This window comes from Oceanobacter antarcticus (assembly GCF_044962685.1).
Lineage (GTDB): Bacteria > Pseudomonadota > Gammaproteobacteria > Pseudomonadales > Oceanobacteraceae > Oceanobacter > Oceanobacter antarcticus.
Map to the genome: position 1 here is coordinate 1 of NZ_JBBKTX010000033.1, position 42,440 is coordinate 42,440.

Genomic DNA, 42,440 nt, shown 5'->3' on the forward strand with positions numbered 1-42,440 from the left:
CTTAAAGATCGAAACAGCGAGCATAAAATCATGAAGCTTGTTCCGTTCCCCGCCGCATCAGCAGTGGGGAGGCGCGCATTATAGGGACGTCAACTTTGCCGTCAACTGTTTTTTTCACTTTGATGACAGTTAGCAGTCATTTTAAAGAAATGTGCAGTTTTTGTGCAGCGCTGAGTCGGACAGACGGCTTACGCCACCATTTCCTCCACAGCCGTTCAGCCAGCAAGAGCATAGCTACCACAGTATAGAGGACAGGTTCAAACCAGTTAGATCGGATTTGCAGCAAGTAATGGATCGCAGCCAGTACGGCAATCAGGTAAACCAGAGCATGCAACTGTTTCCAGCGTTGTTTAAGTCGTCGCTGCCAGTAGCTGTGAGACGTCACTGCCAACGGTAATAAAAGTAACCAGGCAAACATACCCAGTGTCAGGTAGGGCCGCTCCACCAGTTCTGATGCAATTTCCTGCCACTGCCATTCCAGCAGAAAAGCAGCATAAGCCAACAGGTGACACGTTGCGTACGAGAATGCCAGTAGCCCAACCATTCGACGGTGAGTCGCTGGCCATTTGATCCCCAGCCGCCGTAATGGCGAAATAGCAAGACCTGCAAGCAGCAGGTTAAATGCCCAACTGCCGGTAAAAAAGACAATCGCCCTACCCGGCTCCGGCCCCAGTACATCCCATTCCCCCGACTGTAGCCGGATAATCTGCCACCCCAGATAGATCAAAGGTAACAAACCTGCGGTTAGCACCAGCCAGCCACGCCAGGCTTTTGTTGATAACGCCATCACGCTATTTCCCCCTTAATAGAACCGGTGTAAATCCATATCCTTGTATAAACTGGATACTTCGTCAGCATAGCCGTTGAACATCCGGGTTTCGACACGATTGGCAGACAACAGGCCGGAGGGCAGCCGGCGTTCACGAGCCTGACTCCAGCGTGGATGATCGACATCGGGATTCACATTGGCATAAAAGCCGTATTCTTTGGGAGCCAGGACACTCCAGGTCGTAGTGGGCTGAGTCTCGCTAAAGCGTAGCGATACAATCGATTTAATACTTTTAAAGCCGTATTTCCATGGCACGACTAGACGTAATGGCGCACCGTTCTGATTTGGCAGAACTTCCCCATAAAGCCCCACGGCTAAAATAGTTAACGGATGCATGGCCTCATCCATACGCAGGGCTTCCTGATAGGGCCAGTCGATTGTCGAGAAGCGACTGCGCTGTTCGGGGAATTGCTTTGGATCTTCGAGGGTTTGAAACTGAACATACTTGGCATTGGACAAGGGCTTGCAGCGTTTAATCAGATCAGCCAATGGAAAGCCAATCCAGGGAATCACCATGGACCAGGCTTCAACACAGCGTAATCGATAAATACGTTCTTCGAGATCAATGCCTTTAAGCAAGTCTTCCAGCGACAAGCGGCCAGGGTTTTCACAAGCTCCGGCAATCTCTACCGACCAAGGGTCTGTTGTCAGCTTGTTGGCATATCGAGCAGGATCATCCTTGTCGTAACCAAATTCATAAAAATTATTGTAATTGGTGATTGCACTATAAGGTGCGGGGATGTCATCCGTACCGTAGGCGGTTTCCCTGGCACTGGCGATTTGCTGCTTAAGCCAATCAGGGCCAGCCAACGCTGGCTCTTTTCGAGTTGCTAATGCCAGTGCTGGCAAACTCATCGTCGCTGCCGTCACGACTGCAGAGACACCCAGCGCAGTACCAATCGACGCTCCCATAAATGAACGACGGTTAAGATAGGTGTCTTTAGGGGTGATTTCCGAAGGCTTTGGATCGCTACGTCGGGGGTTGAATATAAGCATTACTGCGACTCCCTGATAAACAGAATTGAATCATTGACACAGGGTAGTCGCAGAGTTCAGCTAATTCTTACGCTTTTTCAGTCGATCCCATATTTCAAATGCCGGGCCAGACAGCGCATAACCAACAAAAACCAGCAACAGCACCTTGGCCGGATCGATAGACACCACGACAAACACCAGTACCACCGCCAGCAATGCCACAAAAGGTACCTTACCTTTCAGATCCAGCCCCTTGAAGCTGTGATAACGGATATTACTGACCATCAGCAGACCCGATACAGGCACCAGCACGGCCATCAACCAGGCCACTGATTGACCATTGACTCCGGCATCAGAAAACATCCACACCGTTCCGGCAACAACAGCAGCGGCCGACGGGCTAGCCAGTCCGGTGAAAAAATTCTTGTCTGCCACTGCCAATTGCGTATTAAACCGAGCCAGACGCAAGGCCGCTCCGGCAACATAAACAAAGGCTGCCACCCAACCGATCTTGCCCAGATCCTGTAACGCCCAACTGAAGGCGACCAGTGCTGGTGTCATACCAAACGACACCATGTCGGACAGACTATCGTATTCAGCCCCAAAATCACTTTGGGTATTGGTCATTCGCGCGACACGACCGTCTAGTCCATCCAGAATCATGGCAATAAAAATGGCCACAGCAGCTTTTTCAAAATGCCCATTCATACTCGCGGTGATGGCATAAAATCCGGAAAACAGTGCTGCAGTCGTGAACAGGTTGGGCAACAAATAAATACCCCTGCTGCTGGCCCAGCCAGTATGGCGTTGGGGATCACCGTCTTTGCTGTTGCATTCGGTTACCGATTCTTCTTCATTTGGGTGTTGCTGAACTGGTTTCATTCAATGGCCTTATCATGCACTGGCAGCGCTGTTAAATACGTGCGCCGCCGAAAGGTATCTGCCGTCTTATGGGTATAAGGCCGCTCCGAGCACGGCCTGACGGTCGCTATTATGCGTTATCCGTCAAAGGCTGTCTTCCAGAGTGCCTGAATCAGCGGATCGTTCAAGCGATGCGCGTGTGAACACAGGCCAATCAAAAAGGACTCCAGTTCGGGCTGCACCGCCAAGACCCTCACCCGTGACGACATCGGACTATGACGCAGTACCAGCTCCGGCACCACCCCCACCCCGACACCCAGCGCCACCATACTGACAATCGCTTCACTACCGGAAACCTGCGCATATATATGTGGCTGTATCGATCTGGCCGCAAACCACTGATCAACGCGGGAACGTGCAAGCCCACTGGTCGACAACACCATAGGGAGCTTTTGCCAATCGGGTTCCGATTGTGTCAGTTCAGGAATGATGGCAACGTTTCTCGGCGCAATAAACAGCAATGGACTGGACGTCAGTGCCCGAAATGACAAACCGCCATCCAGAGTTTCCGGACGGGCGGCCACGACAATATCAGCATCCCCTGAACTCAGACGAGGAATCGATTCTGCGGCATCACCGGTGAGAATATTCAGGTCAATACAGGGATAACGCTCCCGAAATCGCGACAGCAAATCCGGCAAAACCGTAAAACTGGCCGTCACCGAACAAAACAGCGTCAATCGGCCGGACAAGTCACTCACCCCGGTATTGACCTCATGTCGCAATGTTTGCCAGGCGAACAGGGTTTGCTCGGCGTGCTGGCGAAAGCGTTCGCCAGCAGTGGTCAGAGACAGCGGCGCTCTGTCACGACTAATCAATGGCGTCCCCACTTCCTGCTCCATTCGTGCCAGCCTGCGACTGAGCGTCGATGGACTCATATGTAACTGCTCAGCAGCTCGCCCCAGGTGAAGCATTGATGCCAGACTGATAAAAGACTGCAAGTCTTTGTAATCCATAAAAAATCACCTGATCAAAAAAATCACTGGCCACTATCGAAACGATCACCACCCGCTCATTGCAAAAAACGCAACACTACAACGCAAATATAGCATTTTACGCAACACCAGCATTCCCCTACCATGCTGCCATCGACATTCTGTATCACCCCGCAATGAGGAAAACAAACATGGGCAATAACTACTTCAATACCCTGAACCTGCGTGAAAAGCTGGATCAACTGGGCCGTTGCCGCTTTATGGATCGTGAAGAATTCGAATCCGAAGCCGATTACCTGAAAGGCAAGAAAATTGTCATTATCGGTTGTGGTGCCCAGGGTCTGAACCAGGGTCTGAACATGCGCGACTCCGGCCTGGATGTTTCCTACACTCTGCGGGCAGAAGCCATTGCGGAAAAACGCCAATCCTGGAAAAACGCCACCGACAACGGTTTCACGGTTGGCACTTATGAAGAACTGGTTCCCTCTGCGGATCTGGTTATGAACCTGACGCCAGACAAACAGCATACCGCCGTTGTCTCTACAGTTATGCCACTGATGAAACAAGGTGCCACCCTGGGCTACTCCCACGGTTTCAACATTGTTGAAGAAGGCATGCAGATCCGTGAAGACCTGACCGTTGTAATGGTTGCACCCAAGTGCCCAGGATCGGAAGTACGTGAAGAATACAAGCGTGGTTTTGGTGTTCCGACACTGCTCGCGGTTCATCCTGAAAATGATCCGAATGGCGACGGCCTGGAAATCGCCAAGGCCTGGGCAGCGGGTACTGGCGGCCACCGCGCTGGCTGTCTGGAATCGTCTTTCGTTGCTGAAGTAAAATCCGACCTGATGGGCGAACAAACCATCCTCTGCGGCATGCTGCAAACCGGTGCGATTCTGGGCTTCGAGAAAATGGTTGAAGATGGCATCGACGAAGGCTATGCCGCCAAGTTGATCCAGTACGGTTGGGAAACCACCACCGAAGCACTGAAGTACGGTGGTATCACCAACATGATGGATCGTCTGTCCAACCCAGCCAAAATCGAAGCCTTCGACATGGCGGAAGACCTGAAAGAACTGATGCGTCCATTGTTCCGCAAGCACCAGGACGACATCATCTCTGGCGAGTTCTCCCGCACCATGATGGAAGACTGGGCCAACAATGACAAAAACCTGCTGACCTGGCGTGAAGAAACCGCAGAAACCGGCTTTGAAAAAGCTCCGGCTTCGGATGTTGAAATCAACGAACAGGAATACTTTGATCACGGCATCATGCTGGTTGCCATGATCAAGGCCGGTGTTGAACTGGCGTTCGAAACCATGGTTGAATCCGGCATCGTTGAAGAGTCTGCTTACTACGAGTCTTTGCACGAAACGCCACTGATCGCCAACACCATCGCCCGTCGCAAACTGTACGAAATGAACGTGGTGATTTCTGACACCGCCGAATACGGTAACTACCTGTTCTCTCACGCCGCCGTGCCTCTGCTGCGCGAGAAGTTCATGCCGCATATCAGCACCGACGTGATTGGTAAAGGTCTGAACCTGAAAACCAACTCGGTTGATAACGCACGCCTGATTGAAGTGAACGAACTGATCCGCAACCACCCGGTTGAATGGGTTGGCCAAGAACTGCGTGGTTACATGACCGATATGCAACGTATCGTCGAAGCATCCCGTTAAGCACCTGCGGCGGTGCTAAGCACCGCCGCAGCTCTATAACTCGGATGTGATTCAAAAAATTGGCTTAGATGTCTTTTCACAGCCCATGTTTCCGGGCTGTTGCCAGCAGTTTTTTTGCAATGACAACAAGCCCTGCCAGGCCCCCACAGCCGTTAGTATTCGTTATTACTCTTCGCTATTAGTCAGCAACAGTACCCCGGCTCCGGTGTTGGAAATCGGCGCATGATAGTGCTTGTGCAGTACATTGACCTTGTCGCTCAAAGCGCCCCGCATCACCATCCACATAATCACTTCGATGCCTTCAGTACCGGCTTTTTCCATGATGTCGGTGTTGCTCTGGCTACACATCCATTCAGGGTTATTCACAATGGCATCCATGCACTGGATGTCGTATTCAACATCGATCAGCCCGGAACGCTCCCCTTGTAACTGGTGCGACAACCCGCCAGTACCGATAATCACGACTTTCATATCTTCGGGATAGGATTCCACCGCCGTACGTAGCGCCTTGCCAACCTCGTAACAGCGCTTGGCACTGGTCAGTGGATGCTGAACCGTGTTAACAGCAAAAGGCAACGTCTTGACTGGCCACTCGGGTAAATCTCTCCACATCAGTGCCATCGGCACGGTAAAACCATGGTCGACCAGCATTTCCTGACAGGTACACATATCCACGCCCTGGTTGATCAGGCTCTCGGCCACATGCCAGGAAAAAGGTGCATCGCCTTTGAACGGCGGCATTTCAGGAATACCCCAGCCTTCGTCAGCATTACGATATTCGTCGGCACAGCCCATGGCAAAGGTCGGCACCTGATTGAGGAAAAAATTCAGACCATGATCGTTATACACAATAATGGCCAGATCGGGCTTCACTTCCGCCAGCCACTGCTTGACCGGTTCATAACCGGCAAAAAAGCGCTGCCAGTAGGGATCGTTTTCCTGTTTGTTGGCCATGGCATTGCCAATCGCCGGAATATGAGACGTGGTGATACCACCGATGATCTTAGCCATGCCAGAACCCTCCTTCTTGATTCAGTTTTTCTTCAAATCCTGCGGCGTTATTCAGCAGCATTTGCTTGAATTCGTCGGTCGAGATACCGTGAAAAGCGGCTCCGGCGTCCTGCACCGTCAAACCGTGAAATACCGCGATCTTGGCCAGGTAATAGACGTTGCCACCCAGCCGCATCAGAGTGAGAAAATCACCCGCCAGTACCGCTTCACGCTGCTCGTCAGAGAGCTGGTATTTGCGGCAATAGGCGTCCATATCGGCAGAAAACTCATCCCGATTGGCTTTCTGGTTAAAAGAAAACGCCATCCGGTTCAGGTTGTAGCCAGAATGAGAGCGTTTGCCGTCGAACACATAAGTGCCCGGAATAGCGTCGTATTCGTGTTGTTGCCAGTTCATGACTGCAACCTCCAATCCGTTACCAGGAATTATTATTGATGATGATCCGGTGAATCAGCTGGTTGCAGTTTTAATCAATGCCTAGCAATAAAACATGGAAATAAGCCACTCATACTTGTACATTTCGAAGATCAAGGCATTGCCTGATATTTTCCTGATGCAGATCAATCAGCCGTCAGCAGCCAATGTATCCAAGCGGGACAGAGCAACCACAAAAGTAACGATAAAAGTAACCACAACGGCTATGCAACCGACAAACAACCACCACCAGATTCCGACAGTCCACCAGTATGGCGATAACAGCAGCGGCTTTACGCCGGATTTGTTGCATTGCGAAACACTCAGTCTGCGCAGTCGTCAGCATCAATTCACCATTCGGCCACATCGACATCAGGGGTTGACGCAACTGTTTTGCCTGACGCGTGGCTCAGGGGAAGCCAATATCGACGGTGGGTCGTTTACCGCAGAAGCTCCGACGGTGATCGCCATTGCAGCATTGTGTATTCACGATTTTTTGTGGTCAGAAGACGTCGAGGGATTTGTGTTGTCGCTGAGCCACTCGCTGATGGCGCAGCTGGACGGGTCAGCCACCTGGCGTATTACTCAGCGAGTGGATGATGCCAGCGCCTGCGAAAAAATCGCCAGCTATATGCATGGCCTACTGGAGGAATACCACGCCACTGCTGATGAACAACGTGGCGATGCCTTAAAAAGCTGGCTCCAACTGATTACCACCGTACTGGCACGCCAGCATTATCAACAAGCGGTAAAGCAGACACCGGGATGGTGCAGAGAAAACCGCTATCTGACCGACTTTACCTGTCTCATCAATCGGGACTATGCCCGCCAGAGAACGACCGCCAGTTACGCCGCAGAGCTCGGCATCAGCGCTCCACACCTGAACAGTTTGTGCAAACAGCAACTGCACCGGACAGCGCTGAGTCTGATTCACGAACGTCTGACGCTGGAAGCTTGCCGCAGCCTCAGCTATACCATTCAACCTGTCAGTGCGATTGCTTACCAGCTGGGCTTTCAGGACCCGGCCTATTTCACCCGTTTTTTTCGCCGCCAGACCGGGTTATCTCCCAGTCAGTATCGGCAACAATCAGAAGCCTGATCAGAAGCGCCGATGCTCAACCACCGGCATATTCTGCCGCAAGCGCTGCAATTCGGCCAGATCAATATTGCTGCAAACCACGCCGGGTTCATGCTCCAGTTGCGCGAGCGTTGTTCCCCAAGGGTCAATAATCTGGCTGTGTCCCCAGGTCTGACGCCTGCTGTCATGCCAACCACACTGGTCTGCAGCCAGCAGATAACATTGCTGCTCAATGGCACGGGCGCGCAATAATATTTCCCAATGCGCCGCTCCGGTTTTCCAGGTAAAAGCTGCTGGCACAGCCAATAATTCTGCCCCCTGCTCTCGCAGCAGCCGGTATAGCTCGGCAAACCGCAGGTCATAGCAGATACTCAGCCCAAGGCGGCCTGCGGGCGTATCGACCACCACCACCGCATCGCCAGGGCAAAAACGCTCCGACTCACGATATTGTCCCTGGGAATCCCCTACTGCGACATCAAACAGGTGTACTTTGTCGTAACGCGCCACCAGTTCACCCTGATCATCAAACACCAAACAGGCCGAACGCACTCTGGGTTCAGCCGGATCGGGGGCTGGCTGTGGCACCGCTCCGGCCACCAGCCAAAGTCCGAGATCACGGGCCACGTCACCGAGACGATCTACCCAGCTCATATCCCGAGCCAAATCCTGATAACGCTTACCGTCCATGCTGAGAAACATCTCTGGCAGTAGCGCCAATACCGCTCCCTGATCCCGAGCGTGCCGCAATAACGCCACGGCCTGAAGAAAATTGTCTTCCGGTTCTGCCAGACTGTTCATCTGAATTGCTGCGACCTTGGTCATCGGGATTCCTCCAGTCCAAAAATACTCAGAAAACGCTGTTTGAAACTGCGGCTTTTCTTGCCATCGACTTCATTATCAAAAGCCTGGCGAATTTGCATTTTAGGTGCGCTCCAGCGCCCGGTAACGTCATAGCTGGCGCTGGTAAACTTTTCCAGTTCATCACCAATCAGCTTTTCCGTAACATAAATCGCCCCGGCAACTGGCGCGGCAAAACCCGCCAAGATGGCCACCAGTGGCAAAGAGCCGGTTACCGGAAAAGTCACTGCCAGTTTCATATCCAGCGTCTCGGCGACCAGATCAGTACTGCCAGACATCAGAAATTTGGCCCCAGGGCCATCCACCACCAGTGGCTCGGAAAAGGTCAATTTACCTTGCAGAATACTGGCTTTGGCTTTCATCACATCAAACGCCAGTCCAGACTGATACAGATCGGTAAAATCCAACTGCAAGCGACGGGTAATGGAATTGAAGTTCAGGATACCAAACGCCTTGAGTGCCCCGGTGCCTTCAGTTTTCCAAACGCCATCATTAATCCGCAAGGTCGCCAGACCATTCAAGCTCATGGGATTAAATGCCAATGGGGAACCCTGCCAACTCAAACTCATCGACGATGACAGTTCTTTGCCTTCAATAATGGGTTCCTGACGGAAGGCCTTCTGAACCTTGCCGAGATCCTTGCCGCGCACTTGCAGCCTATCGATATAGGTGTGATGACCATCATTTTCCAACAACCAGCGAATATCACCGCTGAAATGCAACCCCTTCATATCACTATCGTTTATTGTCAGTGCCAGACCATTTTCCACGGCTCTGCTACTCAATGACCAACGGCCAAAATTACGACTGCCGACAATAAATTCAGCAATATTAATATCCATTGATAATAGCTCGGCGGGCACCAGATCCTTCAATGCATCGTTGGCAAGCACTGTCTCCAACTGCTTGTTGGCTGGTGTTTCGCCCAATAATAATCCTCGGGCATCGGGCTCTTCAGCGACCTCATCGGTTTGCGGCAAATGCAGATAATCCAGCACAATAGCCACTGGCTCTGAACCGGCTCCCAACACCACATCACCGCTGATCAGATCGCTATCAATATGTGTTTGCCATTCACCCCAGTTCTGACGTGCCACCACATGGGTCTGCCCGGTTGCCAGTGTCCAGGCATCGAGCCGGGTAAAAGTCAGATCCACCAGCCGTAACGGATTATCGTTTGCTCCGCTGCTCGCGGTACGAGCTGACTTAGTACTGGTGCTACCGGCTTTGGTGTTCGCGCTTGTTTCAGCTGCAGCCAACGGCTGCAGTCGCAACCACATGGCCCACCATTCTTCGGCCTTGACTGGCGTATCAAGTTGGCCACGAATCTCGACCCCGGCGTCGCTGGGTAAAAATGGTTCGCTGTTACCCAGGTACACCTGACCACGGTTGAGCCCCTGATTATCCAGTGCAAACACACCACGAATACGGTCGTCATAGTTCATAGTGATGCGGGTTTCGCGGCCAGGCCGAACGGTGATATGCAAGGGATGTGTCGCGTCGTCTGCCGCTTTTCCCAGTGGGGCCGGATAATCAATCCGGGTGCCATCCAGTGTCGTATCCAGGGTAAAGCGTACATCGCTGGAGACGGTATTTAGATCCAGTGTCGCCTGGTAGCCCAATTCACCGGATATCGGATCGAGCAAAAACATCGGCATCCATTGCTTGAATGCAGCCAGTGTCGCCCGACCATCTGCACGGAGACGGGTGGTGAAACCGTTGGCCATCGTGGTGGATGTCATCACCGCAGTCACCTTGCCGCCCATTACCTCACCCTGCAGATCCGTCGATGATAAACCGGCGACCGAATCGTAGATCAGCGAGCCAGTCAACGACGAGATATCCAGATTCAGGTCATCCAGACGCAGCCGGTTATTGTCCAGCTGCGCGGCAATACGCACCAGCGGATTATCATCAGAGCTGCCCAATGCCATTTCCAGACTCATCTTGGCGTTCAGGCTGCCCTGTCCTTGCCAGTGGTCAAAAGCATGACCGACCATATCTTGCAACGGCGTTTCAGTAAAATAGCGCAGCGCTTCGCCACTTTCTCCAGTCAGCTGACCATCGATAAACAAGCGGGTTGGCTTATCCGGCGTGTTACGTAAACGGATGTGGCCGCCTTGCGGAGCGATATGTCCACCCAGCGTATCAGCGCCATCGACCCAGGCATCCACCGACGGTGTATCCAGTAAAATCCGGCCCGTCACGTTACGCATCAACGGCCAGCCTTTGAGGTATTCCAGTTCGCCTTGTTTGATATCCATGTACAGCTGAGTGGTCAGGCTGTTGTTTGGGCGACCTTCTTCCAGCACACCATTCAGTAAAAAGGCGCCATTGGAGAAAGAACCCGCCAACAAGGCGGTATCCAGCCACTGTCGGACTTCGGGCTCCAGCAAATCAGGCAGCAAACGACTACGATCCGCCATACTGGCAGCGGGTAATCCCAGCAACAAGCTGAAACTGCTGTCCCGCCCCGAAGCGCGGGATGGCAAGGTCATGGACAGTTCACTGCGCAACTGCAAGTGTTGCCAGCGTCCCCGCATGTCAGTGAGCCAGATACGGGATTCATCCGGCTGGATACGCCAATGCAACGCACCAGAAACCGCATCCATCTGCCACGGTTGCTGATAAACGCCTTGTAAATCGACCGTTACTGCCTGGTCCTTGAAGTTGATACGCCCAATCCGAGGCTGCAAATGCAACTGGCCATTCAGGCCCTGTACTCCGGGAATGCCCTTATAGGTAGTGCCGTGCACACCACGTAAATCCGCCCGTACATCTACCGTGTCGGTTGCCCCTGGCAAAAAGGAGATACGAACATCCTGCGCCTGACCGCCAGGCTGGATATGACTCAGATAGCGATCAAAAGGATCCGGCAGCAGGCCATGCCCTAACAGATAGTCAAGCGCCTGATTGATCTCCAGCTGTGCTAACCCCAGTTGCCAGCCACGCTGATCCGGCAGGCTGATGGCACTGATGGTAAAGTCATGAAAAGGGATCGTGTCACCCAGCGCAGGCATGATGCGCATATGCCAGTCATCGCCATTATGTTCGCCACCCAGCTGGATGCGGCCTTCGGTCAGACTCAGCGGCTGCTCGCGCGTGGTCAGATCCAGCTGTTCAAGATTAAGATCGGCGTAGACCTGATACAGGTCGCCCTTACGGATTTTCAACCAGATTTCGGCACCCGCATCGAGATTGTCAAATGTCAGCCCCAGTGGCAGATCATCTGGAATCCAGCGTGTCCAGCTTTGTGGCTCAACGTAGGCGAACACTTCCCCGCTCTGCTCGCTCCAGGGCCAGATCTGGCCATCCAATACGGCATTCAGCGAGATATCAGCCAGCTGCTCTCGTCCCCAAGCCAGATTGCCACGTATGGATTGGCTGCCCCCCTGATGACGCCACAACAGCTGTTTGATCAGTAAACGATCGGTTTTGCCATTGTCGTTGAGCACCTGAATATGAGAGTCGGTGATTTCCATCCGCTGCTGTAATTCCAGCAACCTCGCCCACAGCGGCCGTTGTTCCGGCTGGCGAGGGCCAAGCGTCTGGGGCTGGCTTGAGTCTGGGGACTCTGCAACGTCGCCGGAGTCGCCTTCTTGCCATGGCAGCATCCAGTTCTGGCCAATAAACCACTGCTGTTGATGGCGCCGTAACGATAGTTCCAGCCCTTCGACTTCGATACGCTTGAACACCGGGAGCTGATAAAACGCGCTGGCGCTGACGTCCAGCTCTAGCTCGACGCGCTGCAAGTACACTTGATCTGGTGCCACGCCCACGGTGATGTCACGCAGCCGCAAAATCGGCGATAAATAACGCCAGTCGCCTTCCATCTGGCCAATGGTGACAGGCTGGCCGAGCTGTCGGGCAAGCTGCTGCTCCAGATCCGGCTGCCAGGTCTCCACCAGCGGGATTAACTGGCGCCCGGCGCTGGTATAGAGCGCCGTCATCACCAGTCCAACAACCAGTGTTATCCAGAGCTGCGTCCAGCAGGCACCGAGAAACCTCATGCCGATTCCTATTGAAAATAGTTATTGCAAAATGATGTCGTAGTAATCCTGTGCGTACAGGGATTCGACCTGCAGTTTAATGGTTTTACCAATAAATGCCTCCAAATCTGCCAGCCCATCACTGTCTTCGTCTTGCAACCGGTCAAGTACTGACTGGCTGGCCAGCACCAGGTAGGTTCCGGCACCATAGGCACGGTCTTCCCGCAAGATTTCCCGAAAAATTTCGTAGCACACCGTCTCGGGCGTTTTTACCGAACCTCGGCCATCACAGGCCTTGCACGGTTCCATCAGCATCTGTTCGAGACTTTCACGGATACGCTTGCGGGTCATCTCCACCAGGCCCAGCTCCGACACGCCACTGATCTTGGTTTTGGCATGGTCTTTTTCCAGTGCCTTTTCCAGCATCCGCAACACCTGACGCTGATGTTCCGGGTCGGTCATATCAATAAAATCGAGAATAATAATGCCTCCCAGATTGCGCAGCCGCAGCTGTCGTCCAATGGCATTGGCAGCTTCCAGATTGGTTTTATAGATGGTTTCTTCAAGGTTACGTCTGCCGACAAAACCACCAGTGTTGACATCAATGGTGGTCATGGCTTCAGTTTGGTCGATGACCAGGTAGCCACCACTTTTGAGTGGCACCTTGCGTTCCAGTGCACGCTGGATTTCATCTTCAACACTGTACAATTCAAACACCGGTCTAGGCCCGGCGTAGTAGTTCAGGTGATCTTCAATTTCCGGCACATATTGCTGGGAGAACTGCAGGATTTTTTCAAAGGTCTCGCGAGAATCCACCAGAATCTTGTCCACTTCCGGGCGCGCGTAGTCTCGCAAGGTGCGCAGATACAAGGGCAGCTCATCGTAGACCACCGCCGGAGACGAGTACTCGCTGATGCGTTCTTCCAGCTTGCGCCACAAGCGGCGCAAATAACGGGTGTCGGCCAGTATTTCTTCTTCGCCCACCCCTTCCGCCGCCGTACGCAAGATAAACCCGGCCTCTCCGGTCAGGCCTTCTGCTTCCATGCAATCCTGCACCATCTGTTTGAGACGATCGCGTTCGCCACCGTCATCAATGCGCTGGGAAACACCCACATGATCCGCGCCGGGCATATACACCAGATAACGGGATGGGATAGTCAGTTGAGTGGTCAGCCGCGCACCCTTGGTGCCGATAGGGTCTTTGGTCACCTGAACCACCAGTGACTGACCTTCGTGTAATAACTGGTTGATCGGCGTCTGGCTATCCGGATGACCCAGCTCCGCAGCATGAATAAACGCCGCCCGCTCGAGGCCAATATTCACAAACGCAGCCTGCATACCAGGCAACACCCGAACCACCTTCCCCTTGTAGATATTGCCGACCAGGCCGCGGTGATTGGTGCGCTCAATGACAATCTCCTGCAACACACCGTTTTCCACCACCGCAACCCGTGTCTCGGTGGGTGTAATATTCATCAAGATTTCTGCGTTCATTACCGGATCCTTTTATTGTATTGGCGGGTCACTAATGGCGCAGCAAACCAAGGTCAGCCGGACTCCAGGGCCGTCAGGCTGCCATTCTCGGCACGCTCGTCAAGACTGCCAGTATGATATGCCATGTTGTTCAAGCAAGAGGGCTGTTTCTGCCAGCGGCAGGCCCACCACATTGCTGTAACTGCCATGGATGGAAGCCACCAGAACCGCTCCTTTGCCCTGAATGCCATAGCCACCGGCCTTGTCATCACCTTCCCCGCAGGCAAGATACCGACTGATCAGCCCGTCATCCAATTGGCGAAACGTCACATGGGTCATCACCACCTGAATATCGCAGCGCGATCCGCTCACCACCGCAATCGCCGACAACACCTGCTGGGTGTTGCCCGACAGCTGCTGCAGCATGACGCGATGATGCTCAGGATTTTCTGGTTTGCCCAGAATACACCCGTCCAGAATCACACTGGTATCGGCAGCCAGCACTGTCGTCACCGCATCCAACTGCGCGGCGACGACACGGGCTTTGGTCTCCGCCATTCGCACGACGTACTCACTGGGATTTTCATTGGCAACAGGGGTTTCATCAATATCCGCTGGCGCGACCTGATGTGGCACACCGATCTGTCGCAGCAATTCCTGACGGCGTGGAGAAGCCGAAGCCAGTACTATCATATCGACATCCGCCGCAGGGTCAGTCGTGTCAGGGCAAATAACCAGGGCCAGACAAACATCGAACTGAAGGCTGGCCCCCACATATTCACCGGGTGCGGGAAGTCGAGCATCACTTGCGCCAGCCAGAAACTGAGCAGCTGATGCAACAACGCCAGCACCAACACCACCGCCATTTGTTGGAACAGGTTAAAAACTTCGATGCGCCGGAAAAAAAACTGCACTAGAAATATATGAATCGACAAGGTGAAGACGTGGGTTCCCAACAAGGCTCCCTGCTCGGCATCCATCATTAGTCCGGCAGGAATTGCCAGCCACAAACCAAACGTTTGCGGGGACTGAAACACCAGCAAGGTAATAATCACCAGTATCCACAACGGTTGGAACCAGCTCAGCAAATCCGGCAGCGGCAGGTGCTCCAGCACAAACCCCAGAAACAGCGAAAGCATACCGATAACAAACGACTGAATAGACGTCACCGGTCATCCCTCCACAATTCGTCCGAAGGCACCTTGCCCGCTCCCTGGCTGAACACCAGGAGCAATAATCGGCTACGATCCATCCGGGCACTCGGAGTAGCAGTCACACTGGCAAACAATTGCCCAGCCTGATGCTCCACTTGCTCTACCGTCGCAACCGGATAACCTCGGGGGTAACGACCACCAAGACCGGAGCTGACCAGTAAATCTCCCACTTTGATATCTGCGGTATTAGGCACATAAATTAGCTCAAGCCGATCCAGCGCACCGGTACCCGTCGCTATTGCACGGACACCGTTACGGTTGATTTGCACCGGAATGGCATGGTTGGAATCGGCAATCATCATCACGCGGGAGGTATGAGGAAGCACATCCACTACCTGCCCCAACAGACCATAGGCATCCAGTACCGGCTGGCCAATAAAGACGCCGTCATCGCCGCCCTTGTTAATCAGGATTTGCTGAGTATAGGGATCAGGATCCACGGCAATCACCGTGGTCACCAGCACCTTGTCGTCGACCTGTTCAGAGGCACTGAGCAACTCCCGCAGCTCAATGTTCTCCGCTTCCAGCGAGGCAAGCCGTTGGGCTTTTAATTCAAGCACCAGATTACGTGCAGAAAGCTGCTTGTTCTGATCCAGCAGATCCCGCCGCGAAGTGGTGGACTCGTCCATCCAGTTGGCCAGCGAGGACGGCAGGATAGCGAGCTGTTGGGCAGGATACAGGGCGTATCCGGCGACATAACGCAAAGACTGGAATACGGCATAGCGTTGATCCGCCCACATCAGGGCAAGCGCTAACAAGCAGACCAACAAGGTGCGTTGGCCCTGATACGGGGGTATCTGAAATTGCGGTCTGATAACCCGACTCCCGAACGACTAGGCAATCTGCAAAAGTAATACAAAGGGCGAGAACACCCCACCCGCCTGAGCAGGTGACGGAGTCATCCTGTTACCCGAATTATTCCTGAGACAGGATATCCAGCGCTTGTTCCGACGCGGTTTCAAGGAAACGACCGCCCCCACGCGCCACACACGTCAGCGGATCATCCGCGACCAGCACCGGCAAGCCGGTTTCCTCGCTCAGCAACTTGTCGAGATCGCGCAGCAAGGCACCACCACCGGTCAACACCATACCGCGTTCCGCCACATCGGAAGCCAGTTCTGGCGGCGCTTGCTCCAGAGCACTCTTGACCGCCTGCACAATAGCCGCCAGCGACTCTTGTAATGCTTCCAGAATCTCGTTGGAATTCAGCGTAAAACTGCGCGGAATGCCTTCCGCTAGATTACGACCACGCACATCAATCTCACGAATTTCAGCGCCGGGATAAGCGGTACCGATTTCCTGCTTGATGCGTTCAGCCGTGGCTTCACCAATCAGGCTGCCGTAATGTCGACGTACATAGGCGACGATGGATTCATCAAAACGGTCACCACCAATCTTCACAGACTCGGCGTATACCACACCGCTCAACGAGATAATGGCAATTTCTGTGGTACCACCACCAACATCCACCACCATCGAGCCACGGGCTTCATCAACCGGCAAACCAGCCCCGATGGCCGCTGCCATCGGTTCATGAATAAGATAAACCTTGCTGGCCCCGGCATTCAGTACCGATTCACGAATCGCCCGCCGCTCAACCTTGGTTGCCTGATACGGCACACACACCACAACCCGCGGGCTAGGCGGCATAAAGCTGGACTCATGCACTCGCTTGATAAAATACTGCAGCATTTTTTCGGTGACTTCAAAGTCGGCAATCACACCGTCCTTCATTGGCCGAATGGCCTGTATATTGGCCGGAGTACGGCCCAGCATTCGCTTGGCTTCCATCCCGACCGCAGCAACACTTTTCTGGTGTCCCTGGAGACGAATGGCAACGACCGATGGTTCGTTAAGAACAATACCCTTGTCGCGCATGTAAATCAGGGTATTTGCTGTTCCCAGGTCGATCGACAGATCGCTGGAGAACATGCCTCTAAGAGCTTTGAACATCCCGCCGTTTCCTGTTTGCATCTGGCATAAAAAAGTGCGCTAACTCTAGCAATGGCAGGGATTTAGAGCAAGGCGCATTTGTGCTAGTCTCGAGCGTTTTAAATAGACAGAGATACTGGAGAAGCTGTATGGCTCTGGAACAAGATCAAGTGCGCAATATTGCCGAATTGTGCCGTTTGCAAATTGATGACGCCCAAATCGCCGAATACCAGAACAACCTCAGCAACATACTGGGCCTGGTTGACCAGCTAGCCGCTGTCGATACCAGCGATGTTGCGCCCATGGCGCATCCTCTCGATGCAGTGCAGCGCCTGCGTACCGACCAGGTAACCGAAGAAAACCAGCGCGAGCATTTCCAGCAGATTGCTCCAGCCACAGAACGTGGCCATTACCTCGTACCCCGTGTGGTCGAATAAGCGCAGCATATAATCCCGTCCGGCCTTTTTGAATAGCCGGATCGTTTTCAGGCACGTTCCACATCTGGATCAGCGTCACAGGACGGTTCACAGGACGATTTACAGGACAAAGACCCCATGCACAACAAAACCATCGCCCAGATTTCCCGCGACCTGGCCGCAGGCGAATATTCCAGCGTCGAAGTCACCCAGGCTTATCTGGATCGCATTCACCAGCTGGACAGCCGTTATAACAGCTTTATTACCGTGACTGCCGAGCAAGCACTGGCCCAGGCCGCTGCGGCCGACGCCGCCCGTGCAGCTGGCAACGCCACCCCGTGGAGCGGTGTTCCCATGGCGCACAAAGATATTTTTTGTACCGATGGCGTGCTGACCACCTGCGGCTCCAAAATGCTCGGTAACTTTGTTGCTCCCTACAATGCCACGGTGGTATCCAACTTCAACAGCGCGGGCGCAGTGAGCCTGGGTAAGCTCAACATGGATGAATTTGCCATGGGCTCATCCAACGAAAGCTCGTTCTTCGGGGCCGTCAAAAACCCCTGGCATCCAGAACACGTACCCGGTGGATCTTCCGGTGGTTCCGCAGCTGCAGTCGCTGCCCGCCTGATACCCGGCGCCACCGCCACCGATACCGGCGGCTCGATTCGCCAGCCAGCGGCTTTTTGTGGCGTCACTGGCATCAAGCCAACCTACGGCCGGGTTTCCCGCTGGGGCATGATTGCCTTCGCCTCCAGCCTCGATCAGGGTGGTACGATTACCCGAACAGCCGAAGACTCCGCCATGATGCTCAACGTGATGGCCGGATTCGACCCCAAAGATTCCACCTCCATGCAGCGAGATGTCCCCGACTACACCGCCAACCTGAACGACAGCATTGCCGGTCTGACCATTGGCTTGCCGAAAGAATATTTCCGCGACGACCTCAGCAGCGCCATGCAACAGCAAGTACGTAACGCCATTGCCGAATACGAAAAACTGGGCGCTACCGTCAAGGAAATCAGCCTGCCGAACACCCATTTGGCGATTCCGGTGTACTACGTGATTGCACCGTCTGAATGTTCCGCCAACCTGTCTCGTATGGACGGTGTGCGCTTTGGTCATCGCTGCGAAGATCCGCAAGACGTCAACGACCTGTTCAAACGTTCACGCGGCGAAGGTTTTGGTGAAGAAGTCAAACGCCGCATCATGGTTGGCACCTATGCCCTGTCTGCCGGTTTCTACGACGCCTACTACAAAAAAGCCCAGCAGGTACGCCGCCTGATCAAAAATGACTTTGTCGAAGCCTTCAAACAGGTCGACGTCATCATGAGCCCGACCACCCCCAGCCCGGCGTTTCGAGCCGGTGAAAAAACCAGTGACCCCGTCGCCATGTACCTCGAAGATATTTTTACCATCGCCATCAACCTGGCAGGCCTGCCAGCCATGTCAATTCCTTGTGGCCAGATCGACAACCTGCCGGTCGGCCTACAACTGATTGGCAACTACTTTGACGAAAGCCGCCTGCTCAACCTCGGCCATCAATTCCAACAAGTCACCGACTGGCATCAGCAAGCGCCAGCCGGTCTGGTATAAGGAGCCACAGCATGGAATGGGAAGTTGTTATCGGCCTTGAGATTCACGCTCAGCTGGCCACCCAATCGAAGATTTTCTCCGGCGCATCCACCGCTTACGGTGCCGACGCCAATACCCAGGCTTGCGCCGTCGACCTCGGCCTGCCCGGCGTATTACCGGTATTTAACGAAGCCGCCCTGCGCATGGCGGTGAAATTTGGCCTGGCCATCGACGCCGACATCGGCAAACGCTCCGTCTTTGACCGCAAGAACTACTTTTACCCGGATTCACCCAAAGGCTACCAGACCACCCAGCTGCACCACCCGATCGTCGGCATGGGTCATATCGATATCGAACTCGACGACGGCAGCATCAAACGCATCAACGTCACCCGCGCTCACCTGGAAGAAGACGCCGGCAAATCCGTGCACGAAGGCTTTGGCGGCATGTCCGGTATCGACCTCAACCGGGCCGGAACACCGCTGGTAGAAATTGTCTCCGAACCAGAATTACGCAGCTCCAAAGAAGCCTCCGCCTACTTCAAAAAAATGCATAGCATCGTCACCTACCTCGGCATCTGTGACGGCGACCTGTCTCAGGGATCCATGCGCTGCGACTGCAACGTCTCCCTGCGGCCGAAAGGCCAACAAGCATTCGGCACCCGCACCGAAATCAAAAACGTCAACTCCTTCCGCAACGTCGAACGGGCGATCGACGTCGAAATTGAGCGCCAGATGGACGTACTGGAAGACGGTGGCACCATCACCCAGGAAACCCGCCTCTACGACGCTGACAAAAACGAGACTCGCTCCATGCGCTCCAAGGAAGTAGAAAACGACTACCGCTACTTTCCCTGCCCCGACCTGCTGCCCATCATTATTGATGATGACTACATCGAAGCCGTCCGAGGCACCCTGCCTGAACTGCCCGATGCCAAGCGTAAACGCTTTGTCGAACAGCACGGTTTATCGGCCAACGACGCCGCCGTACTCGCTTCCAACCGGGCACTGGCCGACTACTTTGAAGCCGTGGCACAAGCCGTCAACGACTACCAGCTGGCGGCCAACTGGGTACAGGGCGACGTCTCTGCCACCCTCAACCGCCTGGAAATCAGCATTGCCGAACTGCCTGTCAATGCCGCACAACTGGGTCGCATCCTGCAGTTGATCAAAAACAGCACTCTCAACAACGGTGGGGCCAAGGAAGTCTTTAATGCACTGGTTGAGGCAGGTACAGCAGGTGACAGTGGAGAAGCGCAAGTCGATACCCTGGTCGACAGCATGGGTCTGAAGCAGGTCTCCGACAGCGGCGCGATTGAAGGCATCGTGGCACAAGTACTGGCCGATAACCCGAAACTGGTGGAAGGCTACCTCAACACGCCGGTGGAAAAACGCGGCAAAGCCATGGGCCCCTTTATTGGCCTGACCCGTAAAGCCGCCAAGGGAGTCAACCCGCAAGTGGTGATGGAAGTACTGAAGAAAAAACTGGAAGAGTTGGGGTAATCTTTTAGTGCGTCAGAGGTCTGCAGTCGGACGTCTGACGCAATTCATTCGGCCTTGTGGGTCGGATAGGCTGAAGCACCATCTGAGATCAATTATAGAAACTTGTTTTTGTCTGGCTTCCACCACACTCCGGCGTGGAGTCCAATACCGCTGCCATTACCACGCAACCTCCTGCACCAATCCGTTCACTGCAAATACAGTTCAACCCACAACGCACCATCCCTCAAACCCGAACAATCTCCAGCATCTGATTAATATACAATTCGTATATATTTTGTAGTGTTGAGACTGATCTCAGCTTCTGGCCAGGAGGACGTAACGTTATGGGGATCGTCAAAATCTCGGACGGGCTGCACGAAGAAATCCGCGACGCCAGTGCGCTGATGGCACGGTCGATCAATTCCCAGGCGGAGTTCTGGATCAAGATGGGTATGCTGGCGGAGTTCTATCCGAATCTGACTTACGCCCAGCTGACTCGCAAGCTGTTAACCAGCGAGCATTTGCCACTGGCTACACTCAGAGCCGAATGCAAGGCCGACACCCAGCTCCAACCAGAGGCTTGCTGATGAACGCCATTGTAAAAACTCCGGCAGAAATCGAGCTGATGCGGGAATCCGGTCGCTTGCTAGCGCAGGTATTTGCCATGCTGGATGAGTTTGTTGTGGCAGGTATCAGCACCATGGACATCAACCTGGCGGTGGAAGATTTTATTGAAAACGAGCTACAGGCCCGTCCTGCCAGCCGAGGTCAGTATGACTTCCCTTATTGCCTGAATACCTCAGTGAATCATGTGGTGTGTCACGGTATGCCAAAGGCCAGCCAGATTCTGCGTAACGGCGACATCATCAACTGCGATATTACGCTGGAGAAAAATGGCTTTATCGCTGATTCCAGCAAGATGTATTGCATCGGCAAGATTACGCCGCTGGCGCGTCGTCTGGTTGAGACCACCTACGAGGCAATGTGGGCAGGCATCAAGGCCGTTAAGCCCGGCGCAACGTTAGGCGACATTGGCCACGCCGTTCAGCAGGTGGCTGAAAAAGCCGGTTACAGTGTGGTGCGGGAATATTGTGGCCACGGCATTGGTCGCGAGATGCACGAAGAGCCGCAAGTAACCCATTATGGCAAACCCGGCATGGGGATGACGTTGGCAGAAGGCATGACCTTCACAATTGAACCCATGATCAATCAGGGCAGCCACAAACTGAAGCATATGAAAGATGGTTGGACGGTGATTACCCGCGACAAGAAGCTATCGGCCCAGTGGGAGCATACCATTGCCGTCACTGCCGGTGGCTACGAGGTATTGACCTTGAGGGAAGAAGAGCAAGGTATCCCACACAACGGAAAACCTTTACTCACTACACAGCCGGTATAACCTATGGCCAGCTTGAATAAAAAAACCGCCCGAAGGCGGTTTTTTTATTGCATCAGGCGTTTCACTTCAAACATCCCAGCACCTGCAAGATCACTTCACCACTTTCAGCGAAGGTCGACCAGAACTGGCTTTTGTCTCTGACTCTGTCTGCTTCGGTTTTGGCGGTTCGGGTGGGTCGTTGGGATCAGGAGCACCGGCTTCCGATCCAAACACCATGCCCTGGCCGTTTTCCTTGGCATATATCGCCAGAATGGCCACAGTGGGTACGTATACCGACATAGGTACACCGCCAAAGCGGGCATTAAAGGACAGCCCTTGATCGTCTATCAGCAGATTCTGAACCGCTGTCATGCTGATGTTCAGCACAATCTGGCCTTTGTTCACGTAGTCCTGAGGCACCTGAACCCCAGCCAGTGAGGCATCCACCAGTACATAGGGTGTGCACTGATTATCGAGAATCCACTCGTTCAGGGCGCGCACCAGGTAAGGTCGGCTTGGGGTCATTGTTTTCATTACTCGTGCATTTCCCGTTCGGCTTCGGTCAGACTGGCCTGAAACGATTCACGTTCAAATAACCGCTCCATATATTGCAGCAGCGGTTTACACTGCCGCTCTGGCAGTTCAATGCCCAGTACCGGCAAACGCCACAAGATGGGAGCAACGCAGCAATCCACAATCGAGAAGTCGTCACTCATAAAGTAGGACATCTCGGTGAAAATGGGTGCAATGCCAACCAGGCTTTCAGTCAGTTCCTTACGGGCAGCCTCTGCAGAGTCGCCGCCAGCCAGAATGCTGTCCACCAGGTCACACCAGTCTTTCTCGATGCGCTTGATCCACAACCGGCTTTCTGCTCGTGCCACAGGGTAGACGGGCAACAGCGGTGGGTGCGGGAAACGCTCGTCGAGGTATTCCATCATGATGTTCGGGTCTTCGTAGAGCGTCAGCTCCCGATCAACCAGGGTTGGCAGGGTGTTGTAAGGATTCAGGGATGTCAGATCTTCGGGCAGATTGTCCGGATCTACATCCATAATTTCGACGGCGACACCTTTTTCAGCCAGTACGATACGTACACGGTGGCTGAAATGATCCTTGGCATCGGAATAAAACGTCATGGTAGAGCGCTTGGCTACAACCCCCATAATTTCCTCGCTTGCTAAAAAATTCGATTACCTAAAAACAAAGATAGCCCGGCCGCAAAAACGGCCAGGCTAGCATCAGAATACAGTGCGATTAATGGACGTCGCGCCAGTATTCCTTGTTCAACATGTACACAGGCACCAAGAAGATTGCCAGGAACAAAAGTACCCACCAACCCAGTCTCTCACGCTCAACCGCAATAGGTTCAGCGGAGTAAGTCAAAAAGTTGACCAGATCGAAGATCAAGTCATCATACTCTTTAACACTCAGCGTGCCAGGTTCTGCCAGATATAGCACATCTTCGTGCTCTTCGGTGATTTCCTGACCCGTCAGTGTGTCATAACCCACAGCAACCGGGGCAGTACCTTTGTGCTGGAGACCTTGCAGGTCAGCCAACACGTGGGGCATACCCACATCTTTGAAGACAGTGTTATTCACACCCCATGGGCGTGTTGGGTCGACATAGAAGCTGCGCAGGTAAGTATACAGCCAATCTGGACGACGCACCCGAGCCACCAATGTCAGGTCTGGTGGCGCAGCACCAAACCAGACTTTGGAATCTTCCGTACGCATGGCGATGGTCGCCAGCGCACCGAATTTTTTGTCGGTGTCAAACACCAGGTTTTCTAGCATCAGCTCTTCTGGGATATCCAGATCACGAGCCATGCGGTTAAACCGGGCGTGTTCCATCGAATGACAGCCCATGCAGTAGTTCATAAAGGTCTTGGCACCACGCTGGAGTGAGGCCTTGTCCGTCAGGTCGGTCAGGTGTTTATCCAGATGCACACCTTCACTGGATGCCATCACAACCGCAGGAATCAGTGCAGCAATCAATGCAAATAACGTTTTCATTAGTGACCTCCTGTTACGCGTTCTGGCACTGGTTTGGTTTTTTCCATGCGGGTATAGAAAGGCATCAACAAGAAGAAACCGAAGTAGATAAACGACGCAGCACGAGCCATAAATGTGTTCAGTTCATTGGTTGGCTGGGTACCCAGCCAGGTCAGCAAGATGAAAGCAACGGCAAAGACCAGAATAAAGGTTCTGCTGATCCAGCCTTTGTAACGCCAGCTGCGTACGGGACTGCGATCCAGCCAAGGCAATACAAACAATACGGCAATCGCAGCCCCCATGGCAGCAACACCCATCAGCTTGTCTGGCACTGCACGCAGAATCGCGTAGAACGCACCAAAATACCAAACTGGAGCAATGTGCTCAGGAGTTTTCAAACCATTAGCTGGTTCAAAGTTGGCGTATTCCAACATGAAACCGCCACCTTCAGGGAAGAAGAACATCACGGTACAAAATACCATCAGGAAAACAACAATGCCGACCAGATCGTGTACAGAGTAATAAGGATGGAAGGGTACGCCATCCAGAGGCACACCGTTTTCGTCTTTCAGCTTCTTGATATCGATGCCATCCGGATTGTTGGAACCCACTTCGTGCAACGCCAGCAGGTGCATCACCACCAGACCAACAATCACCAGCGGGACAGCCACCACGTGCAAGGCAAAGAAACGGTTCAGCGTGGCACCAGAGATCAGGAAGTCACCACGAATCCATTCAGTCAGCTCGTTACCGTAAGGTAAAACCGAGAACAGCGAAATAATAACCTGAGCACCCCAGTAAGACATCTGTCCCCATGGCAGTACATAACCCATGAAGGCTTCAGCCATCAGCGCCAGGTAAATTGCCATACCAAAAATCCAGATCAGCTCACGTGGCTTCTGATACGAGCCGTACAGAATGGCGCGCATCATGTGCAGATAGATAGCGATAAAGAAGAAGGTAGCGCCAGTGGAGTGCATATAGCGAATCAGCCAGCCCCACTCAACATCTCGCATGATGTATTCAACCGAGGCAAACGCTGCTTCGGCACTCGGGGTGAAGTTCATGGTCAGCCAGACACCGGTCAGGATCTGGTTAACCAGCATCAACATCGACAATACGCCGAAGAAGTACCAGAAGTTGAAGTTCTTCGGTGCATAGTACTTGGACATATGCTTTTCATAGGTACTGGTTACCGGCAAGCGGTCATCAATCCAGCCCATGAAGGTATTTTGCTTGTTACTCATCAGGCGTTCTCCTCATCCACACCGATTACAACCACACTGGCGCTTTCGTAGCTATACGGCGGAACTTCCAGGTTGGCCGCAGCCGGAGATCCCTGAAAAACACGACCAGACAGATCAAAACGGGAACCGTGACATGGACAAAACCAGCCTCCAGGCCAGCTTGCATCAAACTGCTGAGGTTTGACTTCGCCAAAGTATTTGGGGGCACAACCGAGGTGAGTACAAACACCCAGCAAAACCAGGATTTCAGGCTTGCGTGAGCGACTGATGTTGTCAGCATAGGCTGGTTGCTGAGCCTTGTTGCTGTTATCCGGATCTTTCAGCCGGTCATTATGCTCTGGCAGATGTTCCAGCATTGCATCTGTACGGCGCACGATATACACCGGCTTGCCACGCCATTCGGCAGTCAGCATCGAACCCGGTTCGATCTTGCTGACATCGACCTTGGCCGGAGCGCCCGCCGCTTTCGCCTTTTCACTTGGAACCCAAGATTTGACGAAGGGTACAGCGACAAAGCCAGCACCAACTGCGCCGACAGCAGAAGTCACGCCCACCAACAGGGTGCGCCGACCTTTATTAACGCCGTCTTGACTCATTACCATCTTCTCCCATCATTAAAATTCTTTTCTGCCGCGAGGTCGTTTGCCTGAGAGGGACTACGGTCGGCAGACCCGGCGTAGAATGCAGAGCGGCGCACATAGTAAAGAAATTGAGGATTTGAAACAACCGGGAAGACATACGTGCTGTAGGGATATAAAAACAAAAAAAGCGTCCATTGACATAAGCCAAGGGACGCCTTTTTTATCAGCAAAAAACAGCTTAACGCTTGGAGAACTGCGGCTTCTTACGTGCTTTACGCAGACCAACCTTCTTACGTTCAACTTCACGAGCGTCACGAGTAACGTAACCTGCGGCACGCAGAGATGGACGTAGCGTTTCGTCGTATTGCATCAGGGCGCGAGTAATGCCGTGACGGATAGCACCCGCCTGACCATTACCACCACCGCCGTTAACATTAACAACAATGTCAAACTTCTCCAGACTCTCAGTCAGTTCCAGAGGCTGACGGACAACCATACGAGCAGTTTCACGACCGAAATATTCTTCCAGTGTGCGCTTGTTGATCACGATAGAGCCAGTACCTGGACGCAAGAAAACGCGAGCAGTGGACGTCTTGCGACGACCGGTACCGTAGTATTGAGTTACGGCCATATTATTCTCCCAGCTTCAGTTCTTGAGGCTGCTGAGCGGTGTGTGGATGCTCGCTACCTGCGTAAACTTTCATTTTCTTGAACATGGCGCGTCCAAGAGGATTCTTGGGCAGCATGCCTTTTACCGCCGTCTCAATCACATCCTGCGGCTTGTAGTCGATCAGTTTCTCGAAAGAGATCGACTTCAGACCACCGGGGTAACCAGTGTGACGGTAATACATTTTGTCGCTGGTTTTATTGCCAGTGACTTTTACTTTTTCAGCATTGATCACGACGATGTAATCGCCGGTATCAACGTGTGGTGTGTATTCTGGCTTGTGCTTGCCTCTCAAACGGCGAGCAACCTCGGTAGCCAGGCGACCCAGCGTCTGATCAGCTGCATCAACAACAAACCATTCACGTTTTACGGCTTCGGGTTTTGCGCTGTAAGTTTTCATCAAATTCTCGCCTTCAAGGGCATGTTGATCAGAAAAGAGGGCGGCATTCTACAGGACGGTTATTACCCACGCAACCATCTGTGTGTTTTTAACACAGCAAGTCGCGGATCAGCCGTCACGACACAAGTGCCAGAAAGGAGCCGTCTTTTCATAAAGGGGCGCGGATTGTATCTTTAGTGCAGAAGATAATCCACTCAAAAAATAAATTGTCGACGGGTTTTTATTGCCCGCCAGATTGGCTTCGTCCGTAACAAACCGGAACCGGCCCCTGCTCGGATACACCGTTGCCGTTACGGACAGCCACGGAGGGCGTCCCTACGGAGCGGTCAGGCAGCAATCAGTGCTCACGGGTTGCACGGAATTCCACCTCGGGCCAGCGTTCCTGAATCAGGCTCAGGTTCACCCGCGTCGGTGCGATGTAGGTCAGATAGCCGCCGCCATCAATCGCCAGGTTATCTGCTGCCTTGCGTTTGAAATCTTCCAGCATTTTACTGTCCGTGCAATACACCCAGCGGGCAGTATTCACACTGACCGGCTCATAAATACATTCCACTTTATACTCGTCGCGCAGGCGCTGCTGTACCACATCAAACTGCAACACCCCGACCGCACCAAGGATCAGATCATTGTTATTAACCGGCATAAATAACTGGGTTGCGCCTTCTTCCGACAGCTGCTGCAATCCCTTCTGCAGCTGCTTCATTTTTAGCGGATCTTTCAGCCGCACGCGCTTGAACAGTTCTGGCGCAAAGTGAGGAATACCGGTGAACTGCAAGTTCTCACCCTCTGTGAAGGTATCCCCAATCTGTATGGTGCCGTGGTTATGCAAGCCGATGATGTCACCGGAAATGGCTTCTTCCACCGCCGAACGGTCACCCGCCAAAAAGGTCACTGCGTCGGCAATCTTGATATCTTTGCCAATCCGCGTGTGTTTCATTTTCATACCACGGGTATAAGCGCCAGAGCACACCCGCATAAAGGCAATACGGTCACGATGCTTCGGATCCATATTGGCCTGAATTTTGAAAATAAAACCAGAGAACTTTTCTTCTGTTGGTGGCACTTCACGCTCATTGGTCTGGCGCGGAATTGGCGCGGGTGCCCACTCAACAAAATAATTGAGCATTTCCCGTACGCCGAAATTCGACAAGGCGGTGCCGAAAAATACCGGCGTCATCGTGCCTGCGAGGTATTCATCCAGATCAAACTCATAACTGGCACCCCGTACCAGCTCGACTTCATCAATGAGTTCTTCCACCAATTCTTCGCCCAGCAGTGCCAGCGCCTCTGCAGATTCAATCCCCTGAATTTGCACGTCGTCCGGCACGATACTGGCTTGCCCCGGCTTGAACACATGAATCGTGTCAGTGACCAGGTTGTACACCCCCTTGAATGCCTTGCCCATGCCAATTGGCCAGGTCACTGGCGCGCACTTGATTTTCAGGATGGTTTCAATTTCATCCAGTACTTCAATATGGTCACGAACTTCCCGATCCATCTTGTTAATGAAGGTGAAAATCGGGGTATCACGCAGACGACAGACGTCCATCAGCTTGATGGTGCGGTCTTCGACACCCTTGGCCCCATCGATCACCATCAATACGGAATCGACAGCGGTCAGGGTACGGTAGGTATCTTCCGAGAAGTCTTCGTGTCCTGGCGTATCAAGCAGATTGACCATACGATCACGATAAGGGAACTGCATTACCGAGGTGGTAATCGAGATACCGCGCTCTTGCTCCATCTGCATCCAGTCCGACGTCGCCATACGGCCCGTCTTCTTGCCTTTGACCGTACCGGCTAGCTGAATGGCATTGCCGAATAGCAACAGCTTTTCAGTAATGGTGGTTTTACCCGCATCGGGGTGGGAGATAATGCCGAACGTACGACGACGTCCGACTTCTTGCTGAAATTGACTGGCCATTCGCTTCGTTTTGTCTTCTGGGTTCTGTATAACGGTTGAGCAGTCCAAACGACTACCGCCACCAAAGTTGGTCGCTATTGTCCACGATCAAGCCGTGAATAGCCAACCAAGGCTGATACGTTGACATCCTGCGTTTTTCAGCGTGATATTCCAAATACAAGTCCATATCTCATCCATGTTGGCCAGTATCATGGCATGGGCCCTAACCAGCCTGACCTCCACTCATCACCCACTCTCTGGCCTTGCCCTATCAGCAGAGGTATAGTCTTTCGCTACGCGCCCTTGTAGTAAAATAACCACTGCGCGACCCCAAAGTCTTTGCCATGAGGTTGTCATGAGTCTTCTCGATCAAATCGGCGAGCGGCTGGAAAATCTGAACAAGTCTGAACGCAAGGTCGCTGATGTGATTCTGAACGACCCGAAAAGCGCCACCCGTATGAGCATTTCAGCGCTCGCCAATGCCTCTCTGGTCAGCGAGCCGACGGTTAACCGTTTTTGTCGTAACTTCGAGACTTCCGGCTTCCCGGATTTCAAGATCCAGCTGGCCCAGAGCCTGGCTACCGGGACGCCCTACGTCAGTCGTGATGTGGAGCAGAATGACAGTACCGAGGAATACACCGACAAAATTTTCACCTCGACCATTGCGGCGATGGAAAATGCCCGCAAACATGTATGTATGAGCGCGGTTGAAAAGGCCGTCGACTTTCTGATTCAGGCCAAGCAGATTTCATTTTTTGGTCTGGGGGCGTCTGGCCCGGTAGCGATGGATGCCCAGCACAAGTTTTTCCGTTTCAATCTGCCGGTCACCGCCTACGACGACGTGTTGATGATGCGGATGGTGGCTGCGGCTGCTCATACCGGCGATGTGATTGTCGCCATCTCCTACACTGGCCGTACCCGCGATATGGTTGAGATTGCCCAAATCGCTCGCAGCAACGGTGCAACCGTGATTGGACTGACTGCCGACAAATCGCCTCTGGCAGCATCCAGCAGTGTCTGTCTGTCGTTTCCTACCCCGGAAGACACTGACAAATACATGCCGATGACATCACGTATCGTGCAGCTGATTTTATTGGATGTGTTGGCCACAGGGGTGACACTACGTCGGGGAGTGGAATTCCAGGCCCACCTGAAGAAAATCAAGGACAGCCTGAAAGCAACCCGTTATCCCGACCTGCCGCCCGAGGCTTGAACTTAATGCCTTGCCGCAAGCACTCTGCACACAGTTTAACGGCGTACCTAACTACGTACCGGCTTGATAAACTTCAACGTCATCCGGTCGCTTTCACCGATGGCCTGATAACGAGCGCGATCCTGTTCCCCCAGCCGATACGAAGGGGGTAACGTCCAGACACCCTCAGGATAACGAGTGCTATCTGCCGGGTTGGCATTGATTTCACTGCTGGCTTGCAAGATAAAACCGGCCTGTTCAGCCATACGAATCACATAATCCTGGTGCAGATAACCACTACGTTGCTGATCGACTAACGGGCGATCGGCTGCCAGGCGATGTTCCACAATACCCAGGACGCCACCGGGTTTCAGTGCACGATAAAACGTTTTGAAGGCTGCCAGCACTCGTTCATCACCGCCACCGCGCATGTACCAGTTATGCACATTACGGAAACTCAGTACCCTGTCGGCACTGCCGTCCGGCGCAATGGCCTGTTCGCTGCCCGGATCAAACACCGTCAGAGTGGCACTGCCAAAGCGCTTGGGCTGGCGGGTGACTTTGGCAGCAAAACGCGCACGACTGTTACGGAAGTATTCAACGTCAGAATCCGGGTCAAAATGCGCTGCGACATACTGGCCATGATCACTCAGATATGGCCCCAGAATATCCGCATACCAGCCGCCACCGGGCCAGATTTCCACCACACTCATATCTGGCTCGACATCAAAAAATGCCAAGGTCGCAGCCGGATGACGGTATATATCCCGAACACGGTCATCTTGCCGGGCATCACTGTCGATAAATGCCTGAAAGTCCGCCGGCGTCACCGTCTCTGCCTTGGCCTGGTTGACCCACATCGAAGCAGCAAAACTGACAGTGATCAGGGTATAAACAAGTATCCGGCGCAACCCGAAGGTTGGTTGGAGGGGTGTTACCTGCATGACTACGGTGACGGTGCTCTGGTCTGGTTGCATCAATGACCTCCTGTGTTGATTCGTAAGGGTTAATTTTTTTGGATAGCGTACGTCAAAATAAAGAGACTCGCCGGTGCCAGGCGGCTTCAACTCTCGGATTCCCGGAACGCCCAGAAACAGCAGACAAACAATCGGAGCTCTGTTTGTCCAGCGTCACCAGGAGCGGGCCGTTGCGGGTACCAGCTTTCCTGCAACTCGGATCACCGAGCGCCAACGGCTTGCCAATAGCGCCGTAAAAATCAATCCACAGCCCAACATCTGCATCAGCGTCATCTGCTCGCCAAACCAGAATGCCGCCAGACAAGCCGTCCAGACCGGCTCCAGCATCATAATCAACGCCGCTGAACTGGAAGAAGTTTTACCCTGTGCCCAGGTTTGCAAAAAAAATCGCAGACAGGTGGCTATCAGCGTACTGGCCAGCACCCAGAGCCAGATATCCAGTACCCCCGGCAGCTGCCAGGTTTCAAATGCCAGCGACAGTGGCAAAGCCACCAGCCCCACGACGGTCAGCTGCACCGATGTCAGCGCAATCGCCGGAATCGAGGCCGCTGCCCGACTGGTCAGCACAAAGGTCAGGGCAAACAGACAAGCAGCGGCCAAATAGCACAATTCACCAAAGCCAAAGACAAATGTCCCATCCAGCGACAAACATCCCAAGCCTGCGGCTGCCAGTGGTAGCGATACCCAGGTTGTAGAAGGGGGTCGATCACCAAACAACAAGATCACCAGAGGTACCATGACCACCCCCAAACAAGTCAAAAAAGCACCGACTCCCATATGCTGGCCGTATTTCAATCCCATAATCCAGAACGCAATCGCCATCCCGAAACAGGCACCGGAGCGCAGTGCTCGAATCCACTCCGCTTGGCTCATGGCTTGTACATCTTTCCAGCCAACCGCTCCCACCACCACACCAGCGCTGACAAAGCGTATAAAAATAAACATCAAGGGCGCCAACCCTGCCAGTGCCTCCTTGGAAAAAATCCAGCCAGCTGCCGCCAGCAGGGTCACCAGCACCAAGACCAGGTCTGCCTTGACCGATACCGCTTGCGTCATGGGAGTACTCCGAACGAGAAGCCTGTAACAGGCATAAGCTACGCACTGTACGCGCAGAAAGGCGTATTTTGTCACGCCAGCGTCAGGAACTGAATGGAACACAGACTCCCATCCGGCGGAATAACTGTTTGCCCCTGCGACCAAATAACGCAGGGCAGATCATACCCGGCAGAATCAAGACGGCCAGAATCCCTTATACTGGCCTCCAATGCCCATTGGACATCGTCTTTTTCATGCGCTCGCTGGCCTCTCCTTCCACCGGACTGAACCCGGTACTGCAACGACTCGCCCTGCTGCAGCTGGCCATCGCCACCGTCTGGCTGTTATTTCTGAGTTATCTGCAGGCTCAGGAGGTCGCCAACCTCGGCTCTGCCTGGGTGCTGCTGGCGTTATATGTGCCGCTGCAGGTATTCAGCCAATGGCAAGTCACCCGTCGGAATATTCAGGATTGGCAGCTGTTTTTACATTTGTCACTGGAATGCCAGCTGTTTACCGGGTTGCTGTTTTTTACCGGCGGTGCAACCAACCCGCTGATCTCCTATTTTCTGGTGTTGCTGGTACTGGCCAGCTATGGCTTGCCCTGGTTACTGGCCATCTGGATGACGGCACTGTGTGTCGCCGATTACAGCCTGCTCAGTGTCTGGTATCAGCCGCTGCTGTTACACCAAAGCCACACACTGAGCAGTTTGTCACTGGTCGACTGGCACCTCGCCGGTATGTGGCTGACCTTTGTACTCAGCGCCCTGATTCTGGCTACCCTGATTCCGCAACTGTTACGCACCCGTCAACGCCAGCAACTGGAAATCCAGCAATTGCGCGAGCAGCAACTCAAAAACGAACAGCTGGTGGGTATCGGCACGTTAGCCGCAGGAACTGCCCATGAGATGGGTACGCCATTGATGACCATGGGTATGCTGCTGGATGATCTGATCGACAGCCAGGCGGCACCGGCTCTTCAACCCGATTTGACGTTATTACGAGAACAGGTCAACCGCTGCCAGAATTCATTACAGGCTCTGGCCAAGCAAGGCCGAGAGGCACGTAATGCCAGGCAACAACTCGCCAGTGACTGGCTCGATGAACAGCTACAGCGCTGGCAGCTGAGTCAACCCAATGCCGTATGGCAGCCGTTCGAACACCATAGCTCGGCCATGATTCATACTTCTCCCCTGCTGGACCAGGCATTACTGAACCTGCTCGATAACGCCGCTGAAGCCGGCCAACAAGCGATTGAACTCCAGACCCGTGAAGAGCAAGACTACTGGGTGTTAGATATTGTTCAACCCGATCCCCACGCCGCTGCGGCTCTGAGCCGTTACACACCCTACAGCAGCAGCAAGCAAACCGGACTGGGTATTGGTCTTTACCTGAGTAATGCCAGCGTTGAGCAGTTTGGCGGTAATATCGAACTGCGGGCACTGGCCAACGGCGGCAGTCGTTGCACCCTCAGCCTGCCAATTTCTCCCTTACCGGAACCACTATCATGACCCCGACCCCGGCCCTTCCCCGTATCCTGGTGATCGACGACGACGTCCACTTCAGCCAGGTATTGTGCCGCAGTCTCGAACGACAGGGCTTTACTGCCCGGCCAGCACACAACAGCAGCGCCGCACTGGCTACCCAAGCAGACTTCCAGCCGCAATGGGCCACCCTGGATTTACGTATGGCACAAGAATCCGGTCTGACTCTGATTCCCCAACTGTTGCAACAACAGCCTGAGATAAAAATCGTGATGTTAACCGGCTACGCCAGCATCGCCACGGCAGTGGAAGCGATCAAGCTGGGTGCCCACAACTACCTGCACAAGCCTGCCACCTTGCAAGAGCTGCTGGCTGCCTTCAAGGATGATAATGGCCAATCGGCTGAAACTTCAGCAGAACACGCACAGGTGATGTCAGTGGATCAACTGGAATGGGAGCACATCCAGCGAGTGCTGAATGAAAACGATGGCAATGTATCCGCCACCGCCCGTGCCCTGAACATGCACCGCAGAACCCTGCAGCGGAAGCTGCAAAAATACGCGCCGAGGTAAGCCTCGGCACGGTGCACCTTGCTATAATGGAAACTTGGCTCAGTCCACCAGAATGACGACATCCCCCACCAGGGCAACACCCGCCATAATGGCACCAGCCCCACACTGGAAGGTAGTGTCACTACTGGTCAGGTTGTTTTTGTAGTTCGAACGGATATTCACCACCGCATTACCGCCTTCTTTCACGGCTCGATCGCGTAACGAAATCATTGCTGACAGAAACGCCCACTCACAGGCTTTCTTGTCGGATTTGCCAAAGGCATTGGTTTTTTTGTTGGTGCGAAACTCACCAAAATTTTTGCTCACGGCCTTATGTTGCTGATTGCCGAAATAGAATTGTATTGACGTTCCCAGCCGAGGCTTCGCTTGTTCCTGAGACATTGCATCATCAATAGAATAGCTACCCACATCATCACGCGCATAAGCAGATGAGACCATCAGCAATCCGGCCAACACACCAATCATCGTCTTCATATTCTATTCCTTGCTATGAAAGTCACAACTTCAGGCCGATATAACCAAACCAAACACCTGAAGTATTCGACGCTTACTTGAAGTAAGACTCTTCGTTAAAAGTACTGAGCCATTCCGTATGGAACGCTACCATACCGGCAATAAACATACCGTTAACCACTCCCTCGGGAAACATCATCAATGGCAAATAGCGCAGGTAATCATGCCAGATCCGGTCTGTGGTATAGGTATCACTGAGTGCATAAACACTGCTTTGCAACACATCCAGAAAGGCATGGGTAGCCCCGGCATTCAGAAACCCGGCAACAAGAATATAGATAAACGGGTTATGGGGCAGGCGTCGATAGACCAGTGAGTAAAAACCGTAGGTAAACCCGATAGGTGCTGCATTCTGTACCAGGTAATGATAACCCAGTGCCGACCACTCAAATTGCCCCAGCAACGCCAACACCAGCTGCATCATGGCGGTCGCCACCAACGCCAGCCGCCAGCCCATCATCAGAGTAACGGAGGTGAGCGCCAGAATATGAAAACCCAGCCCCGGCACAATGCCTGCTTGGGCTTGCCAGAATAAAATCATCACCAGCACACTGCCAAAAAACAGATGTTGGGCAGGGCGGTGTTCAATCAGCGCCGACCAGCGATAGCTGTAGATACTCCAGCCCAGCAGAGCAAGGCTGGCAAGTGACATCAACCCCAGTAACCAGCCTGGCAGCATTGGACTCATGAGGGGGTGCTCCTGCGGATTATCAGGTTATTGAAAGGTCAGACGATCAGTTCCTGGCAATACATCAGGGCGTCTTCGCGTCCCTGTTTGGCCGGATAGTAGTTGCTTCGGACACCAACCTGGCAAAAACCCAGCTTTTCATAAACCGCGATCGCCGCACGGTTACTTTCCCGCACTTCAAGAAACATACGTTCATTGCCGTTGGCTGCAACCATATCCAGCAAATGTTGCAATAACTGCTGTCCCAGACCGTGCCCCTGATAATCGGGGTGAATGGCAATATCCAGCAGTTCAGCCTCCCCGGCCACCTGGGTCACGACAGCAAAACCGACAATGGACTCGGTGAGCTCCAGCCGCCACACCACCTGTTTTTTATTCAGGTAGCGAACCATCACTGCATTACTCCATGGATGAGACTGACAGCGCTGTTCAATTGCCATCAGTGCTTGCAGGTCTTCCGGACTGGCCGCGACAATACGGACACTGTTGCTCATGATTGCTCCACCGGCAGTTGTTCCATCGGCAGCTTCAGCAATGCCAGCCACAGTTGTTTTTTCTGTTCTGCACTGTTCATCACGCTGAAGACATCGCCGTCCTGATAGCAGCCAGGCACCTGGATACGTGTTAGCCACTGACCGGAGCGAGGGCCAAAGCCAATTACAAAACGGCCACCATGATGGACAAAAAATTGCCATTGTGCCCGCAGTGCCTGTTCCGCCACTGCGGCACTCTGATCGTCCTTGCCATGCTCGATAAAGGGCCAACGAAAGGAGAGCGGTTCGCCTCTTTGCTGATTCCAGCCCATCCCTGCTGCCACCCGCAAGGCAAAGGCCTGCATCGCCTGGAGCTGTTCTCTGCCATCACACACCCAGATGGCACCACCTCCCATCGCCACAAAATGCAGTTCAAAACGCGGCGGGGTCAAATCAACAACCGTCACCGCTTCGGAGGGCAGCGGTACAGACGGAGTCCGCGCTGGTTCGACTGGTGGAACTTTAAGGCTTGCCGTTGCGGGGTTCCTGGCGAGTACATTTGCGGGTACCGCAGGCGCATTACCACGAGTCTCTGCTATCGCCGTGGATGTACCACGATGCTGCAGCAATTCTGCCGCAAAATGACCTCCCGGAGAGTGATCTTCGGCATGATGGTAGTTGGGCAGATGACCCGTTGGCAGTTCACTGCCATGCGGGCCACCTTGCTCTCCGAGCCAGGGTAACAACTGACTCGGTGCTGCGTTAGGCAGCTCGTGCCGAGGCACCCATAGCGGGATACCCATGGCATGAAGATACTGGCAACGAACGGCTTCACGCATCGGAGTCAGACACCGTCGTTTTGTGGGTGCTGACGATCCTTGCCAGAGTAAAGCAGGTTCAGAGCATGGATATAGGCCTTGGCCGACGCCACGACGATATCGGTATCAGCACCACTGCCGTTGACAATACGACCGCCTTTTTCAAGACGTACCGTAACTTCACCCTGGGAATCGGTGCCCTTGGTAATGTTATTCACTGAATACAGCAGCAGATTGGCACCTGAGCCAGCCACTTGATCAATGGCTTTTAATGCCGCATCAACCGGGCCAGAGCCTTCACTGGTCACCTTGTGTTCAACACCATCCTGGCTGACGACCAGCGATGCCAGCGGCATTTCTCCAGTGGCCGAACGGCATTCCAGTGCCACCAGCTTGTACACATCCGGAGCGGCATCTGCAGCGACTTCGCTGACCAGAGCCTGCAAGTCTTCATCAAAAATTTCGTGCTTTTTATCCGCCAGTTCCTTGAAGCGGGCAAACGCTTCGTTAAGGGCGACGTCAGAGTCAAAACTCATACCCAGTTCTTCCAGACGACTGCGAAAAGCGGCACGACCCGAGTGTTTGCCCATCACCATTTTATTGGCACCCCAACCAACATCTTCGGCCTTCATGATTTCGTAGGTTTCGCGGTGCTTGAGTACCCCATCCTGGTGAATACCGGATTCATGGGCAAAGGCGTTGGCTCCGACGATGGCCTTGTTCGGCTGCACCGGGAAGCCGGTAATGGACGACACCAGACGGGAGGTCGGCACAATCTGGGTGGTATCAATAGCAGTTGAAATATTAAACAGGTCATGACGGGTGCGGGTCGCCATCACGATCTCCTCCAGCGCAGCGTTACCGGCCCGCTCACCCAGACCATTAATGGTGCATTCTACCTGGCGAGCACCATTGGCAACGGCGGCAAGGGAGTTGGCCACCGCCAGCCCGAGGTCATTATGACAATGCACAGAGAAGATTGCCTTGTCAGCGTTGGGGATACGCTGCAGCAAGGTCTTGATGGTGTGGCCAAATTCTTCCGGAATGGCATAGCCCACCGTGTCTGGAATATTGATCGTACGCGCACCGGCATTGATCGCGGCTTCGATAATACGGCAGAGGAAATCGATTTCGGAACGCCCAGCGTCTTCACAGGAAAACTCCACATCGGCAACGAGGTTGCGGGCTTTTTTCACCGCATACACCGCTTGTTCTAACACCTGATCAGGTTGCATACGCAACTTGTACTGCATATGAATGGGCGAGGTCGCAATAAACGTATGAATGCGGGCACGTTCGGCCTTTGCCAGAGATGCTGCTGCACGCTCAATATCGTTATCTATCGCCCGTGCCAAGCTGCAGACGGTGCTTTCACGCACCGCCTGGGCAACCGCCTCAATGGCGGAGAAATCTCCCGGACTTGCCGCAGCAAAACCCGCCTCAATGACATCCACTCGCATCTTTTCCAGCGCCTTGCCGATACGAACCTTTTCTTCTTTGGTCATGGACGCGCCAGGGCTCTGCTCACCGTCGCGCATAGTGGTATCAAAAATGACCAGACGATCTGGCTGACTCATGGAAATCTCCCAAATAGGTACAACGTAACGGGGCATTATACGACGCTATCGCATCTGCCGCACAGCCAAACCCTCAATACAGGATGATCCCGGCTGCATAACAGTGCTTGAACAACCTGCAACAATACTGTTTATTTGCACAGTATTTTTCAGTTTTCGCTGCGTACCGATTCCGTACGCCAGGAGTCATTATGAATTTGTCCGGTTTATCCCTGATCAGCGGTGATAACGCCCCCGCTAGAACAGATCCTCGATCCGAGTCAGATCTGGCAAGGAATCCCGCCCGGAAGTAGTACGTGCAACGCGAATATCCGAGCTGAACAGAGCACCTGTTGCGTTGTCGACAAAAACGACAGGCACAACAACATTTTTTGCCTTGAGTCAGATCAACTTCTATCGCCATTTTTTATCAGTAATCACTGGTGTTTGCTAACCAACTGATTTACCGCAATAAAATCTGCCGATTTCAAACCGCTGCGGATAATTCTCCGCTGGCATAAAGTTGGCAACAGTCCTTTGCAGTTAATGTCGGTTTGGCGTTAGCAAAGTGTCAGCGCCGCTAAGGTGAAAACCTTGTCGCTGCGATACCTACCACCTGCACTGGAGTCCTATCATGGCCGAGTTTTATGTCAAAAAGCCCGTTGGCGAGGGCGTCATCGCCGCTGTTCACCTGTCGACCTGCAGCCAGTTGCCAGAACCCGAGAGTCTGATGTATCTGGGTTCCTACGCTTCTGCGGAAGTCGCTTACAAACTCGCAAATGGCTATTTCCCCGAAGTCGGCTTTTGTCCAGACTGCCTGCAAAAAGCGGGCTGAGTATTGGATTTCAAGGCAACCGGGCCTGTTTCCAACGGTTGCCTGCCCTCCCCAAAAAATTCAAAACAGACAGCACCAAGATCGCTGGCTGATATCCGCATAACCCCGCCATGGCGTTTGATCATTTGCGCCACAGCTCAAATCCACAATCGCCAGCCACAATTCAAAGCCATACAATCCAACGCCGCCGGTCGTTCCGGTAGGGCTTTTATCTCCTTGTACAAAAGGTTCAAACAGGGTTTTAGTACCAAAGCCCGGACACCATCACTCACCTGGATGCTCGGCTGAGACTGGCCAGACCGATGCGATGGCCAGCACAGGATCCTGCGGGTGTCGCGTTCGGCATAGTAGCCGTTCAGTACACCAACGACGGCAGCCTGATCTGTGACTCCGAACAATGGCAACCTCGTTTGCTACACCAGCGAAGCGGACAATCACTCCAACGGCGTGCTGGTGATCGAAAATAAGTACGGATTCAGCCCAGAACTGGATATAACAGATATCATCCCGTCGACGCTGCAACAGCATCGCGATGCCCTGAACATCATCATTATATAAGTCATCAGCGCCCTGACCGATTTCAAACGAGCTCTGTAGGGGACATCTATTTAATTCGGTGCCCGCTCTGGGCTTTCGGATGGGGTCGAATCACGAAGCCGGTTTGCAGGCCTGGCGGGTCAAGTCAAACGTCGGCGACACCGAGTCGGAATCATCCGGCAGCCCCCAGAGGGCGCGGGTTGCCGCACCAACCAATATTGCCGAGGGATTGACTCTGGTGCTGTCTGAGATACCCAATGGGCAATGTCTTATTGGTTGGTTGGTGAGCTGACCCAGGAGTAGGCAAACCTTGTCGCAAAGCAGCAGCCCTCCGATATCGAGTTCGACCTCATTAGTGAGTATCATGTCAGTAGCAATGCCGTATGGTTTGAAGATAAGGAAGCAGCGTGAGAACACGGACGACACCAGACTGGAAATAGCCTGGGCACTACTGACCCAAGCACTGTCATCACCCGGCTGCAGAGGAAGTTTATGAAAACCGTACTGCTCGCAGGAGGAACCGGGTACCTGGGTGGCCATATCTGGCAGCTACTGCTGCAACAGGGTTATCGGGTTCGCGCACTGGTGCGCAACCCAGACAACGTCGACCCGTTAATCGCTCACCTCAGTGATGTACGAACCGTCGAAGTGACCCACCCAGCCAGCCTGAGAGATTGCTGCGAAGGGGTGGATCTCGTCATTTCAACACTGGGAATCAACCGGCAACAGGATGGCCTGCGTTATCGCGATGTCGATTACCAAGCCAATCTGAACCTGCTGCAAGAAGCACAACGATCTGGCGTCGACTGTTTTGTTTACGTTTCGGTGCTCAATGGTGAGTTGTTGCGTCATCTGGCCATCTGCGACGCCAAGGAAGCCTTTGTCGATCAGCTCAGACTCTCCGGTCTCAACTATCGAGTCATACGACCGAACGGTTTTTTTCCCGAGCTGAACGAGATGCTGGCCATGGCTCAGCGAGGACGCATCTGGCTGCTGGGGAATGGTCAGCAACGCTACAATCCGATCCATGGCGAAGACCTGGCGCGTATGTGTGTCAACGCCCCCTTCCAGCCACTGCTGGAGCTTCCCATCGGAGGCCCGGACACGCTCACTCACCAGGAAATTGCCCGACTCGCTTTTGTTGCCGCAGGGAACTCGAAGCCACGTATCAGCCATATTCCGGTGACTGCTGCCCGAGTCATCAGCTGGCTACTGAAACACACCACACCAGAATCCCTACACGGCCCCATGCTGTTTTTTCTGACCGCTATGTCGATGGATATGGTGGCGCAGGAGTACGGCTACCGCCGTATCGAACGGTACTTCGAGCAGCACATTGAACAGCGGGTTGAATAACCGAAAAGTGACGGGATCATGCCCATCTACCGCAACACATGCTGTTTCGGTGTCATTAAATCCGGTACAGGCAATCCCAACGCTTGTGCCAGTGAGCGGTCATTCACCCGGCACAGGGCATCCAGTGGCAAATGATTGGAGGCGCTGCCAAACGGCTCTTCCAGCTGTTGCGCCAGGGCATCCAGACCAAAAAAAGTGTAAGCAACAATGACCAGAAATACCGGTGTCATCCAGCCCATACTGCCGACCAGACCGAAGGGCAATAAATAACAATACAGATATGCTGTGCGATGAGTCAGCAAGGAATAGGCAAAGGGCAAAGGGGTCGATGACAACCGCTCACAACCGGCCTGTACTGTCGCCAGGCCCGACACATGCTCATCCAGAATACGAATCCCCTGAGTATCCAGCTCGTTGGCAACATACGCCTGACGCAGCTGTTCTGCCATGTTCTGACACACACCGTCAGCAACATTGCCGCTACCGATCACCTGTTCTAGTTCTGTAACGGGCAAACACGCCAGCACCCAGTCAGGTAATTGCTGCTGCAAGATAGCCATCGACAGCGGCTGCCGACGTAATTGCAGCCGCAAGGCGTGATAAAACACCGCGCACCAGGCCAATAATGTTAAACGACGGGATGCGGGCAACAGAATATGTGCCGAGCGCGCTAACGAACGCACGTTAGAAATCATCTGACCCCATTGCTGACGACCTTCCCACCAGCGGTCGTAACAGGCGTTATTACGGAAACCGAGAAACAGCGATAACGCGATGCCCAGCAAGGTAAAAGGGGCGACTGAATACTGCGCCAAATTGGCCCAGTGATCGGTATGGATCACCACCACTCCGGCAGCAAACAACAGCAACGCCAGCAGGTGCAGCGCAATATCGGGCAAAATAGAACCACGCCAAACAAATAACAGCGCCAGCGCATGCGGGCGTTCACGAACAATCATCAGGTTACTCCGGCAACCGCTACAAACAAGTCAGTAAAAATACATTCGTTCCAGGTTACTGGCCCGGACCCTGACCCTGCAGGGTTGCCAATACACGGCGGCTACCACCACTGTCACGGTGTTCGCCGAGGTAAATTCCTTGCCAGATACCCATATTCAGCTCACCGCCAGTGATCGGAATCATCACACTATGGCCCAATAAACTGGCCTTGAGATGGGCAGGCAAATCATCGCTACGGATGATGTGTCCATAAAGCCTCCCCTTACCCCCATACAGTTCATGGCCATTATCGGAATAGGGGACATGTCCATACCCTTGGAAGTATACATTTTGTGTTGGAACTCCCGAACCCCTGACTCTTTCAAAACATCATCAACCTTAGCTAGTCGTCCCTGCAACACCTTCGACGCCAGCATTCAACAGCCTTTCACGCCTGTTACGGCCAGACTTTCTACCCGTAAAATCATATTACGATATCAAAATCTGGTAGATCGCCATGACGCC

44 protein-coding genes are annotated in these 42,440 nt (G+C 53.4%); 13 read left to right on the forward strand and 31 right to left on the reverse strand.

Features of this window, described 5'->3' with window-relative positions; genetic code table 11:
* Nucleotides 1-136 precede the first annotated feature (136 nt).
* The 4 genes from msrQ to ilvY all read right to left on the reverse strand — a co-directional run bounded on the left by msrQ (nt 137) and on the right by ilvY (nt 3,681).
* The gene (gene msrQ, locus WG929_RS19150; protein WP_416207359.1) at nt 137-787 is read right to left on the reverse strand and encodes a protein-methionine-sulfoxide reductase heme-binding subunit MsrQ; all 651 of its coding nucleotides are present in this window, start codon (nt 785-787) and stop codon (nt 137-139) included.
* Nucleotides 788-802: 15 nt separating this feature from the next.
* Complete coding sequence (msrP, locus tag WG929_RS19155; RefSeq protein WP_416207360.1) at nt 803-1,825, reverse strand: protein-methionine-sulfoxide reductase catalytic subunit MsrP; 1,023 nt, start codon at nt 1,823-1,825, stop codon at nt 803-805.
* Nucleotides 1,826-1,885: 60 nt separating this feature from the next.
* Nucleotides 1,886-2,686 (reverse strand): CDP-diacylglycerol--serine O-phosphatidyltransferase, encoded by an 801-nt coding sequence (pssA, locus tag WG929_RS19160; RefSeq protein WP_416207361.1) that lies wholly within the window; start codon nt 2,684-2,686, stop codon nt 1,886-1,888.
* 116 nt (nt 2,687-2,802) lie between these two features.
* On the reverse strand, nt 2,803-3,681 hold the full coding sequence (gene ilvY, locus WG929_RS19165) for an HTH-type transcriptional activator IlvY (protein WP_416207362.1): 879 nt from the start codon (nt 3,679-3,681) through the stop codon (nt 2,803-2,805).
* Nucleotides 3,682-3,851: 170 nt separating this feature from the next.
* On the opposite strand from ilvY, the gene ilvC reads away from it, so the two are divergent.
* A complete protein-coding gene (ilvC, locus tag WG929_RS19170; RefSeq protein WP_416207363.1) occupies nt 3,852-5,342 on the forward strand; it encodes a ketol-acid reductoisomerase in 1,491 nt (496 codons plus the stop codon).
* Between the two features lie 165 nt (nt 5,343-5,507).
* Here the strand turns inward: ilvC and WG929_RS19175 are convergent, their stop codons facing one another.
* Nucleotides 5,508-6,353 (reverse strand): class III extradiol dioxygenase family protein, encoded by an 846-nt coding sequence (locus tag WG929_RS19175; RefSeq protein WP_416207364.1) that lies wholly within the window; start codon nt 6,351-6,353, stop codon nt 5,508-5,510.
* A complete protein-coding gene (locus WG929_RS19180; RefSeq protein WP_416207365.1) occupies nt 6,346-6,747 on the reverse strand; it encodes a protocatechuate 3,4-dioxygenase in 402 nt (133 codons plus the stop codon). Before WG929_RS19180 ends, WG929_RS19175 begins: the two co-directional genes overlap by 8 nt.
* Before the next feature lie 115 nt (nt 6,748-6,862).
* On the opposite strand from WG929_RS19180, the gene WG929_RS19185 reads away from it, so the two are divergent.
* The gene (locus WG929_RS19185) at nt 6,863-7,864 is read left to right on the forward strand and encodes a helix-turn-helix domain-containing protein (RefSeq protein WP_416207366.1); all 1,002 of its coding nucleotides are present in this window, start codon (nt 6,863-6,865) and stop codon (nt 7,862-7,864) included.
* Here the strand turns inward: WG929_RS19185 and WG929_RS19190 are convergent, their stop codons facing one another.
* The 7 genes from WG929_RS19190 to WG929_RS19220 all read right to left on the reverse strand — a co-directional run bounded on the left by WG929_RS19190 (nt 7,865) and on the right by WG929_RS19220 (nt 17,330).
* A complete protein-coding gene (locus tag WG929_RS19190; RefSeq protein WP_416207367.1) occupies nt 7,865-8,665 on the reverse strand; it encodes a carbon-nitrogen hydrolase family protein in 801 nt (266 codons plus the stop codon).
* Nucleotides 8,662-12,711: a YhdP family protein gene (locus WG929_RS19195; protein WP_416207368.1), complete on the reverse strand. Its 4,050-nt coding sequence runs from the start codon at nt 12,709-12,711 to the stop codon at nt 8,662-8,664. The genes WG929_RS19190 and WG929_RS19195 overlap by 4 nt, the downstream gene beginning before the upstream one ends.
* Nucleotides 12,712-12,732: 21 nt before the next feature.
* Complete coding sequence (rng, locus tag WG929_RS19200) at nt 12,733-14,184, reverse strand: ribonuclease G (protein ID WP_416207369.1); 1,452 nt, start codon at nt 14,182-14,184, stop codon at nt 12,733-12,735.
* 99 nt (nt 14,185-14,283) lie between these two features.
* Nucleotides 14,284-14,856, reverse strand: a complete 573-nt coding sequence (locus WG929_RS19205) for a Maf family protein (protein ID WP_416207370.1) — start codon at nt 14,854-14,856, stop codon at nt 14,284-14,286.
* Nucleotides 14,853-15,332, reverse strand: coding sequence for a rod shape-determining protein MreD (gene mreD, locus WG929_RS19210; RefSeq protein ID WP_416207371.1), 480 nt, complete (start codon nt 15,330-15,332; stop codon nt 14,853-14,855). Before mreD ends, WG929_RS19205 begins: the two co-directional genes overlap by 4 nt.
* Nucleotides 15,329-16,192: a rod shape-determining protein MreC gene (gene mreC / locus WG929_RS19215; protein WP_416207394.1), complete on the reverse strand. Its 864-nt coding sequence runs from the start codon at nt 16,190-16,192 to the stop codon at nt 15,329-15,331. Before mreC ends, mreD begins: the two co-directional genes overlap by 4 nt.
* A 100-nt stretch (nt 16,193-16,292) precedes the next feature.
* Nucleotides 16,293-17,330, reverse strand: a complete 1,038-nt coding sequence (locus WG929_RS19220; protein WP_369855430.1) for a rod shape-determining protein — start codon at nt 17,328-17,330, stop codon at nt 16,293-16,295.
* A 128-nt stretch (nt 17,331-17,458) separates the two neighbouring features.
* Here WG929_RS19220 and gatC point away from each other — a divergent pair, with 128 nt between their 5' ends.
* The 5 genes from gatC (at nt 17,459) to map (ending at nt 22,177) form a co-directional block, all read left to right on the forward strand.
* Nucleotides 17,459-17,746 (forward strand): Asp-tRNA(Asn)/Glu-tRNA(Gln) amidotransferase subunit GatC, encoded by a 288-nt coding sequence (gene gatC / locus WG929_RS19225; RefSeq protein ID WP_416207372.1) that lies wholly within the window; start codon nt 17,459-17,461, stop codon nt 17,744-17,746.
* Between the two features lie 117 nt (nt 17,747-17,863).
* Entirely contained in the window at nt 17,864-19,318 is a 1,455-nt protein-coding gene (gene gatA, locus WG929_RS19230) for an Asp-tRNA(Asn)/Glu-tRNA(Gln) amidotransferase subunit GatA (RefSeq protein ID WP_416207373.1), read from the forward strand.
* Nucleotides 19,319-19,329: 11 nt separating this feature from the next.
* Complete coding sequence (gene gatB / locus WG929_RS19235) at nt 19,330-20,799, forward strand: Asp-tRNA(Asn)/Glu-tRNA(Gln) amidotransferase subunit GatB (protein WP_416207374.1); 1,470 nt, start codon at nt 19,330-19,332, stop codon at nt 20,797-20,799.
* A 323-nt stretch (nt 20,800-21,122) separates the two neighbouring features.
* The gene (locus tag WG929_RS19240) at nt 21,123-21,365 is read left to right on the forward strand and encodes a ParD-like family protein (protein WP_416207375.1); all 243 of its coding nucleotides are present in this window, start codon (nt 21,123-21,125) and stop codon (nt 21,363-21,365) included.
* Nucleotides 21,365-22,177, forward strand: a complete 813-nt coding sequence (map, locus tag WG929_RS19245) for a type I methionyl aminopeptidase (protein WP_416207376.1) — start codon at nt 21,365-21,367, stop codon at nt 22,175-22,177. The genes WG929_RS19240 and map overlap by 1 nt, the downstream gene beginning before the upstream one ends.
* 90 nt (nt 22,178-22,267) lie before the next feature.
* Here map and WG929_RS19250 read toward each other — a convergent pair whose 3' ends face one another.
* The 8 genes from WG929_RS19250 to WG929_RS19285 form a co-directional block, all read right to left on the reverse strand.
* Nucleotides 22,268-22,681: a ClpXP protease specificity-enhancing factor gene (locus WG929_RS19250; protein WP_369858081.1), complete on the reverse strand. Its 414-nt coding sequence runs from the start codon at nt 22,679-22,681 to the stop codon at nt 22,268-22,270.
* 8 nt (nt 22,682-22,689) lie between these two features.
* Nucleotides 22,690-23,316 (reverse strand): stringent starvation protein SspA, encoded by a 627-nt coding sequence (gene sspA / locus WG929_RS19255; RefSeq protein WP_416207377.1) that lies wholly within the window; start codon nt 23,314-23,316, stop codon nt 22,690-22,692.
* Between the two features lie 91 nt (nt 23,317-23,407).
* The gene (locus WG929_RS19260) at nt 23,408-24,166 is read right to left on the reverse strand and encodes a cytochrome c1 (protein ID WP_416207378.1); all 759 of its coding nucleotides are present in this window, start codon (nt 24,164-24,166) and stop codon (nt 23,408-23,410) included.
* Complete coding sequence (locus WG929_RS19265; protein ID WP_416207379.1) at nt 24,166-25,392, reverse strand: cytochrome b; 1,227 nt, start codon at nt 25,390-25,392, stop codon at nt 24,166-24,168. The genes WG929_RS19260 and WG929_RS19265 overlap by 1 nt, the downstream gene beginning before the upstream one ends.
* Complete coding sequence (petA, locus tag WG929_RS19270) at nt 25,392-25,988, reverse strand: ubiquinol-cytochrome c reductase iron-sulfur subunit (RefSeq protein WP_416207380.1); 597 nt, start codon at nt 25,986-25,988, stop codon at nt 25,392-25,394. Before petA ends, WG929_RS19265 begins: the two co-directional genes overlap by 1 nt.
* 223 nt (nt 25,989-26,211) lie before the next feature.
* Nucleotides 26,212-26,604: a 30S ribosomal protein S9 gene (gene rpsI, locus WG929_RS19275; protein ID WP_303432715.1), complete on the reverse strand. Its 393-nt coding sequence runs from the start codon at nt 26,602-26,604 to the stop codon at nt 26,212-26,214.
* A 1-nt stretch (nt 26,605) separates the two neighbouring features.
* Complete coding sequence (gene rplM / locus WG929_RS19280; protein ID WP_369855440.1) at nt 26,606-27,040, reverse strand: 50S ribosomal protein L13; 435 nt, start codon at nt 27,038-27,040, stop codon at nt 26,606-26,608.
* Nucleotides 27,041-27,377: 337 nt separating this feature from the next.
* On the reverse strand, nt 27,378-28,964 hold the full coding sequence (locus WG929_RS19285) for a peptide chain release factor 3 (RefSeq protein WP_416207381.1): 1,587 nt from the start codon (nt 28,962-28,964) through the stop codon (nt 27,378-27,380).
* 334 nt (nt 28,965-29,298) lie between these two features.
* Between WG929_RS19285 and WG929_RS19290 the strand changes: the two genes are divergently transcribed.
* Nucleotides 29,299-30,156, forward strand: a complete 858-nt coding sequence (locus tag WG929_RS19290) for a MurR/RpiR family transcriptional regulator (RefSeq protein WP_416207382.1) — start codon at nt 29,299-29,301, stop codon at nt 30,154-30,156.
* A gap of 47 nt (nt 30,157-30,203) precedes the next feature.
* Here the strand turns inward: WG929_RS19290 and WG929_RS19295 are convergent, their stop codons facing one another.
* Together WG929_RS19295 and WG929_RS19300 are read right to left on the reverse strand one after the other, a co-directional pair.
* Nucleotides 30,204-31,112 (reverse strand): class I SAM-dependent methyltransferase, encoded by a 909-nt coding sequence (locus WG929_RS19295; RefSeq protein WP_416207383.1) that lies wholly within the window; start codon nt 31,110-31,112, stop codon nt 30,204-30,206.
* Nucleotides 31,113-31,265: 153 nt separating this feature from the next.
* Entirely contained in the window at nt 31,266-32,168 is a 903-nt protein-coding gene (locus WG929_RS19300) for a DMT family transporter (RefSeq protein ID WP_416207384.1), read from the reverse strand.
* A 233-nt stretch (nt 32,169-32,401) separates the two neighbouring features.
* On the opposite strand from WG929_RS19300, the gene WG929_RS19305 reads away from it, so the two are divergent.
* Both WG929_RS19305 and WG929_RS19310 read left to right on the forward strand, forming a co-directional pair.
* Nucleotides 32,402-33,655 carry an ATP-binding protein gene (locus WG929_RS19305; protein WP_416207385.1) on the forward strand — a complete coding sequence of 418 codons (1,254 nt, stop codon included), beginning with the start codon at nt 32,402-32,404 and terminating at the stop codon, nt 33,653-33,655.
* Nucleotides 33,652-34,200: a response regulator transcription factor gene (locus WG929_RS19310; protein ID WP_416207386.1), complete on the forward strand. Its 549-nt coding sequence runs from the start codon at nt 33,652-33,654 to the stop codon at nt 34,198-34,200. The genes WG929_RS19305 and WG929_RS19310 overlap by 4 nt, the downstream gene beginning before the upstream one ends.
* 39 nt (nt 34,201-34,239) lie before the next feature.
* Here WG929_RS19310 and WG929_RS19315 read toward each other — a convergent pair whose 3' ends face one another.
* From WG929_RS19315 to WG929_RS19335, 5 genes are all read right to left on the reverse strand, one after another.
* Complete coding sequence (locus WG929_RS19315) at nt 34,240-34,674, reverse strand: excinuclease (RefSeq protein WP_369855447.1); 435 nt, start codon at nt 34,672-34,674, stop codon at nt 34,240-34,242.
* A gap of 73 nt (nt 34,675-34,747) precedes the next feature.
* The gene (locus tag WG929_RS19320; RefSeq protein WP_416207387.1) at nt 34,748-35,401 is read right to left on the reverse strand and encodes an energy-coupling factor ABC transporter permease; all 654 of its coding nucleotides are present in this window, start codon (nt 35,399-35,401) and stop codon (nt 34,748-34,750) included.
* Between the two features lie 38 nt (nt 35,402-35,439).
* The gene (rimI, locus tag WG929_RS19325; protein ID WP_416207388.1) at nt 35,440-35,895 is read right to left on the reverse strand and encodes a ribosomal protein S18-alanine N-acetyltransferase; all 456 of its coding nucleotides are present in this window, start codon (nt 35,893-35,895) and stop codon (nt 35,440-35,442) included.
* Nucleotides 35,892-36,713, reverse strand: coding sequence for a hypothetical protein (locus WG929_RS19330; RefSeq protein ID WP_416207389.1), 822 nt, complete (start codon nt 36,711-36,713; stop codon nt 35,892-35,894). The genes rimI and WG929_RS19330 overlap by 4 nt, the downstream gene beginning before the upstream one ends.
* Before the next feature lie 5 nt (nt 36,714-36,718).
* A complete protein-coding gene (locus WG929_RS19335; RefSeq protein ID WP_369855451.1) occupies nt 36,719-38,269 on the reverse strand; it encodes a 2-isopropylmalate synthase in 1,551 nt (516 codons plus the stop codon).
* A 613-nt stretch (nt 38,270-38,882) separates the two neighbouring features.
* Between WG929_RS19335 and WG929_RS19340 the strand changes: the two genes are divergently transcribed.
* Together WG929_RS19340 and WG929_RS19345 are read left to right on the forward strand one after the other, a co-directional pair.
* Entirely contained in the window at nt 38,883-39,083 is a 201-nt protein-coding gene (locus WG929_RS19340) for a hypothetical protein (RefSeq protein WP_369855453.1), read from the forward strand.
* 384 nt (nt 39,084-39,467) lie between these two features.
* Nucleotides 39,468-39,641 carry a hypothetical protein gene (locus WG929_RS19345; RefSeq protein WP_416207390.1) on the forward strand — a complete coding sequence of 58 codons (174 nt, stop codon included), beginning with the start codon at nt 39,468-39,470 and terminating at the stop codon, nt 39,639-39,641.
* Nucleotides 39,642-39,731: 90 nt separating this feature from the next.
* Here the strand turns inward: WG929_RS19345 and WG929_RS19350 are convergent, their stop codons facing one another.
* Nucleotides 39,732-40,160, reverse strand: coding sequence for a hypothetical protein (locus WG929_RS19350; protein WP_416207391.1), 429 nt, complete (start codon nt 40,158-40,160; stop codon nt 39,732-39,734).
* Here WG929_RS19350 and WG929_RS19355 point away from each other — a divergent pair.
* Nucleotides 40,113-40,976, forward strand: coding sequence for an SDR family oxidoreductase (locus WG929_RS19355; protein ID WP_416207392.1), 864 nt, complete (start codon nt 40,113-40,115; stop codon nt 40,974-40,976). The two genes, WG929_RS19350 and WG929_RS19355, sit on opposite strands and share 48 nt — an antisense overlap.
* A 26-nt stretch (nt 40,977-41,002) precedes the next feature.
* On the opposite strand, the gene WG929_RS19360 is transcribed toward WG929_RS19355, so the two are convergent.
* Nucleotides 41,003-41,935, reverse strand: coding sequence for a bestrophin family protein (locus tag WG929_RS19360; RefSeq protein ID WP_416207393.1), 933 nt, complete (start codon nt 41,933-41,935; stop codon nt 41,003-41,005).
* 55 nt (nt 41,936-41,990) lie between these two features.
* A complete protein-coding gene (locus WG929_RS19365; RefSeq protein ID WP_435873327.1) occupies nt 41,991-42,212 on the reverse strand; it encodes a YjbQ family protein in 222 nt (73 codons plus the stop codon).
* Between the last annotated feature and the right edge of the window lie 228 nt (nt 42,213-42,440).

Excerpts from the sequence above, each read along its gene's own strand:
- WG929_RS19315 (WP_369855447.1), bottom strand. The coding sequence starts at position 34,674 with ATGAAGACGATGATTGGTGTGTTGGCCGGATTGCTGATGGTCTCATCT.
- ilvY (WP_416207362.1), bottom strand. The coding sequence starts at position 3,681 with ATGGATTACAAAGACTTGCAGTCTTTTATCAGTCTGGCATCAATGCTT.
- msrP (WP_416207360.1), bottom strand. The coding sequence starts at position 1,825 with ATGCTTATATTCAACCCCCGACGTAGCGATCCAAAGCCTTCGGAAATC.
- rpsI (WP_303432715.1), bottom strand. The coding sequence starts at position 26,604 with ATGGCCGTAACTCAATACTACGGTACCGGTCGTCGCAAGACGTCCACT.
- WG929_RS19335 (WP_369855451.1), bottom strand. The coding sequence starts at position 38,269 with ATGAGTCAGCCAGATCGTCTGGTCATTTTTGATACCACTATGCGCGAC.
- WG929_RS19195 (WP_416207368.1), bottom strand. The coding sequence starts at position 12,711 with ATGAGGTTTCTCGGTGCCTGCTGGACGCAGCTCTGGATAACACTGGTT.
- gatC (WP_416207372.1), top strand. The coding sequence starts at position 17,459 with ATGGCTCTGGAACAAGATCAAGTGCGCAATATTGCCGAATTGTGCCGT.
- WG929_RS19300 (WP_416207384.1), bottom strand. The coding sequence starts at position 32,168 with ATGACGCAAGCGGTATCGGTCAAGGCAGACCTGGTCTTGGTGCTGGTG.
- WG929_RS19190 (WP_416207367.1), bottom strand. The coding sequence starts at position 8,665 with ATGACCAAGGTCGCAGCAATTCAGATGAACAGTCTGGCAGAACCGGAA.
- WG929_RS19310 (WP_416207386.1), top strand. The coding sequence starts at position 33,652 with ATGACCCCGACCCCGGCCCTTCCCCGTATCCTGGTGATCGACGACGAC.
- WG929_RS19330 (WP_416207389.1), bottom strand. The coding sequence starts at position 36,713 with ATGCGTGAAGCCGTTCGTTGCCAGTATCTTCATGCCATGGGTATCCCG.
- rimI (WP_416207388.1), bottom strand. The coding sequence starts at position 35,895 with ATGAGCAACAGTGTCCGTATTGTCGCGGCCAGTCCGGAAGACCTGCAA.
- WG929_RS19205 (WP_416207370.1), bottom strand. The coding sequence starts at position 14,856 with ATGATAGTACTGGCTTCGGCTTCTCCACGCCGTCAGGAATTGCTGCGA.
- rng (WP_416207369.1), bottom strand. The coding sequence starts at position 14,184 with ATGAACGCAGAAATCTTGATGAATATTACACCCACCGAGACACGGGTT.
- petA (WP_416207380.1), bottom strand. The coding sequence starts at position 25,988 with ATGAGTCAAGACGGCGTTAATAAAGGTCGGCGCACCCTGTTGGTGGGC.
- WG929_RS19290 (WP_416207382.1), top strand. The coding sequence starts at position 29,299 with ATGAGTCTTCTCGATCAAATCGGCGAGCGGCTGGAAAATCTGAACAAG.
- gatB (WP_416207374.1), top strand. The coding sequence starts at position 19,330 with ATGGAATGGGAAGTTGTTATCGGCCTTGAGATTCACGCTCAGCTGGCC.
- WG929_RS19295 (WP_416207383.1), bottom strand. The coding sequence starts at position 31,112 with ATGCAACCAGACCAGAGCACCGTCACCGTAGTCATGCAGGTAACACCC.
- WG929_RS19360 (WP_416207393.1), bottom strand. The coding sequence starts at position 41,935 with ATGATTGTTCGTGAACGCCCGCATGCGCTGGCGCTGTTATTTGTTTGG.
- WG929_RS19180 (WP_416207365.1), bottom strand. The coding sequence starts at position 6,747 with ATGAACTGGCAACAACACGAATACGACGCTATTCCGGGCACTTATGTG.
- map (WP_416207376.1), top strand. The coding sequence starts at position 21,365 with ATGAACGCCATTGTAAAAACTCCGGCAGAAATCGAGCTGATGCGGGAA.
- msrQ (WP_416207359.1), bottom strand. The coding sequence starts at position 787 with ATGGCGTTATCAACAAAAGCCTGGCGTGGCTGGCTGGTGCTAACCGCA.
- WG929_RS19265 (WP_416207379.1), bottom strand. The coding sequence starts at position 25,392 with ATGAGTAACAAGCAAAATACCTTCATGGGCTGGATTGATGACCGCTTG.
- rplM (WP_369855440.1), bottom strand. The coding sequence starts at position 27,040 with ATGAAAACTTACAGCGCAAAACCCGAAGCCGTAAAACGTGAATGGTTT.
- WG929_RS19250 (WP_369858081.1), bottom strand. The coding sequence starts at position 22,681 with ATGACCCCAAGCCGACCTTACCTGGTGCGCGCCCTGAACGAGTGGATT.
- gatA (WP_416207373.1), top strand. The coding sequence starts at position 17,864 with ATGCACAACAAAACCATCGCCCAGATTTCCCGCGACCTGGCCGCAGGC.
- WG929_RS19220 (WP_369855430.1), bottom strand. The coding sequence starts at position 17,330 with ATGTTCAAAGCTCTTAGAGGCATGTTCTCCAGCGATCTGTCGATCGAC.
- WG929_RS19175 (WP_416207364.1), bottom strand. The coding sequence starts at position 6,353 with ATGGCTAAGATCATCGGTGGTATCACCACGTCTCATATTCCGGCGATT.
- WG929_RS19340 (WP_369855453.1), top strand. The coding sequence starts at position 38,883 with ATGGCCGAGTTTTATGTCAAAAAGCCCGTTGGCGAGGGCGTCATCGCC.
- WG929_RS19305 (WP_416207385.1), top strand. The coding sequence starts at position 32,402 with ATGCGCTCGCTGGCCTCTCCTTCCACCGGACTGAACCCGGTACTGCAA.
- WG929_RS19285 (WP_416207381.1), bottom strand. The coding sequence starts at position 28,964 with ATGGCCAGTCAATTTCAGCAAGAAGTCGGACGTCGTCGTACGTTCGGC.
- WG929_RS19260 (WP_416207378.1), bottom strand. The coding sequence starts at position 24,166 with ATGAAAACGTTATTTGCATTGATTGCTGCACTGATTCCTGCGGTTGTG.
- WG929_RS19355 (WP_416207392.1), top strand. The coding sequence starts at position 40,113 with ATGAAAACCGTACTGCTCGCAGGAGGAACCGGGTACCTGGGTGGCCAT.
- sspA (WP_416207377.1), bottom strand. The coding sequence starts at position 23,316 with ATGGGGGTTGTAGCCAAGCGCTCTACCATGACGTTTTATTCCGATGCC.
- WG929_RS19240 (WP_416207375.1), top strand. The coding sequence starts at position 21,123 with ATGGGGATCGTCAAAATCTCGGACGGGCTGCACGAAGAAATCCGCGAC.
- pssA (WP_416207361.1), bottom strand. The coding sequence starts at position 2,686 with ATGAAACCAGTTCAGCAACACCCAAATGAAGAAGAATCGGTAACCGAA.
- WG929_RS19320 (WP_416207387.1), bottom strand. The coding sequence starts at position 35,401 with ATGAGTCCAATGCTGCCAGGCTGGTTACTGGGGTTGATGTCACTTGCC.
- WG929_RS19350 (WP_416207391.1), bottom strand. The coding sequence starts at position 40,160 with ATGGCCACCCAGGTACCCGGTTCCTCCTGCGAGCAGTACGGTTTTCAT.
- ilvC (WP_416207363.1), top strand. The coding sequence starts at position 3,852 with ATGGGCAATAACTACTTCAATACCCTGAACCTGCGTGAAAAGCTGGAT.